Here is a 57399-nt window from a genome sequence, read left to right on the forward strand (position 1 = left end):
GGCATGCGCGATATCAACTTTTTTGACTGGGCTATCTCCAGCGCCTCTTTCAGGATTTCGGTTTCCATGGTTTTACGGCCAAGCAGCTGCTCAAGCTGCTTAACTTTCTTTTGAAGCGCTTTATGGTCTGCCGCGCTGACGACTTCGTCACCAGACTGGATTGCAGACATGCCACCATCTTGCATGAGCTTTTTCCACTTAAACAATAGACTCGGGGTTATGCCGTTTTGCCTGGCAACCAATGAAACCGAATAGCCCGGTTGCATGGTCATGGCAACGAACTTGGCTTTCTCTTGCGGAGTATAACGACGGCGACGCTGTTCGCCAGTAAAAATTTCAATACGCTCCATAGGCACTCCTTAAAGATAGGTCTAAGCCTATCGCTTAACTAATGAGTGTCCGTTTTAATTGGGGGCTATTACATCTGAGCATAGGCAGACTATGTGATGAGGTTTGCGACAGTCAGCCAACAACGCTGCAACGTAAAGTGGGGCGGGTATAAGTAACCTTAACTATGCCTTGAAAGAAGTGAGGGATGATTTAATAAAGTGTCGATTTGAGGGTAATGTTCCTCACGGATACCCGCTCTATTACCATAGCGTGGCGTTTGTCTGTCATTTTCTCTTGGAAATTGCCAGCCCAAAGTACTTTCAATAAAGCACTGAGCAAATGATGGTGACACATCTAGGCACCCCGCGAGAACCGTGTCAACGTAGCTTTGCAGTACGGGGGTGGCCTGAGAAGGCGGCAAATGTTGCGCTTTGAGGTAGACCCAAATCGACGCTGTGCGGTCAAACGGCATTTGCGAGCAAATTTGATGGTTTAGTAATTCAACGCGATGATACCCGCGTTCGCGCGCATCAAATTGCGCCAGTGCGCTCGACGAAATTTCGAGTAACACGCCGTTAATCTTTCCTTCGCCGCGCGCTGCGATAAGAGGTGAGTGGTGATAGGCACTTTCAACTTGGCCCCAGTAGCGTAACAGCCCCGATGCGATGGCGGGAATCGCGCGACCTGTCTCTCCGGTGCGAGCCCGCGAAGCGGCGTTAATTAAGCTTCCGTAACCAAAAATGTAGTGCATTGATGCTCTCCTGATGGAATGATTTTAGGGCTCCCAAGCGGCCCACGCACGCGCGCCAGCAACGGCACGCTGCCATCCCTGGTAACGACGTTGACGCTTGCTTTCGTCACCATCGGGTGAAAAACGTCGCTCTATCGCCGCTTTGCCTTTTAGCTCATCTAAATCGCGCCAAAACCCAACCGCGAGACCGGCAAGATAGGCCGCGCCCAGAGCGGTGACCTCTACCACATGGGGCCGTAGCACCTGACAGTTAAGTACGTCAGATTGAAATTGCATGAGAAAATCATTTGCTACCGCGCCACCGTCGACTCGAAGTTCACACAATGAGGTGCTAGCGTCAGCTTGCATCGCATCTAAAACGTCCCGCGTTTGATAAGCAATACTTTCAAGCGTAGCTCGAACGATGTGATTGGCCCCCACTCCGCGCGTTAAACCTATGATGGTGCCGCGAGCGTGAGGATCCCAATAGGGCGCGCCGAGTCCAGTAAAGGCAGGCACCACATAAACCCCGTTAGCGGAACTGACTTGCTCGGCAAGTTCTTGCGATTGTGCTGCGCTGTCGATGAGTTTCATTTCATCACGCAGCCACTGCACTGCCGCGCCTCCCATAAAAACGGCGCCTTCTAACGCGTAACATGGCTGACCTTTAGCATCGCACGCTAGAGTGGTCAGCAGACCGTGCTGAGAGGTGACTTTCTCTTGGCCGGTGTTCATTAGCAAGAAGCAGCCGGTTCCATAGGTGTTTTTAGCGTCACCCGGTGCGACACAAAGCTGGCCAAACAGTGCCGCTTGCTGATCTCCAGCAATCCCCGCAATCGGAATCCCCGCATCAGTTTGGCCTGCCATATCGGCATAACCATAAATCTCCGACGAAGATTTCACCTCTGGCAACATGCTTTTGGGAATATCAAGTGCCTTGAGCAGAGTGTCATCCCAAGTCAGTGTATTAATATTAAACAGCATGGTGCGCGATGCGTTGGTATGATCGGTCACATGGACGCGGCCATGCGTTAACTTCCAAACTAGCCAAGTATCCACAGTGCCAAACAGCAACTTACCTTGGTTAGCCAGCGCTCGAGCCTCAGGCACTTCATCTAAGATCCATTTGATTTTGGTGGCGGAAAAATAAGGGTCTAACACCAACCCCGTTGCTTGTTGAATGTAGCGTTCAAGTCCTTGCTCACGCAGCGCATCACAAATAGACGCGGTGCGGCGGCATTGCCAAACAATGGCGTTATAAATTGGCCTACCGGTCTCCTTGTTCCAGACAATAGTCGTTTCTCGTTGATTGGTGATGCCAAGTGCGACGATCTGCTCCAGTCCGATCCCAGATTGACCGAGCGCTTCGACCATAGTGGCGGTTTGTGTTGCATAGATCTCAAGAGGGTCATGCTCAACCCAACCCGCTTTGGGGTAAATTTGGTGAAATTCACGTTGTGCAGACGCCACAATGTTGGCGTCATGATCCAAAATAAGCGCTCGTGAGCTGGTGGTGCCTTGATCGAGTGCGATGATGTATTGGTTGTCTGTGGAAGATGAAAAAGCGGAGGTTTGCGCCATGAGAATTGAACATAGTAGTAAAGATAAAAAGAGCATAACGCGAATTACGTGCGAGCTAAACCTCACTCTGTCGTTTGGCGAGTAAAATGTGACATTTCGACGCGGCTGCGGCTTTGCTTTCGCCATGAAAAAACGCCGCGAGTGCGGCGTTTTATTCACGTAAAGTTGCGGTGGTGCTCGTGGGCGTTGACACGCTTCATAACATCGCCAACATTTTGTTTATTGCCCTCGACTGGCACCGTTACGTGGTTTGGGTATCAATGAGAATCTTAGTTGTTTTTGTGTAGTTCGGCGTTAAGCTCAACCGCACTCTTGTTGGCCAGACACTCGATTTGACCTGTGACCGAGTTACGACGGAAGAGCAGATCCGATACGCCAGCCAGATCGCGCGCTTTAACCATTTCCACTTCCGCGCCCGACGCATCGAGCATGCGCACTTTAGAGCCAGCCGTAACATACAAGCCCGATTCGATGGTGCAGCGATCGCCCAGAGGGAAACCCAGCCCTGCGTTTGCGCCAAGCAATGAGTTTTCACCAATTGATACGACCACTTTACCGCCACCAGACAAGGTGCCCATGATAGACGCGCCGCCACCGATATCTGAGCCATTGCCGACAACAACGCCAGCAGAAATGCGGCCTTCAACCATGCTGACCCCAGTGGTTCCTGCATTGAAGTTAATGAAACCTTCGTGCATTACCGTGGTGCCTTCACCGACGTGAGCGCCAAGACGAACGCGTGAGGTATCAGCAATGCGTACGCCAGCGGGAACAACGTAATCAACCATTTTCGGAAACTTATCAACACAATCGACGCTGATAACTCGTCCAGCAAGACGCGCTTCAATTTGACGCTCAGCCAGCTCTGGTAGGTCAATCGGACCTTCGTTGGTCCAAGCGATGTTATGCAGCAGCCCAAAAATACCGTCCAGCACAGTGCCGTGAGGTTTCACCAAACGGTTTGAAATGAGCTGTAATTTAAGAAAACCTTCGGCAACCGACTGAGGCTGCTCATCGCTGGCTAAAATGACCACCACAAGCGGCTGACTCGATTGCGCTGCTTTGGCGGCAAATGCTGCATTAGCTGCATCACCGTGCGCTTCAAGTAATGAGGCCAATTGCGCGCTCTGTTGAGCCGAGACTTCAATCGCCTGATTACCTTGCTCGTAGTTGACAACCGGGGTAATCGCCGCAATAAGTTCATCACTTGGGTTTAATTGAGGGTGAGGAAAAAACGCTTCGATGATTTTACCGTCACGATTTTTGGTAGCAGTGCCAAAAGCAAAAGAAAAGAAGGCCATTGAATATCTCCAAATTGTTTGGGTTGTGTGGGTGCCGTTTCGGTGATGCAAAAATTTTCCGCGAATGGTTTGGGTATTAATGTTGAGCTGCATCGCTGTGGCGACGGCGTCACCTTATTGGCATTCAGGACTGAAACCCTGAGTGTCGCATTGATGAGCTATCTTATACATACCGTTATGCTTGTGAAAAGGCGCGCAAGGGAGGTGGTCGAATTGCGAGTATTGGTTGTCTTTTCGGCGACACTTTTGTCTCAAAATGGGTAATGACTGCGTGCCGCCGAAAAAAACGATTCAGCCAAGGCGCGATTATGCCGCGTCTTGCTCTTCGTCTTCGTCAGCGTTTTTTACCGCTTTAGGCTTCTTTGGCGTTGGTTTGCGTTTTGCGCCAAGGGCGTATAGAAGCTCTTCTTTGTTTTGCGCTAGGAACATTGCTAAGTCTTCTTGTTGCGCATCATCGGTGAGCATTTCACTTTTACCTAAAAGATCGTATAGCTCATCTGCAACATCGAGCATTTTGTCATACGCGTCAGCGTCGGCTTTAGAGGTAAAAGTCATCTTTTCTTCTCCGTTGCGTTCTACCACGTACTTGACGATTACAGCCATGGTTCATCCTCTATTTTTTCGGTCGATACGATGGAATACGTCGCGCAAACTACGCGAGTACAATTACTGTGCGTTTATACAGCCTTTACCAGTTAAAGTCCAGCGCGCCTGCTAAAGGTGTGATGGCGTCGAGGCGCGAGCAAAGTCAATAAATTGCAGCATCATTTTACTGCGATACTTGTCTTTGCGCACTGCAAGCCATAATGGTCTTGCTTCCTTTAATGGGATTGGCAGTGCGACCACATCGTTGGCTTTTATCGCCTGCTTTGCTGCATGTAACGACAAACAAGCAAGGCCGAGTCCTGCGCTTACACTGGTTATAATACTGGCGCTGGAATTCAACGCCAATGAGGTTTGCCAGGCGGTGAATTGGGTTGCAACATGGTTGAAAAAATAATCGCGCGAACCTGACCCAGGTTCACGAATAAGCCAAGACTGATGGTTGAGATCCGCCCAAGTGAGCGCCGGTTTTGCGCTCAATGGGTGATGCGTTGCTGCAACAATGACCATGGTGTCACTACCAAAAGGCAGAAAGTCTAATGTGTCGTTGTTGGGAATGGACTCAATAAACCCGATGTCCAGCTCAAAGGCACTAAGTTTGTCGCAGACACAACGACTATTCGCAATCAATAGGCTCTGCTGTTGATGCGCCGTCGTTTGGCGAAAACGTTGCAGTAGGGGAGGGAGTAAATAATTGCCAATTGTATCACTTGCGCCCAATCGAAGCGTGTCGAATGCACTATCCTCTTGGGTAAACAGATCGGCTATTTCTGCGCTGCGGTGGATCAGTTCATCGGCGTAAGGCAGTAGCGCGTGACCTGCTTGATTCAGTCGCAGGCGATGGTTAACCCGATCAAAGAGCGGTTGCCCCAATTGTTTTTCCAATTCAGCCAAGCTCATGCTCAAGGCCGCTTTTGAGATAAACAGTGCGTCGGCGGCAGCGGTTAATGTGCCGTGCTGAGTAATAGCAACAAAGGTGCGCAATTGTTTTAATGTTAAAGGCATGAGCAACAAGTTCAATGGCAGTGAGCGCTCAAGCATAAACTGACTACCAACGAAAGGCGAATAAATGTTTAGTTTTGCTTAACGTATGTCGTAAATGATTGAATTTAACTGAACGCGATGTCGGCATAAGATGGCTCTCTAACGGAAATGCTGGCAAGAGTGGGTAACACTATGATTCAACGGGTTACAAAACGGTTTAAAAATGCACCAACCCCAATGGCAGGTTTGGCCTTAGGCATCGCAAGTCTCGGCTGGAGTTGGGAAAATGTGGCGCCTTTAGGGCATTGGGGTCAATGGTTAGCGGCTGCGATTGCTTCGGTGCTATTGGTGATTTTGGCGGTAAAGTTTCTCTTTCATGGTCACCTGTTACGTCAAGATTTGGCGCACCCCGTGGTTGGCAGCGTGGTGCCAACCTTTGCGATGGCGACCATGGTGGTCTCAAACAGTCTTGGTCAGTTTTTTCAACTTGCGGGCGATGCATTGTGGCTGTTTGCGGTCGCTCTCCATGTGGTTTTTTTGATCAGTTTTATCTATCACCGCCTGCGCGATTTTGAACTTCACCATATGGTGCCGAGCTGGTTTGTGCCACCTGTTGGCATTATTGTTGCGGATGTCTCTTTTTCTGGCAGCCCCGCACTGGAGCCGATTGCCTACGTTGCGCTTGTGTTTGGTATGTGCGCCTACGCGATTATGTTGCCTCTGATGATTTATCGTCTAATTTTCACTCATGAAGTGCCCGACGCGGCTAAACCAACGCTTGCTATCTTGGCCGCGCCAGCCAGCCTGTCTCTTGCTGGTTATTTGACCGTAACGGCAACGCCATCGCCCATCATAGTGGCACTGCTATTTGGTATTGCTGTGCTAATGACCAGCATCATCTATGTGTCGTTTTTTCGCTTACTACGGCTGCCGTTCAGTCCAGGTTATGCCGCCTTTACGTTTCCAATTGTGATAAGCGCGACCGCGTTGTTTAAACTTGAGATCTGGATGCAATCTCGTGGGCTGGAAGCGCAGTACACCGAGCAAATTCATTGGCTGGCGACCGCTGAACTGTGGGTTGCTACTCTTGTTGTCACTTACGTCGCGTTGGCGTATTTTTATCATCTGCTCTGGGTTCCACGTCAGATCCAATAAGCAACATGGCGAAATAAATCATGAATCAACGCATCGCCAATGAGAGCCAACACATTCCAACGCCACTGGCAGGATTGGCGCTTGGCATTGCCAGTTTAGGCGTCAATTGGAGTAGCGTTCTCTCATCGGGGCATGGGTATCTGTGGAGCTCGGCAATCATCGCCTCATTATTACTGCTTGTCGTGGCGTTGAAGTACGCGCTCAATCCTCATCAGCTGATCAAAGATGTAGCGCACCCCATTTTAGGCAGTGTGTTACCGACATTTTCGATGACCTTGATGCTCGTTTCTATCAGCGTGAGAATGCTTTCATGGTCATTCGGTGAAACGCTGTGGCTAGTTGCGGTTGCTTTGCATCTCTTATTGTTGCTGGGGTTTGGCTATTTTCGGCTGCGTTACGTGGGACAAGAGCCAGTCAGCCCGAGTTGGTTCATTCCACCGGTTGGCATTTTAGTTGCGGTCCTCTCTTTTTCTGGTAACCCAGCGCTGTTGCCCATCGCTTGGGGCGTTTTAATATTGGGCATGGTTGCTTGCGTTATCATGCTGCCGCTAATTTTGTTTCAATTAATCATCAGTCAAGGCATGCCTGACGCCGTCAAACCCAATATTGCCATTTTGGCGGCGCCAGCCAGCTTGTGTTTGGCTGGGTATTTAGTCTTGGTTGCGATACCGTCGCCGTTGATCATTGCCCTGTTTTTAGGCATGGCCTTGTTGATGACGGCCATTGTCTACATCGCTTTTTTCCAACTGTTACGCTTGCCACTGAGCCCCAGTTACGCCTCTTATACATTCCCGATTGTGATCAGCGCCACTGCGCTGTTGAAGCTAAAGGACTGGCTACAATCTCACGCCGATATGACGCAATATAGCGAGCCGATACAGGCAATTGCGATGATACAACTTTGGATAGCCACGATTGTGGTTTTGTATGTTGTGATTCGATTGGGGCGTTATGGTTTGCGTTCTTTGCGATAAGATATATATAAAGCCCCTATCAATGAGTTGAGCGGCGAACTGTGCGACAAGGGCGTGGTATTCGGTATGGCTATTTAGGGTTGCTGACGCGTTGGTGCTAACATGATTTCACGCACGCAAACTCCCTGAGGCTGGTTGTACGCGTAGTCAACGGCGCGCGCAATATCATCTGCGACTAGCACGCCGCCCATATCTTCTTTCCAACTCTCGTAGCCCGCTTTAATTTCATTTGACGAGGTGTGCGACAGCAATTCAGTTTCTACCGCGCCTGGCGCGATGGTGGTTACCCGTACATCAAAAGCCGCGACTTCTTCGCGCACGTTTTCCGAGATGGCGTGCACCGCAAATTTAGTTCCACAATATGCGGCATGATTGGGAAAGGTTTTTCGGCCTGCGACCGAGCTGATATTAATAATGGTGCCGCAGCGTCGTTGTTTCATTGGCGCTAGTACGGCTTGCATGCCATTCATTAGACCAATCACATTGACATCAAACATCTGCTGCCATTCTGCCGGATTTTGTACATCGAGTTGACCTAAAAGCATTACGCCGGCGTTGTTGACAATGCAATCTGTCGGACCAAACTGCGCTTCTGCTTTGGCAATCGCGGCTTCAAACGATGTTTTATCTAACACATCCACTTGCTCACACAGCGTGTCTGGCAACTGCAGGGCTTGCAAACGGTCTAATCGTCGGGCGACTAATAATAAGGGATGACCTGCAGCGCTAAAACGACGAGCAATCGCTTCGCCAATACCAGAACTTGCACCTGTAATCACAATCAGCTTTTTCATCTTTGTCTCCAATCCAGTTAACGACCGACGCCATATTCCAGAGATAGGCTTATCCAGAGTGTAGTTAAGGACAATATGGCAACGTCACCAAACTGACAGAGCACCGAAAGTGTCTCGTTCTTATGTTTGTATCAAATTAGCGTTATGAAAGGCGTGATGTTTGAAGGCTTTGCTCGCTTGTCGCCTAGCTGCAACTCCAAGTTGTTTGGGTATATCTGACATTAAAGTATTTTGAGTTGAATAAATCTGGGGTGAATAATCGAGATACCCATATTTTTACTGCGGTAATATTTAATTAAAACAGATATTACGATTGCTTTTATTGGTCATTTTATCGGCTGCCATTCACAAAAATGAATATGTGTAATGGTACTGATATATCATTTTGATAGGCTTATCAGAAATCAATATGCAACAGAGGTTAATTGGTGCGTAAATAATGAATTTTTTGGGATGGTGTAGTGCATTAATAATGTTGTCATTCAATGCATTGGCGGTAGAGAGTAATAAAGAAATTGCTTCTTGCACTTTGGTCGAGAACGAATTAGCACGATTGAGTTGTTATGATGCGATGGCACAAGGATATCAAAGTAATGTTGTGCCTAAAAAAGTGTTTGAATCCCAACGCACTGGAAAATGGACAATTTCAGAAAAGATTAATCCAATTGATGATACGAAATCAGTGACTTTAAAGCTTGATACAATATCTCACCAAGATCCTTGGCATCGACGTGTTAATTTTGTGGCACGTTGTTTGGGTAATAAAACAGAAGCCTATATTATGTGGCGAACTTATTTGGGTGTTGAAAATAGTGTATTGACCCGAATTGGCACAGAGCCAGCGATGCGAACGCAGTGGCGTCAGTCAAGCGATCATCGGGCTACCTACCATACCCAGCCCATATCATTTCTAAAACACATTGCAAAATCGAATCGTTTGGTTGCCCAAATAACCCCTTACAATAAAGATCCTATCACTGCGATATTTGACACTTCCGGTCTAAATCATGCACTCACCACTCTGCGAGAAAGTTGCCGTTGGTAAAGGACTCGCGTCATATTTGAAGCAGTTTGGTTGGGCCGTAAATCGGGCTGTGATAGGCTTAGCACAGTTGCCGTTATCTTGTTAAAAGCGCAGGGCCTGCCGTGTTTACAGTTTATCACTCCAATCAAGTCGAATTATTAACCTCGGTGCTGGTCGCACTGATTCAACGGGCGCCGCTGGATAACCCGTTTGAGTCGGAACAAATATTGGTACAAAGCCCCGGCATGTCGCAGTGGCTGAAAATGGCTTTGGCCAAAGAGCTTGGCGTTGCGGCAAATCTGAACTTCCCCTTACCTGCAACATTTATCTGGCAAATGTTTGTTGAAGTATTGCCAGAGGTTCCGGTTCGAAGTGCATTTAATAAAGAGGCGATGACTTGGAAGTTGATGCAGTTATTGCCAGAGAAATGCGATGATGACGCTTTTGCTTCGCTCACACGTTATTTGGATGACGACATCGATGGTACCAAACGATATCAGTTGGCTGAAAAAATCGCCGACATTTATGATGGCTATTTGGTTTACCGCCCGGAATGGATTGCGGCTTGGGAGCGCAATGAAACGGTGGCAGAGCTCGAAGATGAGCACCCTTGGCAGCCTATTTTATGGCGCGAACTGACCGATGCCACCGCAAATTTGAATCAATCGCGCTACCATCGCGCCAACTTATACCAAGACTTCATTGACGCCTTAGCTCAGCCCAATGTGGATTTAACTCGATTGCCAAAACGGCTTTTTGTGTTTGGTATTACCTCTCTTCCCCCGCGCTATATGGACGCATTGCGCGCGTTAGGTCAGCACATTGATGTGCATCTAATGTTTACCAACCCCTGCCGCTACTACTGGGGTGAAGTGCGCGATAGAAAATTTTTGGCCCGTCTGGCGGCGCGCCATCGTCAGCAGCTTGCACTGCGTGAACGTGAGGCGATACTGACCGGAGATGTTGCTCAGTTAAAACCGTCGCTGGCAGTGAGCGAGGTATTAGAAAGCCACATGACCGGCAACAGTCTGCTGGCGTCAATGGGCAAATTGGGTCGAGATAATCTGTTTTTGCTCGCACAGGCAGAGTCGAATGAAATTGATGCGTTTGTCGAGATCCCGCGCGACAATTTATTGCATCACTTACAAGCCGATATTTTGGATTTAGAGGAGCATCAAGACGATACGCAATTGCTATCGAGCGCTCATAAGCCGATGATTTCGCCAGTCGATAGCTCTCTTACCGTGCATGTTTGTCACAGCGCGATGCGAGAGGTTGAAGTGCTTCACGACCAATTGCTGGCCCGTTTTGATGCCGACCCAAACCTGAAACCGCGTGACATTATTGTGATGGTGGCTGACATCAATGCTTACAGCCCTGCGATCCAAGCAGTGTTTGGTAATGCGCCGGGTGAGCGTTATATTCCGTTTTCGATCTCTGACCGTACCGCCACCCAAGAAAGCCCCATTTTGGCGGCGTTTTTACAACTTTTAGCCTTACCGACCACACGCTGCTTAGCCTCCGAGTTGCTTGAGCTACTTGAAACTCCGGCGATTTTGCGTCGATTTGGAATGGATCAAAATGAATTTAATCAAGCTAAGCAGTGGGTGGAACTATCGGGTGTACGTTGGGGGCTAGATAGCCAAACGGCGAGCGAGTTCTCATTGCCCAGTGGCGAGCAAAATACTTGGCAGTTTGGCATCTCTCGCATGCTGTTAGGGTATGCCATGGTGCCGGAAGCCGGTTTGTTTGCAACGGCGCAGGGGGACATTGCGCCGTTTAATGATGTGCAAGGGTTAAGTGCCGAATTAGCAGGCAAATTGGCTCACTATATTGAAACCATTGCGCATTATCGTAAGCTTCTAGTCCAGACTCACAGCGCTGAGCTATGGCAGCAGCATTTGAGCGCGCTGCTCGAGGACTGCTTTAGCGTGGAACTGGAAGGGGAAATGGCGCTGAAAAGCATTCGCGATACCCTAGGCCAGTTGGCGCAACAAGTGCGAGAGTCCGCGCTGAGCGATCATTTTGATGCGATGCTCTCTCCTGCCGTCGTCAGCTTGTATCTCAACAATAAACTTTCTGGCACTCGCGTCAGTCAGCGTTTTTTGGCGGGCCAAGTCAACTTTTGCACCTTGATGCCCATGCGCTCGATACCGTTTCACACCGTGTGCCTGCTCGGCATGAACGATGGCGTTTACCCTCGTTCGATGCCACCGGAAGGGTTTGATTTAATGAATGGCCGAGGGAAACCGGGCGACCGCTCACGTCGTGACGATGACCGTTATCTCTTTTTAGAAGCGTTACTATCGGCGCAGCAGGCACTGTATATCAGTTATGTTGGCCGCTCGATTCAAGACAATAGCACCAAAGTTCCCTCAGTGCTGGTGGCAGAGTTGCTCGAGTATTGTCAGCAAAATTATGCCTTACAAGGCGATGAAGCGTTAAGTGTGGACGAGTCCGGCACTCGCTTGGTGCGAGCATTAACTCAGTATCACGCAATGGTGCCGTTTGCGCCGAGCGCTTTTGGTGAAGAACGTCGTGATGGTTTAAACCACAATGCTCAAAGCTACGCAAAAGAGTGGTTACCCGCGGTGAATCGTCAAGGGGTAGCCAGTGGCGCGTTCAATCGAGCGTTAACCCCATACCTTGAAGGCGCCGTCACACCGCTGCTGCTCGACTGGGTTGAATTACAGCGCTTTTGGCGCTTACCGGTGCAGTACTTCTTTAATCGCCGTTTGAAAGTGGTGTTTGAGCCGCCGTTACCTGTGGCTGAAGATGATGAGCCGTTTGTACTCAGTGGCCTTGACAGTTACCAGATGCGCGATGCCTTGCTGGAAACCAAACTTGCGGCATTGCTCAAGAGCCCAGCGCAGGCAGACGCCGCAGCCGGATTATTTAAAGCGCAGCAACGAGCGGAAGGTAAATTGCCAGTTGGCGCTTTTGGCGAGATTGAATTTGATGCCAATCGTGCGCAAATTGATGCGCTGCTTGAGCGTTTGCATTTTGTCACTCAAGCGCCACGCGATGATATTGAAATCAATTTAAGTTTGTCCCTTGAGACTGAGACTGAGACTAAGATTGAGACTGAGACTTCCGTTCAGTTGCAGGGCTGGCTGACGCAATATTATCAGGCAGGATTGATTCGTTATCGCTCTGGACGACTCCGTGCGCAAGATCAATTGAGCGCTTGGCTTGATCATTTGGCGATGAACGCAGCAGGATTTGCCAGCCCCACTCATATGATTGGATACGACCGTAAAAAAGGCGTTGTCCATTGGGTTTACCCACCTCTTGCCAGCGCGACAGAGGCGCGCAGTGAGCTGGAACAACTGGTGGCGTTATTTTATCAAGGTATGGACGCGCCATTGGCGTACTTTCCCAGCACGGCCCTCGCCAACGTCGAAGCGGGGATAGGTCGCAGTGGGGTGTGGCAAGATGATGAAGACAAAGCGTTAAAGAAAATGGCCGAGACGTTTAATCCAAGCTATCTCAGTGACGGCGAGGGCAGTAACGTGTATATACAACGCATTTGGCCTAAATGGGATGATGATCTTGCAAAGCAGGTGCGAGCGTTAAGTCAACGCGTGCTTCAAACACCAAGATTATATTGGCAAGATCAAGAAGAGGCGTCACGAGCATAGGAAAGAGTAGGGTGGCCGTCAGGAAATCATTATTATGTGTAGGGTGTTTACTGTACGGCCACAGGGTCAGAGAGACCAAATTCGAGTGACTGGCTTGCCAGTGCATGGCGCGGATATTAGCGTCCACTTTGGCTGTCTGCCGTGAGAAAGATCCCACTTGATGAGTTTATTGTCTTCTGGCTATTCATAATCTCATCATTTTAAACGTTCGATCACACTATCAATATCTTGCTGAGTTGAATTCGACATCAGTTTTGAGAACCACTTAATTACAGCAAAAGGCAATACCGCATGACGCAACCCACCGCGCTCGACACTATGACTTTTCCTCTGCATGGCGCTCGTCTGATTGAAGCCTCTGCGGGAACCGGAAAAACCTTTACTATTGCTGGGCTTTATTTGCGTCTGTTGCTGGGGCACGGCACCGACGCCTCACGTCATGCAGCGCCTCTGACTGTCGAGCAGATCCTAGTGGTGACCTTTACCGAAGCGGCGACGGCGGAGTTGCGTGAGCGGATCCGCGCGCGAATTCATGATGCGCGCTTGGCGTTTGCACGCGGTGTTAGCGACGATCCTGTGCTCAAGCCACTGCTCAGTGAGATAAGCGATCACGCGGATGCGGCGCAGCTGCTGTTGCAAGCCGAGCGGCAAATGGACGAAGCGGCGGTCTATACGATCCACGGTTTTTGTCAGCGCATGCTAACGCAAAACGCGTTTGAATCTGGCGCGCGGTTTAATAATGAATTCATTACCGATGAAGGGCGCTTAAAAGCACAGGTGGTGGCCGATTATTGGCGGCGACAGTTTTATCCGTTGCCACTGGCGCTCGCGGCCGAGGTACGCGCCTTGTGGAGTTCACCAAGTGCACTGCTGGCAAAAATTGGTCCTTATTTGTCAGGATCGCCACTGACGATGACTACGGCCCCGATGCAAGGGGAACTTAGCCAATTGCATCAAGACAATTTAGCCAAAATTGACCAGCTAAAAACGCTATGGCGCAGCGGTGAAAGTGATTATCTATCGCTGATTGAGCAATCTAACATCAACAAACGCAGTTACAGTAAAAAGTCACTCCCCAATTGGCTTGAGGCGGTGAATCGTTGGGCCGAGAGTGAGACGCGAGATTATCATTTTCCTGACGCGTTAACTCGTTTTAGCCAGAGCGCGCTGAATGAGAAAACGCCGTCAGGCGAGGCGCCAGAGCACGCTGCATTTGTGGCGATTGAGCATTTCTTGGCGCAACCGATATCCCTTGAAGCGCCTTTGCTGGCGCACGCTATCAGTCATTGCCGTGACGCGCTGGCTAAAGCCAAAGCGCAAAAGCACTGGTTATCGTTTGATGACTTGCTGAGTCAACTTTCTGCGGCGATTGATCTTGAAAGTGATGGAACGCTGACCAATCGAATTCGAACCTTATATCCGGTTGCGATGATTGATGAATTTCAAGATACCGATCCGTTGCAATACAGCATTTTTAGTCGAATTTATTTGCCCGATCCTCAAAGTGCGTTGTTGATGATTGGCGATCCCAAGCAAGCGATTTATGGTTTTCGTGGCGCAGATATTTTCACTTATATCAAAGCGCGTAATCAAGTGAGTGCTCACTATACCCTTGGCACCAACTGGCGTTCGAGTGATGCTATGGTAGGCGCAGTCAATCAAATATTTGCAACGGCAACCAACCCCTTTATTTACGATAATGACATTCCGTTTTATCCGGTCAACAGCAGCCCCAAAGCGGCCTCACGCTATTGGCGCTCTCATGATGTCGCTCAACCGGCGCTCACCTATTGGTTGGATGAGAGTCTCGACGCGCCCCAAAGTAAATCGGACTATCTCACCCAAATGGCCGAGGCTTGCGCCAGTCAAATTCATTCAATATTAAGCGCGGCCCAGCAAGGTAACGCTCATTTTATCGACGGCGAGACACAGCGTGAGATCAGTGCGGGTGATATTGCCGTGTTAGTACGCACTGGAAGTGAGGGACAACGCATTCAACGGGCGCTATTTGAACAAGGGATCGCCAGTGTTTACCTGTCTAATCGGGACAGTGTGTTTTCCAGTGCGGTCGCACAAGACGTGCAGCGATTACTGCAAGCGGTGTTAACGCCGGAGAATGAGCGCGCACTTCGCGCGTGTCTTGCCAGTGAGCTGTTTGCCTTGGATGCCGCAAGCTTGGACGCGCTCAATAACGATGAGTTGGCGTGGGAAAGCGCTCTGGCTGAAATCAAAGAGTACCGCAAATTGTGGCAACAGCGCGGCGTTTTACCGATGCTGCGCGCGGTGATGAGCAAGCGTCATATTGCGGAACGTTTGCTGGCGAGCGAAGGGGGTGAGCGCGCACTCACTGACTTAATGCACATTGGTGAGTTGCTGCAGCAAGCGAGCAATGAATTAGACAGCGATCACGCGCTATTACGTTGGTTGGCTCAGGCGGTCAGTGATGCTGAGCAAGGCGTAGGAGGCAGTGACGAGCAGATCCAGCGGTTAGAGTCTGAGCGTAATTTGGTGCAAATTGTCACCATCCATAAATCAAAAGGCTTGGAATACGATTTGGTAATGCTGCCATTTGTGATGAGCTATCGCCAAGCGCAAGAAGCCAAATATTACGATGCCACTCAAGATTGCACCTTGCTTGATATCACCGCACCGACAGAGGCCTTAGCGCTGGCCGATAAAGAGCGCTTGGCGGAAGATTTACGCTTGCTCTATGTAGCGTTAACTCGCGCGGTCTATGGCTGTTTTATCGGTACTGCGCCGCTGCGCCTTGGGCGAGCCAAAACAGAGCCAACCGGCGCACACCTTTCTGCCATGGGCTATTTGCTGCAAAATGGCCAAGAAGGCGGCGTTGCGACGTTTTGCCAAGCGATAGCCACTCAGTGCAGTATCAATGCCGCAGGTGCGCACGCTGATGTGATACAAAGTATGCCGCCGACCAATCAGCTCGCTCCTTTTCAAGCGAAAACGGCGCCACATACGCCGCTGGTGGCGGCTGAATTGAGCGCGCGCATCGACCGAAGTTGGCGTATTACCAGCTATTCTGGGCTAGTGAAATCAAGCCATAGTCAAGGTGACTCGCTAACGCCTACGCCTCTGGCACTTGACGGGATCTTAGCTCTTGAGGGTATCGCTAGCGCCAGTTTTGATATCGACGCGTTTAATGCCACTTCGCTAAGCCCTGCGAATCGCGCGATAGAGCAAGAGGCAGAATTACGCCCGTTTGAGACCAATCCGGTAGCCTTTAACGATAACAATAGCGATAACGAAACCCGCGCAATGTTTGATATCGCGCCAGCATCTTCTGGCGCAGAAGAATTGTCTGGCGCTAAAGAGGCGTCTGGTATCACTGAGCCTTCACCTACTATTTTTGATTTTCCACGCGGGGCGACACCCGGCACATTTCTTCACACCCTGTTTGAGCAAATTGAATTTAGCCAATCAGCCAGTGATGAGAGCAATCGCGCCATTATTGACGAGCAGCTCGCGTTGGCGCAGTTTGATCCGCAATGGCAAGGGGTGTTAGCCGCGCAAATTGATACCGTATTGGCCACACCGCTCGATGGGAAATCTTTGCAACTCAATCAATTAACCCCAGCTCAACGCCTCGTCGAGATGGAGTTTTTGCTGCCAGTTGAGGTGTTGCAAGCGGGCGAGTTTAACCGTCTGGCTCAGCGGTTTGATCCGCTGTCAGCACGCGCTGGCGATCTTGGATTTCAAACGGTTCATGGCATGCTCAAAGGGTTTATTGATTTGGTGTTTGAGCATCAAGGGCGGTATTACGTTTTGGACTGGAAATCCAATCACCTTGGTGACAGTGTTGCCGCTTACCATCGCGATGCACTTGAGCAAGCGATGGCCGATCACCGCTATGATTTGCAATACCAACTCTACGCTCTCGCGCTGCATCGGTTTTTACGCAGCCGCTTGCAGGATTATGATTACTCACGTCATTTCGGTGGCGTTTATTATCTATTTTTGCGCGGCATGGATGGCTCGAGCGATCATGGGGTGTTTTACGCCAAACCTAGCGAAACCTTTATTGATCAATTGGATGCATTAATCCAAGGCGATGTATTACCCCCAAGACACACCGATGCGGGACAGATGGAGTTACTATGAGCTCAACCATGTTAGTTGAAAACGTCGACGCAAAGTTTTCATTTCACGCCTTGCTCGCGTCGTTAGCTCGGCAGGGTATGATTCGTCAATTGGACTGGCAATTTGCTCGGTTTATTGAGGCGCAATCGGGTGATGAGCGGCTCGGTTTTATCGCAGGTGTCGTCAGCGCAGAGCTTGGCAAAGGACACATCTGTTTAACCTTGTTTGGCTATGAGGCAAAGGCAATGCCTAACGCAACATCAGTGCATTGTGATTTTGCCAGCAAGCTCGGGCTTTATGGTGATGCGGGTCGAGCGCTCAATCGAGCCTGTCAGGCAATTGACTGGCAAACGGTACTGAGCAACTCGCCGCTGGTGGGGGTGCAATCTCAGGTAGAGCCAGAAGGCGCATTAAGTGCCGATGAGGCGACACACGCAGTCGCGACGCCGCTCATGTTCGATGGCGAGCGGCTTTATCTGCAGCGTTATTGGCATTATGAAGTGACGTTAGCGAATAAACTGAATCAGTTATCTGGCGCGATGTCATTAACTCAAGATCAAATCACCCAACTGCGTCAACGGCTGGACCATTTGTTCGCGCGGCAATATCACTATTTGTGGCAAGCGTTGCAGCGGTTAGACAACAGCAGCGCAAATCAGCGGCAGCAGCTTTGTGGTGATATGCTCGATATTGTCGATGACAGTCAGCTTGATTGGCCGACGATTGACCGCTGTTTGTGTGACGCTTTAACCTTACCAAATGGGGTACGAGCGCTAGAGCAGCTCGACACGCTGGTGCCATTAAGCGCTTGCATCAATTGGCAAAAAGTAGCGGCGGCGGTGGCATTAACTCGCCGCTTTGCGGTGATTTCTGGTGGACCGGGAACGGGAAAAACCACCACAGTGACCAAGCTGCTGGCGGCATTGTTAGAGCTCGACCCTGCAACGCGCCCAACCATAAAGCTCGTTGCGCCCACTGGAAAAGCCGCGGCTCGATTAACCGAATCCATGGGTAAAGCGGTTCACGCTCTGCCCATTGATCCAGACCAAAAAGCGCATATACCAACCGAAGCCAGTACCCTGCATCGATTGCTCGGCGCGATACCGAACAGCGCTGAGTTTCGTCATCATCGGCATAACCCATTGCATTTGGACATTTTGGTGGTCGACGAAGCGTCGATGGTCGATTTGTCACTGATGTACAAACTGGTGGATGCGCTACCACAACATGCGCGGCTGATTTTACTCGGCGATAAAGATCAATTGGCCTCAGTGGAGGCCGGCGCCATACTGGGTGATATCTGTGCATTTCAACGGCAAGGGTACTCGCGCCAACAAGCGGCGATGCTAGCAAAATTAACTGGTTTTGAACCATTGGCCGCGTCGGCTGCGCGCGTGAATATCAGCGCGCCCGTGGCCGACAGTCTGTGCATGCTGCAAAAAAGCTACCGCTTTGATGCGCGCTCAGGAATTGGTCAGCTAGCCAAAGCGATAAATTCAGGCCAAGTGGCGCAATTAGAAACGGTGTGGCGTCTTCAATTTGATGACATCAGCCACGCGCCATTAAACCACGACAGCTACCATGAGATGATTCAAACCCTGGTGGCGCAATATCGCGCCTATCTGCAGCTTGTCCCACACCCATTGAGTCAGTTTGCCTTGGCGAGTCACGATCAAAGCACCCTCGCTGCGCTCTCGAGCGCGCAGCGAAAAGCTGCGATGGAAGAGAAAGCCAAGCAAGCGTTGTCAGCGTTTAATCGCTGTCGCTTATTGTGCGCGTTACGCGAAGGTGACTTTGGCGTGACAGGGTTGAACCATCGCATTGAGCGAGCGCTTGCAGCGCGTCGATTGATCCACACCCAAGAGGAGCTTTGGTACGCTGGCCGGCCCGTCATGGTGACACGTAATGACCACGCGTTGGGGCTGTATAATGGGGATATCGGGATCTGTTTGCTCGATGAAAGCCTTGAGCCGGCTCGGCTGAAAGTGTTTTTTGAACTGCCCAACGGTCAAATTAAAGCCGTGCTCCCCAGTCGCGTGCCTGAGCATGAGACGGCCTATGCAATGACAGTGCACAAGTCGCAAGGCAGCGAATTTGAGTTTACCTTGATGGTGCTGCCGCCCAATATAAGCCCAATTTTAACCCGTGAATTGATTTACACCGGCGTGACTCGCGCTAAGCAGCGTCTTGCGTTGTACGCAGATCTTGCGATATTGAATCGAGGTATCAGCGTAAAAACGGAGCGAGCAAGCGGTTTGATCAGTCGTTTACGTCGCAATTTTTGATTAACTCAAGAAAGACATGATGCTTCGAAAGTGAGCCTTTGTATACAAACGCTCACTTTAATTGCGTATCACTACTCACAGCTGTAATACTATTTGAGCAGATCAAGCGAAAGCGCGCTTGCAACCGTGGTTATCATTTGCTGCGCGCGTACGCTATTGCCATAACTATCAAGCGGAGAAGAATAAGCGGCAATGGCCATTTGGCCGGGCACGACGGCGACAATGCCTCCGCCAACACCACTTTTGGCAGGCAGCCCCACTTGATAAAACCAATCACCTGAGTGGTCGTAAAGCCCTTCCATCGTCATCTGAGCCAGCACGTAGCGAGCGTAACCTGCAGTTAATACGCGCTCTTGAGTGTGAGGATGACGCCCATCTAAAGCCAAACAGGCCCCCATGGTGGCGAGATCGTTACAGCTGATCATCAAAGAGCACTGCTGAGTGTAGACTTTGCACGCCTCCATGGGATCGCAATAACAGTTGCCCGCTGCATAGAGGAGCCAGGCAATCGCACGATTGTGAAAGTTAGTGCTTTGTTCCGATTGATTCAGCGCATCGGATAAGGCGATATCGCGCCCCGCCAAGCGATTAAAATAGTGATGAATGCGCTGCCAACGCTCCGCTTCATCGGTGGCATTGAGTAAACTGACCGTTGCAATTGCGCCAGCATTGACCAAGGGGGTCAAGGGTTTGTCATGATGCTCAGTAAGGGCTTGAATTGAATTAAAGGGCAGTCCGGTTGGCTCTGCACCAATTTTCTCACGCACACTGTCGGGGCCAATGTCGTCTAATAGCAGTGCGAGCGTAAAGATTTTTGATACCGATTCTATGGCAAAGGGCGTGGCGTGATCGCCTGCTTGGTATACCGCCCCTTCGGCGGTCACAAGGCTGATAGCGCATTGTTCACTTGGCACGTTGGCAAGAAACGGAATGTAATCGGCGTTCTGTCCGGTTTGATTTTGATAGTGGTCGTAAAAGGCGCGATCAACCGCTTCTTGGAGTTGTGCGGCGGAAAAAAAAGATGACATTTAAGACTCCTATGCGATGGCGTCACTCTATGGGGAGCTTTCGCGGTCAATAGAGTGACACTTGAACCTAGTTTAAAGAGTCTAGATGCTGCTGACGTATTCAGTGAGACGTTCTAGCTGTGCGTATACAGATCAAGCTGCAAAATTTTTGAGCGACGCTGAAAGTTGTACAGACACTGCTTTGCCATCGGCAGCGATTCAACGCCCGTTTCGTAAAAACCTTGCTCGCGGAACCAGTGGAGTGAGCGTGTGGTGAGAACAAAAATCTTATTGATACCGGCTTGTTTTGAACGATGCGCAAGATGCTCAAGCAATACGCCACCTCGGTTGGCATCGCGATAATCGGGATGAATGGCAACACACGCCATTTCAGCCATTTTTTCTTCGGGGTAAGGGTAGAGTGCCGCGCAACCAATAATAAGCCCATCACGGTCAATAATGGCAAAGCGCTCCACCTCTTGCTCTAACTGCTCTCGAGAGCGGCGAACCAAAATGCCTTGTTCTTCCAGTGGCTGAATTAAATCCAAAATCCCGCCAATATCATCGATGGTGGCTTGGCGTACCTGCTCGGCACTGGCCATTACGACTTGGGTACCAATCCCATCAAAGGAGAACAGCTCTTGAATGAGAGCGCCATCAATTTGATAACTGATAAGATGCGAACGATTGATCCCCGCACGGCAGGCCGAGACAGCGCCGGTCAAAAAGCGTAACGTGCCAGAGCGTGTGTCGCTGCAAGGATCGCTGTCGAGCTGATATTGCTCAATGATCGCTTGGGCTTCGCTGGGAAAGAGTTCAGCAACTGCGTTGCCTTGATGATCGATAACGCCTTGCTCGGAACAAAAACCAATCAGTTTGTTGGCGGAAAGCTTGATGGCCACTTGCGTTGCCACTTCTTCTGACATCAAATTAAAACACTCGCCAGTGACGGAACTTGCAATGGGGCCCAGCAGCACAATGGCGCCTTGGTCGAGGCTGCGATGAATCGCTGCGGTATCGATGCGCCGAATGCGACCGCTATGACAGTAATCCACGCCATCGTCAACACCAATTGGTTGAGCAATCACAAAGTTACCACTAACAATATTCAATTGGGTGCCAGCCATTGGCGTATTGTTGAGGCTCATTGATAATCGTGCGGTGATCGCCAATTGTAGTTGCCCTGCTGCTTGCATAACCAGTGGCAGAGCGTCCTCAGTCGTAACGCGGACTTGTTTATGGTAGGGCGTGGTGACGTGCTGTTTTTCCAATACTCGATTCATTTGTGGACGAGCGCCATACACCAATACGATGCGGATTCCTAAGCTATGAAGTAGCGCAATATCATTGATGATATTGGAAAAATTCTCATGGTCAATCGCTTCGCCGCCCAACATGATCACCATGGTTTTTCCACGATGGCCATTCACATAAGGGGTAGACTGGCGAAATCCTTTCACCAAAGCCGTACTGCGGAATTTCATCATAAACTCCATCTGATGTTTATTTATGTATAAATACTGCCTTTTTATTCACTTGTGAGCAAGTGAAATTTTGTGAGCTTTTGTCCAACTTCTCGGCACTGAGATTGGCCTCTTTTAGGTCGCGTTATAGACTGATAAAAATCTCATCAGGAGTCTTGTTATGGCATTGAGTAGCAACAAGAATAGCGATAACGCAGTGCCGCCTTTAAGGCGCACTCAAAGTGTTGAGCGAGTGCTGATGCTAGTGGCGGCGCTTGGCACTCTTCTGGTGGTGTTTTTGTACGCCGATTTGATTAATCAATGGCTCAAACCTAACCCTAACGACAATGTGCTCATTTATGGTCGTTGGGTGGAACAAGAAGTGGCGCCTTATCAAGCGGATGAATTTCATCTGTCAGAGCAAGGTGTTGTGATGAATGGTCATCGCATTGCGTCTCAATTTGAATTTGATGGCGAGTATTTGCAATATCACGCTGGAGGAGTGCTTCAGCGCTACCAGTTTCTCAGTAAAGATCTCAAAGAAATCAAATTGTTGTCTGATGGTCATTATCGACCTGTTTTTCGCCGCTCCCCTTAACCGCACAAGCTTGTGTTTCCTGTCGCTTTGTGCGCTCATTACGCGAGGCATTTTTTGATTGCGAATCTTGATTGCGAATCTTGAGTGAGTTTGTCATGCTTATGACGCTCAAGCGTCATTAATGCGTTTGGGTATACCCGTCCTACTTGAAGTTGCAGCGACACTCACAAACCTCATCACATAGTTTATCTATGTTCACGAAGTGCTCAGAGGTTTTGTTCGCTGGTCGCCTACCTGCATCTTCAAGTTATTTGGGTATATATCTCACTCAAGGAACAACACGCGTGTTACAACGATTTTTTTCAATTGCCGCATTAACGACGTTAGTGGGGTGCGCTCAGCCAACCGATCGGGCGCAGCAATACCTCGACGGTGAATTTTCTCAACTGCTCAATCCTGTGACTCAAGTTCAATCCAATCAACCGCGAGATTACGGTCAATTTGCTGCCCAAGCGGCGCAGGTGATCGAAAAATCACCGAGTATGGCGACGCGTTATCAGTCGTTATATCAAGCGATTAATGAGTGGGTGCTCCTTAGCGGCGAGCCACAAACACTGAGCCAGTTCGGTATTGAAACGGCGCAGTTAGGCGGCGGCGATAATCAAGGTAATGTGTTATTTACCGGTTATTTTTCACCGGTGATGGAGCTGCGTCATAGCGCTAATGAGGTGTTTAAATATCCGGTCTATCGCAAGCCAGAGTGCAGTGATGACTGCCCAACTCGAGCGGAGATTTATCAAGGCGCGTTGGCAGGGCAAGGTCTTGAACTCGGTTACGCGGCCAACCTCATTGACCCGTTTTTAATGGAAGTTCAAGGCAGTGGCTTTGTTCACTTTGAAGATGACGATACCTTGGAATATTTTGCCTACGGTGGAAAAAACAACAAAGCGTACGTCAGCATTGGTAAAGTACTGATTGAACGGGGATTGGTGTCGCGTGAAAAGATGTCAATGAAAGCGATTAAAGAGTGGGTGCTGGCTAATGACCAAGCTACAGTACAAGAGCTGCTTGAGCAGAACCCGTCGTTTGTCTTTTTTAACCCACAGGCTGACGCGCCAGTAACAGGCACTGCAGGTATTCCACTATTGCCAATGGCGTCTGTGGCTGGCGATCGCTCTATTTTTCCGATGGGAACGCCGATTTTGGCAGAAGTGCCACTATTAAATGCAGATGGCACTTGGAGTGGAACGCATGAGCTGCGCGTGCTGATTGTGCTCGATACGGGTGGCGCGGTGAAAGAGAACCACCTCGACCTTTACCATGGTATGGGAGAGCGCGCCGGTACTGACGCAGGTCACTACAAACATTTTGGCCGCGTGTGGAAATTGTCTCTTTCGGCATTAGAAGAACAGGGAGCCCCTTCTTTGTAATATCAAATATAGGTAGGTAGACATTTACGAAAAGAGTGCGTATAAAACGCACTCTTTCTTTTTCCTTCCGCGACATTGTCAAATTATTGCGTGATGTCCTCTGATTTAGGAGCTTTGCTGTGCGTGAACTTGATACTCCCGCTTCTGATAGCTACAACCAACGATTTGGTGGTACGCGACGTTTGTACGGTGCCAGTGAGGTTGAGATTTTACGTGCGGCGCACGTCTGCGTGATTGGTATCGGCGGTGTGGGATCCTGGGCCGTTGAAGCGCTTGCGCGTACTGGTATTGGAGAGCTGACGCTTATCGACATGGACGATGTCTGTGTGACCAATATCAATCGTCAGATCCACGCACTTTCGGGCACCATTGGCCAAAGTAAGATTGAGGTGATGGCGGAACGAGTGAAACTTATCAACCCAGATTGCAAAGTGAATTTGATTGATGATTTCATCACACCGAATAATCAGCACGAGTATCTCACTAAAGAGTACGACTATGTGTTGGATGCGATTGATAGCCTAACGGCGAAAGCCGCGCTACTGGCGTATTGCCGTAGCAACAAAATTAAGGTGATCACTATTGGTGGTGCTGGCGGGCAGGTCGATCCAACTCAGATTCAGGTGGCAGACTTAACCAAAACCATTCAAGATCCGTTGGCAAAAAAACTCAAAGATACCTTGCGCCATCGGCATAACTTTCCGAAAAATCCGGCGCGTAAGTTTGGTATTGATTGTGTCTTTTCCAGCGAGCAGCTCAAGTACCCGCAGGCCGATGGCTCCGTGTGTGCGGTGAAATCTACCGCCGATGGTCCGAAACGGATGGACTGCGCCAGTGGATTTGGCGCCGCAACTGTAGTGACAGCAACGTTTGGCTTTGTTGCGGTCGCGCGCATTGTTGACCGTTTGATCCAGAAATACCGTTAATGGAGGCATAAGATGAGCAGCGTTTCCCTCTTTGGTCACCAAATTACCAGCGATACTGTCATTGCCGAAATGACTCAGTGTCAGGGCTGGGAAGCTCGTTATCGCGCGGTTATTCAATTGGGTAAACAGTTACCCGTGATGTCCGAGACGGAAAAAAATGCGCAACTTACGGTTGCCGGTTGTGAGAGTAAAGTGTGGCTTTCTGGCGCTTTAGAAGAGGGCGTATGGCATTTTTCCGCCGATTCGGATGCGCGCATTGTACGCGGGCTTATTGCGCTCGTGATGGCGGCGTACAACGGCAAAAGTGCTAGCGCTATTTTGGCGTTTGATGTCGACCACTATTTTGAGCAATTGGGTCTGTTAAGCCATTTGAGCCCGTCTCGTGGCAACGGCTTAAAAGCCATTGTTGAGCAGATCCGCACTATGGTGTCGACGGAATAATCCTTATTCCGCCAACGGTTGAGTTAGAGAAGCTCAAGCGCCTTTTCAAGTGCGATGATCAATTGATCAACCTCTTCTTCGGTATTATATAAAGCGAAAGAGAGGCGCACTGTGCCAGAGACGCCAAGCGCGTCCATTAACGGATGGGCGCAGTGATGGCCCGCGCGCACTGCAATGCCCTGCTGATCAAGCAAGGTGGCAATATCTTGTGAATGGACCCCATCGACCACGAATGTCAGTACAGAGGCACTCGGCTGCACGCCGATAAGCCTCACATCACTTAGCTTTTGGAGTGCATTTTCCGCGCGTAATTTTAAGCGGTGAATGTGCTGCTCAATCTCATTGCGTGGTAGGCCTTGTAACCATTCGATAGCACTAGCCAGCCCGAGGGCTCCCGCCACATTCGGTGTGCCTGCTTCAAATTTGCCGGGCACTTGGGTAAAGGTCGTCTGCTCAAATGAGACATGCTCGACCATTTTACCGCCGCCATGCCACGGAGGCATGGCATCGAGTAAGGTTTGCTTACCGTAAAGTGCGCCGATGCCCGTTGGGCCATACAGCTTATGCCCTGAGAAAACATAAAAGTCAGCATTGAGAGTGGCCACATTGACGGGTTCGTGAACAATCCCCTGCGCGCCATCCACCACCACAATCGCGCCCGCCTTGTGCGCCATTTCGATAACCGTTTCAATCGGCTGGCGAGTGCCAGTGACGTTGGTGACATGAGCCAATGCCACAATTTTGCAGCGTGGCGACAGCAGCAGGCGAAAGGCGTCGAGATCAAATTGACATTGCGCGGTCATCGGTACCTTGATCACGTTGGCCCCAGTTTGCTCCGCAACCATTTGCCACGGCACTATGTTGGCATGATGTTCCATTTCACCAACTAAAATCTCATCACCGGCTTGTAAGGTACTTCGAGCGTAGGTTTGGGCGATAAGATTGAGCGCTTCAGTGGCGCCACGCGTCCAGACGATTTCATTGCGAGATTGGGCGCCGAGAAAATGAGCAACCGTGTCACGGGCGGCTTCAAATTGCGCGGTTGCGCTCGCGGTTAAGCTGTGACTGCCACGATGAACGTTGGCGCTATTTGAGCCATAGTAGCGCTGCAACACGTCAATCACACATTGCGGTTTTTGGGTGGTGGCTGCACTATCCAAATAAATCAACGGCTGCTGATTCACTTGCTGAGTTAATGCGGGAAATTGCGCTCGTATCTGGTTAATGTCAAAAGTGGCTGAACTCATTATCCACCCACTCCTTCATTGTGCACCCCATCGCCAAGCTCTTGGTGATAATTTAACGTTGGCTGAGTGATCATGGGCTCGGCGACTGCCCAGCCGTGTGCACGGTCGGTCAAATGGATCACAATTTCCATCGCAAACTCAAGCGCGGTTCCAGGCCCTTGACTGGTAATAAGGTTGTGGTTGACGTCTTTGACGACTCGTTTCACCCGCCAAAGCGCCAGGGGTATGGCGTGCTGAAAGCTAGGATGGCAAGTCATAATAGCTTTAGGGTAGAGCTGGTGATGCTGCAAAACGAGTGCTGGAGCGGCGCAGATAGCGGCCACCAATTTGCCTTCATACATTTGCTGGCGCACCAATTCAATCAGCAGTGGACTATCGCGAAACTGCTCGGCACCGCCCACACCGCCCGGTAAGACGACAGCATCGAATTCATCGTCCGCCACATCGACTAATTTGCAATCGGCGGTCAGCGTGACGCCTCGCGATGCCTTCATGGCTAAGGCGCCATCTGACGCGGCGCTTGCCGTGACCACGTCAAAGCCTGCACGCACCATGATATCGATGATGGTGATGGCCTCAAGCTCTTCGGTACCGGGGGCAATGGGGACTAAAATTTTTTTACTCATAAAGAACTCCGAGGATCCCGACAGGGAACAAGTGTCGCATCCAGTTCGGTCATCGATTGATACAGCGCCAGATTGTTGGGGACGTCGATACCATGTTTGGCTGCGCAATCAATCAGATAGCCTGTGATAAAGTCGATTTCACTGCGACGTTGAAAATAGCGGTCTTGATGCATTGAAGAATAGTTTGCGGCCGTTGCCTGATAGACAGTTTCTACCGCGCGTTGTATATCAGAAGCGCTAGTAACAATATGTTCGGCGTTCATTACAGCACTTATCTCGCGGTACAACTCAGTCAATGTGGCTTGAAATCTCGCCTGAGCAAGCTCGCCATTACGCACTTGATGCAGCGCGGTAAGTGGATTGATAGCACAATTCACTGCCAACTTGTGCCATAGCGCCGCAGTGACATTTTCGTGCCAATTGGCAGGCGCAAGCGCGTGATCAAAGACCTCGGCGAGAAAATCGCAGCGTTTCCCCGCCTCATTGAAGCCCCCTAACTGGGTAATGCCATGGCCTGTGTGGGCGATAGGCAGCACCTCGGTATCGAGTTTTTGCTCGGTTAGTGCACCATGGGTTGTGGTGGCCAGCACGATGGGATTATCAGGAAAAGCCGCAGCGACAGGCGTGGCCGTTCCCATCCCATTGTGCATTAAGGTAATCACAGTATCACAATTTAGCTGCCCTTGAAGCGGCAATAACGCATCAAGCACTTGCCACGCTTTGGTGGTCACTAACAGTAGATCGGCACGAGTGAGTTCACTAAGCTGGTTGTTGGCAAGGGAAATAATGTTGGCTTCGTCAATACGTCGGTGAAGTAGCGGCGCAGGATCGCGACTCCAAAAACTGACGCGGTGGCCTGCTTGACTGAGGTAGTGTGCCCATAGGCTGCCGACCGCACCTGGACCGACAATTACGATATTCATCATATCACCGCTGGTAACAAAGAAATGCTAGCAAGAATAATCGCTTCACCGATGAATGCCAATCAATCTTGATGACCATGTTTAAGAAGCGGGTAGGAAAGTGTCGCATCGAGCATGGAGGGAATAAAAAATGGCGCTGTTGAGCGCCATTTTGAAAGTTCGGTATCGCATCATAGTTGATGCTGAAAACGAATTAGAAGTTGTATTGTAGGCGGTAGATCATCAGATCTTGGTAGCCTTCACGACCCAATTTGTTCACTGTGTAACGGTATAGTACACCCGTTGCCCAGTTTTGGTTGATGTTCCACATCGCGTTAACTGAGCCGTTCAGACCCCAGTTGTCGCCTTGAGCTGCTGCGTATGCTGCTTGACGATCAAACTCGTATTCACCCCAAGTAGAGAAAGTGAAGTTTTGGTTACCGATGTTGGTGTTGTAGAAACCAACCCAACCAGCCATGCCGCCGTTTGCGCCTTTCACATCACCAGAGTTGATTTCATGGATACCGATAAATGGGGTGAATGCCCAACCGTCGCCTTTAAGGCCAGTGTAGCCAAGACCAACGACACGGTTTTGCTCATGGAAACCATTGTCTGCGTCAGTGTTGTAGATTTGCGCGTAAAGGCTCACACCTGAATCGGTTAGATTGTAGTGAATGGTGCCTTTGGTTGATGCGCCACGGTCGCCAGAAGCGCGGTCTACGCCTTCGTAATCGTAGAAACCGTAGATTTGACCCCAAGTAAAGCCTGCGCCACCTTCAATACCGATAACTGCTTGGTTACGGTCAGAGATGTCGCCACCAAAGTTGTCGTTGTCGTTACCGATACCGTGGTCCCACACTTGGTAGTCTGCATACATACCACCGAAACCAAATAAGTATTCTGCTTGAGCAGGAACAGCTGCAACCGCGGCTACTGCGCTTAGTGCTAAAAGTGATTTACGCATTTAGAAAGTCTCTTTACTTGCTACAGAGGTCACGCAAATCTTTGCGCGAACGTTTTCGTTGCGCGCATAATAGCGATTTATCTCCCAATTAAAAGTGATCTGAATGAAAAAGTTGAATATTTTAGGTGATCAAGATCAAATAAAATGACATTTCTATGGAACTTACTGACTTTTATGCAAACGATTGCTTTTTATTAAATCTATCATTAATGGTTTTGTATTTATAAGTTCAAAAATAGCGCATTGCGCGCCACGCTTTTCACCAGTGAGGTGATCGCTCTTTCGAAGGTTTGCGTAACACTAAGGTGATTGCCTTTTTGGAGAGCGCTATGAGCCAATTAATGCTGTTTCCTCTGTCGTCGACGGTATTGCCCGGTGGGAGAATGAAATTGCGCATTTTTGAACCCCGTTATCGCCGCCTAGTGCGAGATTGTTGTGAGCGCGATACGAGCTTTGGAATGTGCTTGGTTGATAAGGACACGAAAACGGGCGAAACGCAGCTGTCGCACTTTGGCACTATGTGCCGAATCATCGACTTTGAGCTGCTTGATGATGGCCTTCTAGGCATCACCGTCGTCGGCGAGCAGCGGTTTCAAATCAATCATATTGAGGTCGAGAGCGACGGCTTAAGAGTGGCCGATGTCGAATTGCTACAGAATTGGGCTCCGACGCCGTTTTCCCCTCAAGACAAGTCGTTAAGCCAGCATTTAAAACGGGTATACGGTGAGTTTCCGGTGATTGCAGAGCTCTACGCCGATTGCCATTTTGATGATGCGACTTGGGTTGCGCAGCGTTGGATGGAGATTTTGCCGCTGTCAAAGCCGTTATACGAGGCGTTGGTGAGTAGTGGCGATTGTCAAAATGCGGTTGCGTTTTTGCGGCATACCATTGAAGAGCCGCAACAAACACCCAGTTAGATGCATATCGAGCTGTTTAGGTCAAACGTAATGAAGGCGGTTATCTGTTTGCGTTGTTAAGGGATTGGGTGGTAAGTGTTACAAGATTTGATCCATTGCCATCAATCTGCGTACACTAGTGAAAAGGGTTATTTTCCTGAAATGCATACCCAAGTAACCTCTAGATGTATGGCTCAGCGAGCCTGACTTGGGTCGTCAGTGAGGCGAGGATTTGAAGATTGAGTGGCTCTCAATCGAGTCACAGTTATCGCCGTCAAACGGTTCGAGCGCGCAGGACAGCGTGTTCGAGTAGGAAGGGCAGTTATGGTCAACAAAGATCCGCAGACAATGACAAAGCAGGATTGGCAGCATTGTATGGAGCGTGTAAAGCGGCGTGATAAGGCTGCTTTTGCTGTGGTGTTTCACTACTTTTCTCCACGATTGCGTCAATTTGCTTATAAACATGTGGCAAATGAGCAGGTAGCGCTTGAGTTAGTGCAGGAAACAATGGCGGCTGTCTGGCAAAAATCTCATCTTTTTGATGGCAGTAAAAGTGCGCTTTCGACGTGGGTTTATACGATTGCACGCAATTTGTGTTTTGATTTGCTGCGCAAGCAAAAAGGGCGTGAGCTGCATTTACATGCCGAAGACGTCTGGCCGGGTGAGTTTTATCCACCGGATCTCGTGGCTCATTACTCACCCGAGCAAGATCGCTTAAAACAACAAGTGATTAAGTTTCTCGATACGCTGCCGCAAGCACAGCAAGATGTGGTTCGCGCTGTCTATCTTGATGAGTTACCTCATCAACAGGTGGCGGATATGTTTGATATTCCTCTTGGCACAGTAAAATCGCGTTTAAGGCTCGCGGTCGAAAAGCTGCGCCACACGATGCACTTGGAGTAACAATGAATAAGCATCCTGATCAAGAGTTGTTGCAGGCATACGCCTGCGGGGAAATTGACGCGGTGATGGGGCTTGTGGTGGCATTGCATATTACTCAGTGCAGTGCATGCCGCGCGCAGGTTCATCAGTTGGAAAATGAGTTAGCAAGCCAGTTTGAAATGGCCAGCGACTTTGCATTTTCGGGTGGAGATGAAGAGTGTCTTGCCTTAGAGGCGATGCTCGACGGTATCACCGACTTGCCGTTAATGCGCAGTGAGATTCGGATTGCTGAGCCGCGAGATGTAAAAGTCAACGGTCGCTCATTTCCCTTACCCAAACCGCTATGGCCGTTTGCGGATAAGTTGAGTGAATGGCGTAGTTATGGCGGCAAAGTATTCAGCGCCGAAGTGATGCTAGAAGAAACCGCTCGAGTTAATCTGATTTACATCGGCGAGAATGTTCGCATTCCCCAGCACACCCATAAAGGCAAAGAGGCGACTTTAGTGCTTCACGGAGGCTTTAGTGATGAATCCGGGCATTATACGGCCGGTGATTTACTCGAGCGCGATGGGCGGCATAAACACAGCCCTTTCACTGCTGAAGGGGAAGAGTGTTTGTGCCTCACCGTATTAACCGAGCCGATGTTGTTTACTGGCGTCGCGCGAGTCTTCAACCGCTTTGGTAAAGGCATGTACCCTTAAGCTGGCATTTTTAACCGCCATTCGCTATTGGTTTTGCGCCGCTTTGTTTAATAGTGCAGTGAAATAGCGGCGCAATGAATAGAGCATGACAAGGCTTGGAATGACCATCAGCGCGGTTAAAATAAAGAACCAAGGCCAGCTATCAAGATAGTCCATCAGTTGGCCACTAAATGACGCAAGCGTTGTTCGGCCTAAATTGCCCAGTGACGCTAAAAGCGCGTATTGTGTAGCTGAAAACGCTTGACCTGTCAGTAAGGTCAAGAAAGAGACGAACGCGACGGTTGAAAACGCAGTGGTAAAATTATCAATGATCACTGTGGCCAAAAAGAGCGACTCACTTGGACCTTCTTGCGCCATCCACGCAAACATCAAATTACTGCTTGCCATGGCAATTCCGCCAAGCATTAAGCCTCGAACGATACCAAATTTGACGTTGAATAAGCTGCCGAGTAGCGTAAAGAAGACAGTCGCGCCCCATCCGATAAGCTTTGAGTAATGGCCAATTTGTTCATTACTGAAGCCCACTTCTTTGTAAAAGAGGATCGACATTCGGCCAAGGAACGCCTCGCCGATTTTGAACAAAAAGACAAACAGCAGTAATGTGAGCGCGATTTGCACGCCATTACGACGAAAGAAATCGAGAAAAGGTTCAATCAGGGTGACGGAGAGCCAAGTTAATATCGATGATTGAATCACTTGATGATGACGTGCTTCGGCTTGCTGTTGTAACTCGTCGCGCTGCGTTTGAGGTTCATGCACGATAAGGGTAAATAACATGAGAAGGCCAACAATCGCGGCCATGCCAAAATAGACCCCATTCCACCCGATGTCGTCGGCGTTAATAAAGGCCAAATACCCTGGCAGCGAATAGCCTGTCCACCATCCCATGACTGCCATCGCCGACGCTTGTGGCAGTTTACTGGCTTGTGATTTCGGAAAGGTATCAATTCGAAACGCATCAATGGCGACATCTTGGGTCGCTGAGGCAATCGCAATCGTCAATGCCAATAACGAGGTTAACCACAATTGGTGCGCAGGGTTGAGCGTTGCAATGACAAGTGTGCCCAGTAACATGATGCCCTGACAAGCAAAAATCCAACTGCGGCGCTGGCCCAACCGATTGTGCAATATCGGCAATTTGACGCGGTCAACCAAAGGGGCCCAAAGAAAATTAATCGCGTAGACCGCAAAAACGCTACCAAAAAAACCGATAGCGCTACGGGTTAACCCGGCATCTTTTAACCAGCCAGACATGTTAGAGCCAATAAGAACCCAAGGAAAACCACTTGAGCAGCCTAGCATAAAAACCCAGAGCAAGCGGCGGTCGAGATAACTGGTTACACTATCGCGCCAACTGGGTGTTGTCGAAGGCTGCATAAAAAATCCTTGAGTAATAAAGTCGAGGCTAAGATCAGCTTAGCCTCGAAATGGCAATGACGTTTTGAGGCGGGGTTATTGCGCGAGAGTCGCTTTGGTTATCACTATTGGCGTTTTGGGAACATCCGCCATACCACGCGAGCGACCTGTTGGCTGCTGCGCCATTTTTTGCACAACGTCAAAGCCTTCCACCACTGTGCCAAAGACAGCATAACCAGGCGGTTGCATGTTGTAGTTTAGAAAATCATTATCAACAAGGTTAATGAAAAATTGGCGTGTTGCGGAGTTGGGGTTGCTGGTGCGCGCCATTGCGATTGTCGCAGCGTCGTTAGTTAAGCCATTTGCCGCTTCGTTTTTGATCGGTTCATACGTACTTAGAAGATTAAGCGATTCATCAAAGCCTCCCCCTTGCGCCATAAACCCGGGGATCACACGATGGAACTGGCTGCCAACATAGCTACCGTCTTCCACATAACGCATGAAGTTGGCAACCGTGATCGGCGCTTGCTCTTGATTGAGTTCAATGACAATCGTGCCAAGGGTCGTCTCAAACGTCACTTTGGGACCAGCAAAAACCGCAGAGCTCAGTAGCGCAAGCGATAAAATCAGTGAACGTAGCATTAGAAACGCTCCCGCATGTAGTTTTGCAGCTCTTTATCTGCAGCGATATCAGCAAGCACAAGGTTAGTCACATCATTTAACACCATCTCGATGTCTTGATCGGACGCACTTAACACACCAGTACGTTTTGCAGTGCCAGTATAGGTTTTGACCAATTTGCCTTTTGGTGTCTCGGCGGTAACAGCAAGCACAACCAGAGCGTCCATTTCATTTTCCATCACGGAATGCTTCACGTTAACTAAGGCATCTTGCAGCACCATGGTCACACTATTGTTACTGGTCATGCTGGTGTGAAAACCTTGAGACGCTAACTGTTTGGCCAGTTGGTTTTCTAGGGTGATGCGTAGATTTTGCTGCGCGTGAAGTGGAATGACATTAGCGCGGCCACTGTCAACCAAAGCGACATATTGCGCTGTTCGTACATCTTTACTGGTCAAGGTAAAACTCTTGCCATCAGCAATCGGATTGGTGCTCAAAAAGGCTTGAGGGGCAAAGTTCAGTTGTGGCGGCTGCGGCGCAGAGCAAGCCGTCAATAAGACTAATGAAGCGGTAAAAAGCCATTTTTTCATTATCAATTCCTTGGTTGACGTAAAAAGGGCGACGTTACGAGTGAACGTCTTTTTCAATGCCCTCAATATACTATGAATTTCTTCGATGTGGGAAAGGTGACTCAGGCTTTTGTTGCCTGCAAAATCACAAACTTACTATTTGACGCCACGAAAGCAACATTATTGGGGCCAAACAGCCGTTTCAACTTGGCGTCATAGCCGAGGTGGCGATTGCCGATAACCCGCAGTTCGCCCCCCGTTTTTAGCACTCGCTTGGCATCGCAAAACATTTGCCAGGCGATATGGTCAGTGACCGCTTGCTGTTGGTGAAAGGGTGGGTTGCACACAACCAGATCCGCCTGTTGTGGTGCAAATCCATCTAAACAATTATTGGCCTTGAAAGTGGCTTTGGCCGCTAGCGCATTATCATCGATGGCGAGAAACCGTTGCAGGTTAATTTTCGCTGATGCTAATGCCATATAGCTTTCATCGACGAGGGTGAGATGAGCTTGAGGATTGAGCGCCGCGAGTTTGAGCGAAAGCACACCGTTGCCACAACCAAGATCGATAATGTTCTGATACTCCGCTTTCTTTGGCAGGTGTTCTAAAATAAACCGCGCGCCTAAATCCAAACTTTCACCAGAATAGACATTACTTAAATTGGTCAGTTCTAATCCGTGTTCTGGCACTGTCCATGTAGAAGATTCAGGTGCGGCTTCTACAGGCACAGCGTTGGCATGAGCGAACACCAAACGGTGCTTTTTCCACGCCAGGGATGTGTGAGTTGTACCAAGATAACGCTCAAATAATTTTAGCGTTGAGCTGTGAATGTCTCGCGCTTTATTGACCGCAATAACCAGCGTCGATTGATCGAGCTTGGTCCGTAATTGATGCAGTTGCCACGTCAAATAACGGTTGTTTTTCGGCAGTTGCATCAATACTAAGTCAATATTTTCTGGCCAAGGATCGAGCGAGGTTAAGAGGGTGACTGAGCCGTCAGCGACCCCGTTTTCAGCGAGGTTGGCTTCAATGCCTAAGCGGGCAATGTGCGAGTCCGTCATGCTAAACACCAAGTGGTGTGCCCCAAACCAACAGCTCAAGGCACCAAAACTGTCATTAAGGATCAAAATTCGCGAATGGGGCGCGAGCGATGATGACTCGATATGAGAGATGAGGTATTCGTCGCCGGCATCCCAGGCTTGGAGCGTCTCATTGGTTAGCTTTGGGTAACGGTACAAATCTAAACTTCGATTAAGAAGCTGCAGTTGAGTTTTGATCATGACGTGTGCTGAACGCGAAGTTGATATCAGAAATTTCGTGGCTATTGTCGCAAAATGATCGACAACATGGTAGAAAAATGCGTGCCAAGGTGTGTTACATGGCGCATATGTTATCTCTAGCCTATTGTTATTGAAGAGAATAAATCGTCGTCTCAATTGGAAATCTTGGGATATACTTGAGTAAGCGTGACGTTATTGACCTAACTCGCGTACTGTGAGGCTTTTATCAGAGCGAGCTTTCTCAGGTTTGCTCACTGTCAGTGGTAATAAAGGGAACTTAAAATGATCCAAGAAGTCATTGAAACCAAGTTACACCAAACTTTCATGCCAACGCACTTAAGTGTGATCAATGAAAGTTATATGCACAATGTGCCACAGGGCTCCGAAAGTCACTTCAAAGTCGTTGTCGTGAGTGACCGTTTTGAAGGGCAGCGTCTCATCCAACGTCATCGTCAGATTAACCAAGCTCTTGCTCGAGAGCTGGAACGCCACGTTCATGCTCTGTCGATTCATACTTATACCGACAGTGAGTGGCGTGTGGTACGAGATGGTGTGCCAGATAGCCCGATGTGCATGGGCGGTGGTAAAACCGCAGGGCAATAATTCGAGCCCTCGCAAAAAACACAAAAAAAGTGGGTAAAAAGATGGCGCTAGGCCATCTTTTTTTATTCCTTTTACTGCATCAGCTTTGTGCGCTGGTTAAAATGGCAAAAACAATATTTTCGCATGTGACAAGCCATGAATGGTGTTAATTGAATGTTTCTAAATATGAATGGGTGCATTCAGTTTTCGCATAACATTACAGCTTGTGTGTGCGGTGCGTCATAGTTATGGACATTGTTTAAACGATAGGACGGACATCGTTAGAAATAAAACAGGGATTAGCATTTTAGGTCATGGCATCAAACTCGTAAAAAATGCTAAACTACTGCACCTGATAATTCCCGTTCATATTTTGTGATTGGGTGTTTAATAGGATGTTGCGATTTTGGCGTGGTTCCAACGTCAAAACCGGACACAGATGTCGTGTCTAAAAAGTTACGCAATTAAAAGAATCTTTTTCCCGATAAAGTAGTGCAAGTGCGTATGATTACAATAAAGAAGGGTTTGGACCTGCCAATCGCGGGTACTCCATCCCAGGTGATTAATGATGGTAATCCCATCAATAAAGTCGCCTTGCTTGGCGAAGAGTACGTGGGTATGCGTCCAACTATGCATGTCCGCGTAGGCGATGAAGTGAAAAAAGCTCAAGTTCTTTTTGAAGATAAAAAGAATCCTGGAGTGAAATTTACTTCGCCCGTCAGCGGCAAAGTTATTGAAGTGAACCGTGGTGCAAAACGTGTTCTTCAATCTGTTGTGATTGAAGTGAGCGGTGATGCCCAAATCACATTTGATAAGTTCGAAGCGAATCAACTCGCTGGCTTAGATCGCGCTGCGATCACGAGTCAATTGGTTGAGTCTGGTCTTTGGACAGCTTTGCGTACTCGACCGTTCAGCAAGGTTCCCGCAATCGACTCGTCAACTCAGGCCATTTTTGTGACGGCAATGGATACCAATCCATTAGCAGCGCAACCTGAGATCATCATCAATGAACAATCTGAAGCGTTTATCGCCGGCTTGGACATTTTGTCTGTGTTGACCAGCGGTAAAGTTTACGTGTGTAAGTCGGGTGTGAGCCTGCCGCGTTCAGCTCAAACTAATGTGGAAGAGCACGTATTCGATGGTCCGCACCCTGCGGGTCTTGCGGGTACGCACATGCACTTCCTTTATCCAGTTAGCGCTGATTTCGTCGCTTGGAGCATCAACTACCAAGACGTCATTGCGATTGGTCAACTGTTCCTAACGGGTGAGCTATTCACACAGCGTGTTGTGTCTCTTGCAGGCCCTGTGGTGAATGAGCCGCGTCTTGTGCGTACGATCATGGGTGCCGATTTGGACGCTTTGACCAACAATGAGTTGATGCCGGGCGAAGTGCGTGTGATCTCAGGCTCGGTACTTTCAGGTACACAAGCCAGTGGCCCACATGCTTATCTAGGTCGTTACCACTTACAAGTTTCGGTATTACGCGAAGGGCGTGATAAAGAGCTGTTTGGCTGGGCGGTTCCTGGTAAAAATAAATTTTCTATTACACGTTCATTCCTTGGTCACTTCTTTAAGGGTCAGTTGTACAACATGACCACGACGACCAACGGCAGTGACCGTGCCATGGTACCCATTGGCAACTATGAGCGCATAATGCCACTGGATATTCAACCTACCTTATTGCTTCGCGATCTTTGCTCTGGCGATAGTGACAGCGCGCAAGCGCTTGGTGCACTTGAGCTTGATGAAGAAGATTTGGCATTGTGTACTTTTGTTTGCCCAGGCAAATACGAGTACGGTCAATTGCTTCGTGAATGCTTAGATAAAATTGAGAAGGAAGGGTAAGTTTCATGGGCCTTAAAAAGTTTCTTGAAGACATCGAGCATAACTTTGAGCCGGGCGGCAAGCATGAAAAATGGTTTGCACTGTACGAAGCGGCGGCAACGCTGTTTTATACGCCGGGTCTGGTAACCAAACGAAGCTCGCACGTTCGTGATAGCGTCGACCTCAAACGCATCATGATCATGGTGTGGTTTGCGGTATTCCCAGCGATGTTCTGGGGTATGTACAACGCAGGTGGTCAAGCCATCGCAGCGTTAACACATCTTTATTCTGGCGACCAACTTGCACAAGTGGTGGCGGGCAACTGGCATTACTGGCTTACTGAAATGCTTGGCGGCACTGTGTCTGCTGAAGCCGGTTGGGCAAGTAAAATGTTGCTCGGCGCAACGTACTTCTTACCTATCTACGCAACGGTATTTATCGTTGGTGGTTTTTGGGAAGTGTTGTTCTGTATGGTGCGCAAGCACGAAGTCAACGAAGGCTTCTTTGTCACATCTATCTTGTTTGCTCTTATCGTTCCACCAACCTTGCCGTTATGGCAAGCGGCGCTGGGTATTACCTTTGGCGTGGTGGTTGCAAAAGAGATCTTCGGTGGTACAGGGCGTAACTTCCTTAACCCAGCGTTAGCCGGTCGAGCCTTTTTGTTCTTTGCTTATCCAGCACAGATCTCAGGCGATCTTGTCTGGACTGCGGCCGATGGCTTCTCTGGTGCAACAGCGCTGAGCCAATGGGCTCAAGGTGGTAATGGCGCGCTTATCAACAACATCACGGGTGCTCCTATCACTTGGATGGATGCCTTTATTGGTAACATTCCAGGCTCGATTGGTGAGACATCAACCTTGGCACTGATGATTGGTGCAGCACTTATCGTTTACATGCGTATTGCCTCTTGGCGTATCATCGCCGGCGTTATGATCGGTATGATTGCGACGGCAACGCTGTTTAACGTGGTGGGCTCTGAGACCAATCCAATGTTCAGCATGCCTTGGCATTGGCATCTTGTGCTTGGTGGTTTTGCGTTTGGTATGTTCTTTATGGCTACCGACCCAGTATCTGCCTCATTTACCAATAACGGTAAATGGTGGTACGGCATTTTGATCGGCGTAATGTGTGTCATGATCCGAGTAGTAAACCCTGCGTATCCAGAAGGGATGATGTTGGCAATTCTATTCGCGAACTTGTTTGCACCTTTATTCGACCATGTCGTTATCGAGAAGAACATCAAGCGGAGACTAGCGCGCTATGGCAAGTAATAACGATAGCATTAAGAAAACGCTGGGTGTTGTTGTCGCATTGAGCCTTGTGTGTTCAATCGTCGTATCAACCGCAGCGGTCGGTTTGCGTAGCAAGCAGCAAGAAAACGCAGTACTTGATAAGCAGACCAAAATTTTGGAAGTGGCGGGCATTGACCCGACCAGCGCCAAAGAAGTACCAGCGCTCTTTGCACAATACATTGAGCCGCGTTTGGTTGACTTCAAAACCGGGGATTTTGTTGACGGCGATGCTGGTGCCTATGATCAGCGCGCAGCCGCAAAAGATCCTGCTCAATCGATGAAATTGAGTGCCCAAGATGACACGGCGAAAATCATTCGTCGAGCCAACGTGGGTGTGGTTTACCTCGTGAAGCAACAAGGTCAAATTGATCAAGTGATTTTGCCGGTTCACGGTAACGGTCTATGGTCAATGATGTACGCATTTGTTGCAGTACAAACCGACGGTAACACCATCAATGGTATTACTTACTATGAACAAGGTGAAACTCCGGGATTGGGTGGTGAAGTTGAAAACCCATCTTGGCGTGCTCAGTTTGTGGGTAAGAAGCTGTTTGATGAAAGTCAGCAGCCAGCAATTAAGATTGTCAAAGGCGGTGCACCTCAAGGTTCACTTTACGCGGTTGATGGCCTATCAGGAGCAACTCTGACGGCAGTTGGCGTGCAGAACACCTTTGACTTCTGGCTTGGTAATAACGGCTTTGGTCCGTTCCTTGCCAAAGTACGTGACGGAGGTCTGAACTAATGTCCAGTGCTCAAAACATGAAAAAGAGCTTGATGGCACCGGTGTTGGATAACAACCCGATTGCATTACAAGTTCTTGGCGTCTGTTCAGCGCTTGCTGTAACGACGAAATTAGAAACGGCATTTGTTATGACGATCGCGGTTATTTTTGTAACGGCGTTGTCTAACTTCTTCGTTTCGTTGATCCGTAACCACATTCCAAACAGCGTGCGTATTATCGTGCAAATGGCGATCATTGCCTCGCTAGTAATTGTGGTAGACCAGATCTTAAAAGCGTACCTTTACGACATTTCAAAGCAGCTATCAGTATTCGTTGGCCTTATCATTACTAACTGTATTGTAATGGGTCGTGCTGAAGCCTTCGCAATGAAGTCAGCGCCGCTACCGTCATTGATTGACGGTATTGGTAATGGTTTGGGTTACGGTTTTGTTTTGATCACTGTGGGTTTCTTCCGTGAACTGTTTGGCTCAGGCAAACTGTTTGGCATGGAAGTGCTACCACTGGTTAATAATGGTGGTTGGTATCAGCCAAACGGCTTGATGCTTCTGGCCCCATCAGCATTCTTCCTGATCGGCTTCCTTATCTGGGCGATCCGTACGTTCAAACCAGAACAAGTAGAAGCGAAGGAGTAAGGGCGAAATGGAACATTATATTAGTCTGCTGGTGAAATCGATTTTCATCGAAAACATGGCACTCTCTTTCTTCCTTGGTATGTGTACCTTTTTGGCGGTATCAAAGAAAGTAAAGACCTCTTTTGGCCTTGGTGTTGCGGTTGTAGTGGTATTGACCATCGCCGTACCAGTAAACAACTTGGTTTACACCTACCTGCTTAAAGAAAATGCTCTCGTTGAAGGCGTAAACCTAAGCTTTTTGAACTTCATAACCTTCATCGGTGTGATTGCGGCGCTAGTTCAAATCCTTGAGATGATCCTAGACCGTTTCTTCCCACCTTTGTATAACGCGCTGGGCATCTTCCTACCGCTTATCACAGTTAACTGTGCGATCTTTGGTGGTGTCTCTTTCATGGTGCAACGTGACTACAACTTCGCAGAATCTGTGGTTTACGGCTTTGGTGCTGGTGTCGGTTGGATGCTCGCTATCGTCGCACTTGCAGGTATCCGTGAAAAGATGAAGTACTCTGATGTGCCTCCGGGTTTGCGTGGTCTGGGTATCACGTTTATCACGGTGGGTTTGATGGCGTTAGGCTTTATGTCTTTCTCTGGTGTGCAACTGTAAGTCGGGTAAGCCGCAACAATTAAGGAATAGTCAATGGACATTATTCTTGGTGTCGTGATGTTTACTCTGGTACTACTGGCGTTAGTGTTAGTGATTTTGTTCGCTAAATCTAAGCTAGTACCAACAGGTGACATTACAATTTCGGTCAATGGCGATCCTGAAAAAGCGATCGTGACCTCTCCTGGTGGCAAGCTGCTTAGCGCGCTTGCTGGTTCAGGTGTGTTCGTTTCTTCTGCCTGTGGTGGCGGTGGCTCTTGTGGTCAGTGTCGCGTTAAGGTGAAATCTGGCGGTGGTGACATTCTACCAACCGAGCTTGACCACATTTCAAAAGGTGAAGCGCGTGAAGGTGAGCGTCTAGCATGTCAAGTGGCAGTGAAAACTGACATGGACATCGAGCTTCCTGAAGAGATCTTCGGCGTGAAGAAGTGGGAATGTACCGTTATCTCTAACGATAACAAAGCGACGTTCATTAAAGAGCTTAAGCTGCAAATTCCTGATGGTGAATCAGTGCCTTTCCGCGCTGGTGGTTACATTCAGATTGAAGCGCCGGCGCACCACGTGAAATACGCAGATTACGATATTCCAGCGGAATACCGTGATGATTGGGAGAAGTTCAATTTGTTCCGTTATGAGTCAAAAGTGAATGAAGAAACCATTCGCGCGTACTCAATGGCGAACTACCCAGAAGAGCACGGCATTATCATGCTGAACGTGCGTATTGCGACGCCGCCACCAAATAACCCAGATGTGCCACCAGGCATTATGTCATCGTTTATCTGGTCACTGAAAGAGGGTGACAAGTGTACGATTTCGGGGCCATTTGGTGAGTTCTTTGCCAAAGACACCGATGCGGAAATGGTCTTTGTCGGCGGTGGTGCTGGTATGGCGCCAATGCGTTCACACATTTTCGACCAGCTTAAGCGTTTGCACTCTAAGCGCAAGATGTCTTTCTGGTATGGCGCACGCTCTAAGCGCGAAATGTTCTACGTTGAAGATTTCGATGGCCTAGCGGCTGAGAATGATAACTTCGTATGGCATTGTGCACTGTCTGACCCACTACCAGAAGATAACTGGGATGGCTACACAGGTTTCATCCATAACGTATTGTATGAAAACTACTTGCGCGATCATGACGCGCCAGAAGATTGTGAATACTACATGTGTGGTCCACCGATGATGAATGCTGCCGTGATTGGCATGCTAAAAGATCTCGGGGTGGAGGATGAGAATATCCTGCTCGATGATTTCGGTGGCTAATTTCTTCTTCATTGAAGCGCTAGCGGTGTCAGCGGCATAAACCTTCCGGTTCGCCGGCTGCCCTAGTCACATAGTGATCTATGCTCCTAGGGAAAGGTTGATTTGCCTCCTTGCTATCACATCAATGAACTTGAAATATATTGTTATACGAAAAGCTACATTGTGGCTGACTCTTGAGTCAGCCATTCTTTTTTCCACCCAGTGGATATAAGAGAGTGGATGAATATCAACCATTGCCTTATGTTTTCTGATCAAACTTTAATGGGAGTGAACAAGTGAAAAATTGGCTTGTTGCTTTAGCTTCTTTGGTGATTTTGGTTGGCTGTGAGCAGCCTGCTGAACAAGTGCACCTCTCCGGCCCCACAATGGGCACCAGTTATAATATTAAGTATCTTAACCATGACGCTCTGCCGACACCGCAAAACGTGCAGCAGGAAGTCGACCGTTTGCTTGAGCAAGTGAACGATCAAATGTCGACTTACCGACCAAACTCGGAGCTGAGTCAGTTCAATCAACACGACAGCGCAGCGCCTTTTAAACTTTCCCCAGAGACTGCCACCGTGGTGAAAGAAGCGATTCGTTTAAACGGTCTAACGTTAGGTGGGTTGGATGTGACTGTGGGGCCTTTGGTTAACCTATGGGGGTTTGGCCCAGAAGCTAGGCCAGAGCGTGTTCCAACCGCCGCAGAGTTGGACGCGCGTCGCGCTATGGTGGGCATTGAGTTATTAACCCTTGATAGTAATGCCCTCAGCAAAGCAAGATCAGATCTCTATCTTGATTTGTCACCCATAGCCAAAGGGTGGGGCGTTGATGTCGTGGCCGATTATCTTGAGCGCATTGGTGCCAATGACTATATGGTTGAAGTCGGTGGCGAAATTCGCTTAAAAGGCATTAACCAAGCAGAGATGCCATGGCGTATTGCGATAGAAAAACCGACCGTAGGCGAGCGCGCGGTTCAAGAGATCATCGCACCGGGGGATATGGCCATCGCTACCTCTGGGGATTATCGTAATTATTTTGAGCACGATGGCGTGCGCTACTCTCACATTATCGACCCAAGCACAGGTAAGCCTATCAACCATAAGGTGGTGTCGGTGACTGTGCTTCATCCGTCGTCGATGACAGCCGATGGCCTTGCTACTGGATTAATGGTGCTAGGCGCAGAGCGAGGCATGCAAGTGGCGCAAAATAACGACATTGCCGTCTTGATGATCGTCAAAACAGAGCAAGGCTTTGAAGAGTATGCCTCTGCAAAGTATCAAACTTTAATTAATAGCAGCAGTGAGTAAGTGATGAATACTTTTTTGATCACCTTTGGCGTGTTTGTGGCGGTGATTGCTGCCATGGCGGTTGGATATATTTTTCAAAAGAAAGTGGTAAAAGGCAGTTGTGGTGGTCTTGGCGCTGTGGGCATTGAAAAAGTGTGTAACTGCCCAGAGCCTTGTGATGCGCGCAAGAAGCGCGAAGCACGTGAAGCCGCTCGTCAGGCAAAACTTGCCGAGTGGGATAAAGACCGTATTGCCTAATTCAGTTAAGGGACGCAGCGCAAACCGTCATGCGCTGCGATTTTATTTAGACTCTGTATCTTGACGATACTTAGGTATATACTGGTTTTTTGAACAGTATTTTGTGGTGAAGTATTTTGTGTGACGCCGTGGTGCGCAAAATCATCCATGTCGATATGGATTGCTTTTATGCCGCAGTCGAGATGCGTGATAATCCCGCTTATCGCGGCATTCCCCTCGCCGTAGGTGGTAGCGAAAAACAGCGCGGAGTGATCAGCACGTGCAACTATGAAGCGCGTAAGTTCGGAGTACGTAGCGCAATGCCGACCGGTCGCGCTCGTCAATTGTGCCCCAATTTGACCGTGGTACCGGGACGTATGTCGGTATACAAATCGGTCTCGCAACAAATTCGAGCGATATTTCGTCGCTATACAGAAATCATCGAACCATTGTCGCTCGACGAAGCGTATCTTGATGTTACCAACGCGACGGCTTGTCATGGCTCCGCTACCTTGATTGCTGAAGCGATTCGGCGCGATATTTGGAACGAGCTCCAATTAACCGCTTCTGCTGGTGTTGCGCCACTAAAATTTCTCGCCAAAGTTGCCTCAGACATGAATAAGCCGAACGGGCAATTTGTGATCCCGCCTGATAAAGTGCAGCAGGTAATAGATACTCTACCACTAGAGAAGATCCCTGGGGTGGGCAAAGTGAGCCTTGAAAAGCTGCATCAAGCAGGCTTTTTCGTGTGCCAAGACATTCGCCACAGTGATTATCGCACGGTATTGGCGCAATTTGGCCGTCTTGGCGCCTCGCTATGGAAACGAAGTCAAGGCATTGATGAGCGTGAAATCGTAGTAGAACGTGAGCGTAAGTCCGTTGGCGTGGAGCGTACCTTCAGTGAAAATATTCACAGTTTTGAGCAGTGCTGGCAGGTGATTGAGCAGCGTCTGTTTCCTGAGCTAGAAATGCGTCTTGAGCGTGCAACAGCGAACAAAAAAATCATCAAGCAAGGGATCAAGGTTAAATTCGCGGACTTTCAGCAAACCACCATCGAACATGTGCACGGTGAGCTTGAGCTTGACTATTTTCGCGAGCTACTGCGTGAGGTACTCACGCGGCAAAAAGGGCGTGAAATTCGGCTGCTGGGGCTGAGCGTTGCGCTACCTCCAGCCTGGCAAAGTCAGCAATTATCGATGTTTGACTGACTACTTGAAGTTGCAGCGCGTTTTGTTAACGAGATAAGGACTGGCACTCACAAACCTCATCACATAGTTTGTCTATGTTCACGAAGTGCTCAGCGGTTTTGTTCGCTGGTCGCCTACCTGCAACGCCAAGTTGTTTGGCTATACACGCCACTATAATGAAATACTGCTATGGTTATTCAGTATCCGGCTTGAACCGAGCAATAAACACGTAAAAACAAAATCGAAAGGGAGTGGCAATGATGACGAGTCGATGGCGTTTGTTGCTTGTATCTGTTTTCACCTATTGTGTGCTCAATACCGCAGCCATCGCGGCGCCATGCCGCGTTGCAATAGAAAATGAAATACGACTGAATAACCGCCAAATTACGATAGAAAATCAGCAAGGTGATATCGCAGCGCTGACGGCAACCAATCAGCTCAAACTCAATGGAGTGAAGCAAACACTGAGCCCTGAGCAGCAAAGCGCATTAGAGCGTTACCGTAGTAATGTTTTAACCTATCTTCCCAAAGCGCATGCGCTGACGGAGAAAACTCTAATTTTAGCCCACCAAGTGCTTGATGAAGCGGCACTTAGTGTGGCAAGTCCTGGTGTGTTTGACGGGGCTAAAACATCATTAACCGACTTTGTGACGCAGTGGCAGAGTCAGCTCAACGTTGACGGAGATTGGACCATTCCAGTCACACAAATGGGCCAGTTTTCGCAGCGTTGGCAGGGGGATTTGGAGCAGGCAAAGACGCTCCTGAGCCAAGCCATGACGACGAGCGCGTTTGAGCTTATGACACAAGAGATGGCGCAAAATGGACGGATTAACCTGACTGAATTGTCGCAAAAAATAAGTGAGTTGAGCCTTGCGGTAAAAAAACGCATGCAAGAGCACAAAGGTGAGCTTGACCAACAGTGGCTCAACTGGTGCCAGTCATTGGCGCAAACCGAGCTGCATCAGCGCGAGCTTCAGCAGCTAGTACCGCAATTGCAGCCATTCTCAGCAATTAAAGTGGAGCGCTAATTGCGGCGAAGTATACCTGTCCCACTTGAAATTGCAGGGGTGTTGGCTGGCTCTCGCAAACCGCATCACATAGTTGTCTATGTTCACGAAGTGCTCAGAGGCTTTGCGCGTTTGCCGCCTACCTGCAACGCCAAGTTGTTTGGGTATATCTGTGGGGCTGTTTCGTATATGAGCACATAAATTTCAAATTGGGCGCCCATTGTCCGATAATTTTGCTTGTCTCGCTTCATTGCTTAGGATATCGTACTAGCTAGCTAGTTTAATGATGCGGTAGTAAAGTAGTATGACGCAGCAAACCTCTTCTTCTCGTGAACATTTTGGCTCAAGACTGGGCTTTATTTTAGCTGCAGCTGGCGCGGCGGTTGGCCTAGGTAATATTTGGGGCTTTCCAACGCAAGCGGCCAGTAATGGTGGCGGCGCATTCTTGTTGGTCTATTTGGTGATGATCCTTGTCGTCGCCTTTCCTATGCTGGTGATTGAAATGGCCATTGGCCGTCACGGTCAAGCAAACCCTGTGGATAGTATGCGCTCACTGACAAGCAGCCCTGCTGGTAAGCGTGTGGGTGAAGTCGTTGGTTGGGTCGGCCTAAGTGTGCCTTGTTTGGTACTAGCGTTTTATAGCATCGTCGGTGGCTGGATCATCTGCTTTATGCTGGGCGCGATAACTGAATTGGCCGGTCTTGAAGCAGCAACCGCATGGTTTAAAGGCTTTAGTATTGAACGCAACGTCTTTGGCACAGTAGTGTTCTACCTTCTGACGATTTACATCGTGCAAGGTGGGGTAAAGCAGGGCATTGAGAAATGGTCAACACGCCTTATGCCAGCGCTGTTTGTGTTGTTTGCCGTGCTGTTTGTCTACATCATGACGCAAGACGGAGCGATGGAAGGCCTCAAGCATTATCTGGTGCCCGATTTTTCTCAAGTGTTTGATCGTAAACTGGTGCTGGCAGCAATGGGACAGGGCTTTTTCTCGCTGACCATTGGCGGCTGTTCAATGCTGATTTACGGCTCTTACCTTAGTAAGAAAGAGAATTTGCCTAAAATGGCGATGAACGTCACTTTAGTTGATACGGCTGTCGCGTTTATCGCAGGCTTAGTGGTGATGCCAGCGATGTTTGTTGCGATGCAAAAAGGGGTCCAAATCTACGCAGAAGATGGCTCGCTACTCAACTCAGATACGCTTGTATTCCAAGTGCTGCCACTGATGTTTGATAGTCTAGGTTTTGTCGGTCAGCTTTTTGCCGTGGTCTTCTTTTTACTACTGACTATTGCTGCGCTAACGTCGTCTATCTCTATGTTGGAGTGTCCGGTTGCGCTGGTGAGTGAACGCTGTGGCACGCGCCGAGGTGTAACCTCTTGGGCGTTAGGCGGTTTGATTTTGCTGTTCAGTGTTTTCATCTGCTTTAACTTTGGCGCGCTGTTTGGCTTGGTAGCAACGGTATCGACTCAGTATGTTCAGCCAGTTGCGGCGCTACTATTTTGCCTCTTCGGCGGTTGGGTATGGAGCCGAAATAGTAAAATCAATGAGCTTAAGCAAGGTAATCCAGAATTTGAGCAGGGCTTCTTTGGTAAAATTTGGCCTGCTTATGTGAAGTTTGTGTGCCCGTTATTAGTGGCAACCGTGATTTGGGCATCCTTGGGATAAGTTTGTTAGTTTGGGTATGAGCTTGTCTTGCTGATGAGCTTGTACCTAACGTCCGTTTGATGAACGCGAAGGGAAATAGTGAGAGTTAAAACGGAACATGCTCATAGCCAGTGATCATCAGATAGTCACCAGCGCAACCCTGACTTGAGCATTCAAAAAGAGAGACACACCTGCGAATGTCGAAAAATCTGTCTCTCAAATCACATTAACGAAACTGACCGACGTCAGGTAAGAACTCAAAATTTGCCGTCGCCAAACGCGCTTCGAGCGCGCTACGACTGATATCAAAAAACGCACAAAGCTTATCTAAATCACCCGAAAAGTCGTCGCGTAATTTCATATTGACGATGCTCATGAGCATCACCACGTCCATGGATTCGAAATTGGATAACGTCATGAGGCTTACTTATCTTCAAAGTCTGAAATGAGTAAATTCGCCGCGGCAAAAGCCGCTCTTTCACGCGTTTCTTTTGGCAGTGACTCATCGGCGGCGATATCGTTTAAGGTTTTGACCGCGCACGAAATCGCTTGTGGAACATAGGCCTGATCGCCACTACCAATTTGAGCGTAAAGCTCACGTACAAGATCACAACAGCTGTAAACAAGCATGGATTTTTCCTAGAAATAAATAACTGCGCTCACTATACACATCAGCAGTGATAAAGACAAAAATGGGTATGGCTGATTTTTCTTTGCAATGATTTTGTGCAATAAAAAAGGCCAGCATCAGCTGACCTTTTAATAATCACACAAAAATCAATTTAATTATTGAAGCTGCGCTTTAATGTGTTCGACGATATCGGCCATCGCAACAGGCGTTTTTTCACCGCTGCGACGATTTTTATATTCAAAATGACCTTCGTCCATGCTGCGATCACCGATAACGATGGTGTGCGGCACGCCAATCAGCTCAATGTCAGAGAACATCACACCTGGGCGCTCTTTACGATCGTCAAACAGGACTTCGATGCCCATCGCCGTCAATTCCGTATAAAGCTTCTCCGCCGCTTCCTGAACGCGCTCAGATTTATGCATGTTCATTGGCACGATAGCCACTTGGAATGGCGCAAGAGCATCTGGCCAGATGATGCCGAATTTGTCGTGGTTTTGTTCAATCGCCGCCGCGACCACACGCGAGACACCAATGCCGTAACAACCCATCTCAAGAATCACGTTCTTACCGTTTGAGTCGAGTACGCCACAGTTCATCTTTTCAGAATAGGTGGTGCCTAGCTGGAAGATGTGGCCCACTTCAATGCCGCGTTTAAGCAGCAGTGTGCCTTGACCACATGGGCTTGGATCGCCTTCAACAACGTTACGCAAATCAGCAACTTGACCTAGCTCAACGTCACGGCCCCAGTTGATGCCGAAGTAGTGTTTACCATCTACGTTCGCGCCTGCGCCAAAGTCGCTCATCACTGCAACGGTGCGGTCAACGATGAATGGTAGTTCAAGCCCGACAGGGCCTAAAGAGCCAGGACCTGCGCCGATAAGTGCGCGGATCTCTTCTTCGCTGGCCATTTCAAGTGGCGCTGCCACTTCGGCTAGGTTTTCCGCTTTAATTTCATTCAGCTCGTGGTCGCCACGAATGATGAGAGCTACGATAGGCGCATCAATCTCATCAGAGGCCTTAACAAACAACGTCTTAACGGTTTTTTCAATCGCAAGGCCATGCTGCTCAACCAGCTCTGCGATGGTTTTGGCGTTTGGTGTATCAACCAGCGTCATTTCCACCGAAGGCGCTGCGCGTTCAGTTGCTGGCGCAACCGCTTCGGCTTTTTCAATGTTGGCCGCATAATCGGACTCGGTTGAGAACGCGATCAAATCTTCGCCGCTTTCTGCGAGAACGTGGAACTCTTGTGAGCCATTACCACCGATAGCGCCAGAGTCAGCCAATACAGGACGGTACTCAAGGCCCATGCGATCAAACGCTTTACAATAAGCATCGTGCATCGCTTGGTAAGATTTTTCGAGACCAGCTTTGTCAATGTCAAAGCTATAAGCGTCCATCATGCTAAATTCACGTGCGCGCATTACGCCAAAACGTGGGCGGCGCTCATCACGGAATTTAGTTTGAATTTGGTACAGATTCATAGGCAGCTGTTTATATGAGCTGACTTCATTGCGTACCAATGCGGTAACCACTTCTTCAGCCGTTGGGCTTAGAACAAACGGACGCGTATGGCGGTCAGTAAAGCGAAGCAGTTCAGGGCCCATTTTTTCAGAGCGGCCAGTCTCTTCCCACAGCTCAAACGGCTGAACAACCGGCATTAAGATCTCGATTGCTCCGGCATTGTCGATCTCTTGACGAACGATGTTTTCGACTTTACGCAGTACACGAAGACCAGTAGGTAGCCAGGTATAAAGACCTGAAGCTAGCTTACGGATCATACCTGCACGTAGCATGAGCTGGTGGCTCACAACTTCTGCGTCGTTTGGAGTCTCCTTTAGCGTAGAAAGAAGATAATTACTGGTACGCATTCAATTTATCCGTTTAGTGAAGTGGAAGTCTCAAGTTTAGGTGCACTTGAGCTTAGAAGCTATGCTTGAGCGTTTACCGCGCGCAAGCGTAGCCGCTAATAATAACAGTCAAAGTCCATTGTCAAAAGCATTCTATTGCACTAACCGTCACACCGGTTTCATCGACGGTAAATTTGACGTTAAGATCAAACAGTCGCACGGCGTATTGCTTAGGGTCATGACGACCTTTTTTGTAAGCTGGACGTGGGTCAAGCGCTAAGACTTGCTCAATCACAGCGCGTTGATGCGTGTAATTGGCTTGGCGCTCTAGCATGGCGAGTGCCTCCCCTTGCCAAGTGACAGAGAGTGTCTCAGGCTCTGAATCGGCGTACCCTCCGCTTGCTTGAACAATGGCGTCTGAATAGGGGATATAAGGCTTGATATCGAGAATGGGCGTACCGTCGACAAGATCAACTCCGCCGAGATCGAGATAGATTTGATCGCCCGTTTTCGTCACGCTATGCAATTCGACCGCTGACATACCAATGCCATTAGGGCGAAACGTGGCGCGAGAAGCAAAGACCCCAATACGTTCATTTCCGCCAAGACGCGGCGGTCTAACGGTGGGTTTCCAGCCTGCAGTTAAATTTTGATCAAACAAAAACAGCAACCACAAATGGCTAAATTGCTCAATGCCACGCACCGATTCAAGGTTATTTGCAGCCCCAACCAGTTTGACACGTGATGTCGCCGCCGGTACGAGGCGAGGCTGGCGAGGCACTGCAAATTTTTCTTTGTAAGGACTCTCAATGTGGCCAATTGGATTAATGGAATAGTTCACGCTCATCTGCCATCTTTAGTGGTATCCCTCGCGACTCGCCGTTGTCACCTTGCAAGTTGAGACTTATGCGCCTTTAGGTGAATGGAGGCAGCTGGTCATTTGGGTACGTACGTCAATCGTGGACGAACATTAGCATAACTTTGACTTGCTTACTCAATTGAGAGTGGTTATCATTTGTTATGTTATAACATCTCATGTGGAGTGCAATTATGAAACCAGATATCCATCCTGATTACCGTCCAGTCGTCTTTCACGACACCAGTGTCGATGAGTATTTTATTGTTGGTTCAACGCTGAAAACCGATCGAACCATAGAGTGGAAAGATGGCAAGACATACCCTTATTTCACTATTGAGGTCTCATCGGCATCGCATCCGTTTTACACCGGTAAGCAGCGTGTGGTGCAAGCAGAAGGGCGTATTGCCAACTTTAACCGCCGTTTTGGTCAGTTTGGTAAAACCAATGAAAAGGGTAACGAGTCAGAATGAAGGTATTGTCATCGTTAAAAAGCGCGAAAAGTCGCCATCCTGATTGCCAAATCGTCAAGCGTCGTGGGCGTTTATACGTGATTTGCAAAGCAAATCCTCGTTTTAAAGCGGTGCAAAGGTAGTTTTATTTGAGCGATACTCTACCCTCAACCTTTAATGTCGTTATTTTGGCTATATACCCATCCCACTTGAAGTCGCAGCGTTGTTGACTGGTGCTCGAAAGCCTCATCACATAGTTTATCTATGTTCACGAAGTGCTCAGAGGCTTTGCTTGCTTGTCGCCTAGCTGCGCTTTCATGTTGTTTGGGTATATCAGTGTATAAATTGATGAATAACGGTATTGGCATTGTCTTGCGCGGATTCATTGCCAATAAGCTCAGGCCAGTATGTTACTTGGTCAGCCAGCTTTCCAGTAAGCCCTTTTTCACTGCCCCACCAAACCCCAGATTTAAAATTATCATCATCGAGCATGACATCCACGTAACGTTTCGCGCCGACCTCGACGGAATGGGCCTTACCTAGTCGTTGCATCACCCACATCGCCGCTTCCATCATCCAGCGCTGGTGCCAAGGGAGCGTTGCGGTGCCTGCTGTGCCTCGAGCCATGCCAGGGTCAATAGTGACAAAACGCATTTGAGGGTGTTGTCTTGCCATGCTCATAGTCCACATAGCACCCATGAGCTTTACGGAGCCGTAGATGTCAGTATACGTATTGTTACGAACAAATTTTTCACCATTCACTACCGACGTCCACTCTGCAATCGAACCGTCATTGATGGGCGGTTTCGCCGCGCCGATCTCGGGTGCGCCACGCGCTGCAAAGCTTGCTACATACATCACAGTGCCTTCCTTGGAGAGTTTGCCATTGTTGATAAGTAGATCGGTCAAGTAAACATGCCCTAATACATTCGCTGCAAAAATAAACGTGACACCCTCTTTTGTCATTTTGGTCGGTTCAGTTCCACCACCTCCACCAGCATTTAAAATCATGCCATCAATGTTCGTGTTGAGGCTTTTGGCCGCGGCGTGGCAGGACTCTAAACTGCTAACGTCAACAACCAAGATCTCAAAGATCTTTTTGCCCGTAAGCGCTTCCAGTCGCTGAAGTGCCTCTTGTGCTCGTGTTTGGTTGCGACAGGCCAAAATAATCTTAGAAATGCCGTCTTGTTGGGCAAATTGTTTTGCAGCTTCAAATCCGAGTCCAGAATTTGCGCCAGTGATGAGAATGGAAGAATGAGCCATATGAATTACCTGTAGCTGGGGCAGATGAGCATTGCTGTGGAGACGTTATACTCGTCCTACTTGAAGTTGCAGCGCTTTTTGTTAACGAGATAGGGACGGGCACTCACAAACCTCATCACATAGTTTATCTATGTTCACGAAGTGCTCAGAGGCTTTGTTCGTCGGTCACCTATCTGCATCTTCAAGTTGTTGGGGTATAGTCAGCGGTACATCGGTAGAGACATTATAGCTAACGCCAGCGGTAGCGTACTGGCGTACTATCGGATTAGGTTGGTATTGTTATCGGTGGATGTTGGTCCCTAACGTCTTGTTACTGCATTTTGATATCCAAGACAACTTGCTCGCTAGGAGCCAATATCTGAATCGACTATTACTGAAACGAAAGCTGCGTTAAACAACGTGAAAATAGACCTCACTATTTCGCGGCTTTTGCCAGAAAACGGTCCAGCTGATTGGCAAACTCACGGCGTTCGGTTTGTGACAGTGCTGCAGGGCCACCTGTCTGAATGCCGCTTGCGCGTAATGTATCCATAAAATCACGAATATTGAGCCGAGATTTGATGTTCTCTTTGGTAAAAAGTTCGCCCCGACTACTGAGAGCGTGAGCGCCTTTAGTGATCACCTCATCAGCTAATGGAATATCAGAGGTGATAACTAAATCGCCTTCATCGACGCGCGCCACAATTTCGTGGTCGGCGATATCAAACCCACTTGCCACCTGTAAGAAGCGTAGGTTTTGCCGTGTTGGCAGGGGAATGGTGTGATTCGCAACAAAAGTGCATTCGACTCCCGTTCGCTCAGCGGCGCGGATCAGCGTATCCCGGATCACTTTTGGACACGCATCGGCATCAACCCAAATTTTCATTTCATTTGCTCGTTTAGTTGCTGTTCTAATTGACTGACTCGCTCAAGGAGCTGAGCCACTTGCGTTTCAAGTGTTGTGATCCGCTCCGCCTCAGTTGATGTGGCTGCCGCGACTTCGATTTTGGGCACATGCTGCATGTTTTTCCAGCTTTTGATCGCCGCAATAATCGCAGGGATTGGCACTGCGGTCGTAAGGCGAGCCTTAACGAGAGCTACAGTTGGTGTTTTTCCCTGTTGTCCAAGCTGAGCCAGTACAGTCTCAAGCTCTTGTGTCACGTTTTGAGTTTTCATGGGTTCTCCTTTCATCGATCGCGAGCATTATACCCAAGTCACTTCAAGATGCGTGGTTCAGCGAGAATGGCTTGGGTATATATTATATGTTTTGCTATCTCGATGGCAAAATTGACCTTATCGTGTGCGAGATCGCTTACAAAGTCTGTGGGAAAATTGGCAATTTAGATGTGCAAATGGATGCATTTTTATGGCTAACTCATTCATTCATAAGACTTGTTATGAGTATGTAATGGATTTCAATAAAAAATAATTGTAGCGGCTTGCTGCAAAGGTATGAAAAGGCGCATAAAGTAGAAGGTGTCAGCAGGGAGTTGACGTGAGACTACCCCAAGGAGTTGGTCTGTCAGGAAGACGAAAGCGAGCAGACGGAGTCGCTTGCCGGCATGGAGCCATACTCAACGGGAATGTTGAGTCAGGGATAGCAGGAACCCCTTAGGATGAAGGGCAGGGACACCGCTCAAGGAACAAGTGACGAGCGCTTAACATGAGGTTAAGCAGTCGGGAAGACGCAGGACACCGCTAGGATGGCGCGATAGGATCTGCAAAAGGGATTGCAGTGATTATGGATGATTGTGGGAACGGAACTCAGTAGCCGGAATGCTGCGCAAAGAAATAAAGCCCCAACACAGACGTGTTGGGGCTTATTTTTTAGATGCGATGCGGCGGCAGATCAAAGGCGATAGCGTGAAAGCCGACCATCGTCATTTCACCTTGATAACAATCGTCGCCGAGTGCCGAAAACTCAAAGCGATAGATGGTGTGCCAGCGCCATTGTCCTTTTGGCGTTTTAAAGCGATGGGCGCCAAACGCCACACTGATCAGTTGTAAATCCAAGCTTCGGCACTTTTGGCTGATGGCCGCGCGCGCCAGCTCGGCTTGTCGCCGTTGTTGCCAAAAAGCAAAACAGAGCAGCGCCAACAGTAAAATAGCGAGCAGATCTCCCATCATGCCTCTTGCCCTCTGGTACTTTGCTGCAAGTTTTGCAAAGCCTGCGCTAACTGAGGCGATGGGCTTGAGTGAAGCAACGGCAGCAAAATTAAGCGTAATGGTGGCAACATGACTAAATCAGCAAAGACTTGTTGAAATAATGCGGGACGTTGGCCATTGGCTAAGGCAATCAAAAAGGGCTCTGCCATTCCATCGAGTGCAAGCCAGTGCCAAGAGCGGCCGGCGATAGCGATTAAAATCTCAGGATGAGCCAGCTCTGGCGCGTTTAAAATACGACTTACTAGCGGCAAACACAGCTTGGCATCGGCGCCTGAAAGGGCGCGCAAGTAGGCCGCGATTAAGAAGAGATCAGGGGATGCTTGGTCGATTTCAAATTCCGCAAGCTCGATGACGCGTTTGGCGAGCGTTTCATTAATCACACCATGTTCCAGCGCCCCTAGTAACGCGTAACGAGGCTCAGTCGGCAAATGAGGTAGCGCTTTGCGCACCAATACGGAGTTTTGTTCGCTATCAAGCCGCGCGCACACATCACTGATGCCTTGCAACCCGACCGTTTGCCAATTCTCCCAGCCGAGCTGACCACTTAGATAGTGCTGCGCATGTTCGTAATACGCGCTGGTGGGCATTTTGAGCTGTGTGCGAAGCTGGCTGTGAAACACCGCGAGTTTGTCTTCGGTTGGTTTGTAAGTGAATGGGTTGTTGGCCAGTTTTTGTTGGTCAGCTTGTGACAGGTCACCACTAAGACGGCTCCCCATAGCTTCGAAAACGTAGTGTAAAAATTGACCAATGTCGCCAGGCTGCAATAAGCCACGTTCATCCAAATCGAATTTGAGAAACCAAATCCACGGCTGTTTGGTGTCATTCCAATACGCTATCGCCAAATGCGCTTTGCGTTGCAGTGGGTAGGGGTAGGGCGATTTCCCCGCTTCAATATTTGAAAATTGCGTTTGTGAAATGGCATTGAGACGACGGCCTAAATCGTAAATCGCGTAGTGACAACCGCTACCTTGTAGCAGCTCGCTTAGGGTGTGAATGCTGGTCATAGAGATCCTTTGTTATACCTGTCTCGCCACGTCGTTTGGTATGATGTCGTTAATTTTAAGCTCCACAGTGTAAACAAGAATGAATTTACCTGCAAAAAAGCTGCAGCAATGGGTGAAACCGTGTCGGTGAAAACAGGATCAATAAAAACCGTGTTAGATGCGATTGAAAGTCAGCTTCGAGTGCTTGATTTGTGGCAGGCTAACGCGCCAAGCGCCGAGGCGTTGGCCAGCGAAGCCCCTTTCGCCATTGATACGTTGGCACCAGAAGCTTGGCTCCAATGGGTCTTTTTACCGAAAATGCACACGCTTTTGGCACAGGCGCAACCTTTGCCGCGTGGATTTGCATTAGAACCCTACTTTTCACATGTTTGGCAGCATGAGGCGCGTTATCAACCGCTGCTTCAACTGCTGCAACAACTCGATATGATGAGTCAATGATGTTAGAGATCCTGTATCAAGACCCCTATTTTGTCGCGGTGAATAAACCCGCCGGTATGCTGGTTCATCGTAGCTGGCTTGATAAGCATGAAACTCAGTTTGTCATGCAAACACTACGTGACCAAATTGGTCAGCACGTCTTTCCGTTACATCGCCTTGATAGACCGACTTCGGGTGTGTTGCTGTTTGCTTTATCCAGCGAGGTGGCTGCCAAGGCAATGCCGCTCTTTGCAGATCACCAAATGGAAAAGCAATATTTTGCGATAGTGCGAGGCTGGATAGAAGAAGGAGGCGTGCTCGATTATCCACTCAAGGTTGAGTTAGATAAAATTGCGGATAAATTTGCCAGTCAGGAAAAAGAGGCACAAGAGGCCATTACCGAATATCAGCCATTAGCGAAAGTGGAGTTACCTTATTCAACGGGCAAATTTGCGACCACGCGTTATGGTTTGGTGACACTCTGGCCCAAAACCGGGCGAAAGCATCAGTTGCGTCGCCATCTTGCGCATCTGCGCCATCCGATTGTCGGTGATACCACGCATGGTGACGGCAAACATAATGCGCTATTTCGTAAAGAGTTCGCTGCGCACCGCCTTTTATTGCATGCAGCAACGTTGCGCTTTACCCATCCGTTTACCGGTGAGCCTTTGATAATCAAGGCACCTGTTGACGCAATTTGGCAAGATTTGATGGCAAGATTTGGCTGGTCACTCGAATTGCTCGAGGCCAGCCTTTCAGAACGTATTGAACCTTTAGGCCGATTGTGATGGCGCAAGCTCAGTCACTCGCTCAATCAGTACGTGTTGTAATGCGCCTTGTTCTTCTTCACTCAAACGGCCGCCACTGGCGCCAGTGAGAATAAATAAATCTTCAGCGCGCTCACCAATCGTGGTGATTTTCGCTGCGTGCAAATTGAGATTGAGTTCTGCAAACGTTGCGCCAACGGTTGCCAATAATCCTGGCGTATCGAGCGCGACAAACTCCATCAAGGTGCGTTTATTGCCTTTCGTCGGTAAAAAGTCGACCCGTGTTTTCACGGTAAAATGGGCCAATTTTTGCGGCGTACGGCGCGACTTAATTTTCGTTGGGCGGCCATCGGCGAGGACGTGTTGAATGTGTCGAATAATCGCTTTA

General features: G+C 49.0%; 55 protein-coding genes and 1 pseudogene (1 of these 56 only partly in view). 29 read left to right on the top strand and 27 right to left on the bottom strand.

The features are described from left to right. The 6 genes and pseudogenes from HGP28_RS09360 to HGP28_RS09385 all read right to left on the bottom strand — a co-directional run. Positions 1 to 350, bottom strand: a pseudogene (locus HGP28_RS09360) (transposase); the annotation flags it as partial. 158 nt (positions 351 to 508) lie between these two features. Next, the gene (locus tag HGP28_RS09365; RefSeq protein WP_168836197.1) at positions 509 to 1081 is read right to left on the bottom strand and encodes a gamma-glutamylcyclotransferase family protein; all 573 of its coding nucleotides are present in this window, start codon (positions 1079 to 1081) and stop codon (positions 509 to 511) included. 24 nt (positions 1082 to 1105) lie between these two features. Continuing rightward, positions 1106 to 2641: a glycerol kinase GlpK gene (gene glpK / locus HGP28_RS09370; protein ID WP_168836198.1), complete on the bottom strand. Its 1536-nt coding sequence runs from the start codon at positions 2639 to 2641 to the stop codon at positions 1106 to 1108. 269 nt (positions 2642 to 2910) lie between these two features. Continuing rightward, a complete protein-coding gene (gene dapD / locus HGP28_RS09375; protein ID WP_168836199.1) occupies positions 2911 to 3942 on the bottom strand; it encodes a 2,3,4,5-tetrahydropyridine-2,6-dicarboxylate N-succinyltransferase in 1032 nt (343 codons plus the stop codon). Positions 3943 to 4248: 306 nt separating this feature from the next. Continuing rightward, positions 4249 to 4545: a YebG family protein gene (locus tag HGP28_RS09380; RefSeq protein ID WP_168836200.1), complete on the bottom strand. Its 297-nt coding sequence runs from the start codon at positions 4543 to 4545 to the stop codon at positions 4249 to 4251. Between the two features lie 111 nt (positions 4546 to 4656). Further along, a complete protein-coding gene (locus HGP28_RS09385) occupies positions 4657 to 5550 on the bottom strand; it encodes a LysR family transcriptional regulator (protein WP_168836201.1) in 894 nt (297 codons plus the stop codon). A gap of 171 nt (positions 5551 to 5721) precedes the next feature. On the opposite strand from HGP28_RS09385, the gene HGP28_RS09390 reads away from it, so the two are divergent. Together HGP28_RS09390 and HGP28_RS09395 are read left to right on the top strand one after the other, a co-directional pair. Further along, positions 5722 to 6684 carry a TDT family transporter gene (locus HGP28_RS09390; RefSeq protein ID WP_168836202.1) on the top strand — a complete coding sequence of 321 codons (963 nt, stop codon included), beginning with the start codon at positions 5722 to 5724 and terminating at the stop codon, positions 6682 to 6684. A 20-nt stretch (positions 6685 to 6704) separates the two neighbouring features. Further along, positions 6705 to 7658, top strand: a complete 954-nt coding sequence (locus HGP28_RS09395) for a TDT family transporter (RefSeq protein WP_168836203.1) — start codon at positions 6705 to 6707, stop codon at positions 7656 to 7658. Positions 7659 to 7732: 74 nt separating this feature from the next. Here the strand turns inward: HGP28_RS09395 and HGP28_RS09400 are convergent, their stop codons facing one another. After that, positions 7733 to 8452 (bottom strand): SDR family oxidoreductase, encoded by a 720-nt coding sequence (locus HGP28_RS09400; RefSeq protein ID WP_168836204.1) that lies wholly within the window; start codon positions 8450 to 8452, stop codon positions 7733 to 7735. A 439-nt stretch (positions 8453 to 8891) separates the two neighbouring features. Between HGP28_RS09400 and HGP28_RS09405 the strand changes: the two genes are divergently transcribed. The 4 genes from HGP28_RS09405 to recD all read left to right on the top strand — a co-directional run bounded on the left by HGP28_RS09405 (position 8892) and on the right by recD (position 19500). Further along, entirely contained in the window at positions 8892 to 9497 is a 606-nt protein-coding gene (locus tag HGP28_RS09405; RefSeq protein WP_168836205.1) for a type VI secretion system-associated protein TagO, read from the top strand. Positions 9498 to 9598: 101 nt separating this feature from the next. Continuing rightward, positions 9599 to 13117 carry an exodeoxyribonuclease V subunit gamma gene (recC, locus tag HGP28_RS09410; protein WP_168836206.1) on the top strand — a complete coding sequence of 1173 codons (3519 nt, stop codon included), beginning with the start codon at positions 9599 to 9601 and terminating at the stop codon, positions 13115 to 13117. A gap of 291 nt (positions 13118 to 13408) precedes the next feature. After that, a complete protein-coding gene (recB, locus tag HGP28_RS09415; RefSeq protein ID WP_168836207.1) occupies positions 13409 to 17236 on the top strand; it encodes an exodeoxyribonuclease V subunit beta in 3828 nt (1275 codons plus the stop codon). Further along, positions 17233 to 19500, top strand: coding sequence for an exodeoxyribonuclease V subunit alpha (recD, locus tag HGP28_RS09420; RefSeq protein WP_246225675.1), 2268 nt, complete (start codon positions 17233 to 17235; stop codon positions 19498 to 19500). The genes recB and recD overlap by 4 nt, the downstream gene beginning before the upstream one ends. Positions 19501 to 19589: 89 nt before the next feature. Here recD and glsA read toward each other — a convergent pair whose 3' ends face one another. Together glsA and argA are read right to left on the bottom strand one after the other, a co-directional pair. Beyond that, positions 19590 to 20528: a glutaminase A gene (glsA, locus tag HGP28_RS09425; RefSeq protein ID WP_168836208.1), complete on the bottom strand. Its 939-nt coding sequence runs from the start codon at positions 20526 to 20528 to the stop codon at positions 19590 to 19592. A gap of 113 nt (positions 20529 to 20641) precedes the next feature. Continuing rightward, complete coding sequence (gene argA / locus HGP28_RS09430; RefSeq protein ID WP_168836378.1) at positions 20642 to 21991, bottom strand: amino-acid N-acetyltransferase; 1350 nt, start codon at positions 21989 to 21991, stop codon at positions 20642 to 20644. Positions 21992 to 22151: 160 nt separating this feature from the next. Here argA and HGP28_RS09435 point away from each other — a divergent pair, with 160 nt between their 5' ends. From HGP28_RS09435 to csdE, 4 genes are all read left to right on the top strand, one after another. After that, positions 22152 to 22568, top strand: a complete 417-nt coding sequence (locus HGP28_RS09435; RefSeq protein ID WP_168836209.1) for a DUF2850 domain-containing protein — start codon at positions 22152 to 22154, stop codon at positions 22566 to 22568. Positions 22569 to 22852: 284 nt separating this feature from the next. Next, positions 22853 to 23938 carry a murein transglycosylase A gene (gene mltA / locus HGP28_RS09440; protein WP_168836210.1) on the top strand — a complete coding sequence of 362 codons (1086 nt, stop codon included), beginning with the start codon at positions 22853 to 22855 and terminating at the stop codon, positions 23936 to 23938. Positions 23939 to 24057: 119 nt separating this feature from the next. Then, on the top strand, positions 24058 to 24864 hold the full coding sequence (gene tcdA / locus HGP28_RS09445) for a tRNA cyclic N6-threonylcarbamoyladenosine(37) synthase TcdA (RefSeq protein ID WP_168836211.1): 807 nt from the start codon (positions 24058 to 24060) through the stop codon (positions 24862 to 24864). 12 nt (positions 24865 to 24876) lie between these two features. Next, complete coding sequence (gene csdE / locus HGP28_RS09450; RefSeq protein ID WP_168836212.1) at positions 24877 to 25305, top strand: cysteine desulfurase sulfur acceptor subunit CsdE; 429 nt, start codon at positions 24877 to 24879, stop codon at positions 25303 to 25305. Positions 25306 to 25328: 23 nt separating this feature from the next. Here csdE and csdA read toward each other — a convergent pair whose 3' ends face one another. The 4 genes from csdA to HGP28_RS09470 form a co-directional block, all read right to left on the bottom strand. Continuing rightward, a complete protein-coding gene (csdA, locus tag HGP28_RS09455; protein WP_168836213.1) occupies positions 25329 to 26552 on the bottom strand; it encodes a cysteine desulfurase CsdA in 1224 nt (407 codons plus the stop codon). Next, complete coding sequence (locus HGP28_RS09460; RefSeq protein ID WP_168836214.1) at positions 26552 to 27178, bottom strand: DJ-1 family glyoxalase III; 627 nt, start codon at positions 27176 to 27178, stop codon at positions 26552 to 26554. The genes csdA and HGP28_RS09460 overlap by 1 nt, the downstream gene beginning before the upstream one ends. Continuing rightward, positions 27175 to 28101, bottom strand: coding sequence for a 2-dehydropantoate 2-reductase (locus HGP28_RS09465; protein WP_168836379.1), 927 nt, complete (start codon positions 28099 to 28101; stop codon positions 27175 to 27177). The genes HGP28_RS09460 and HGP28_RS09465 overlap by 4 nt, the downstream gene beginning before the upstream one ends. 193 nt (positions 28102 to 28294) lie before the next feature. Beyond that, positions 28295 to 29044 (bottom strand): outer membrane protein OmpK, encoded by a 750-nt coding sequence (locus HGP28_RS09470; RefSeq protein WP_168836215.1) that lies wholly within the window; start codon positions 29042 to 29044, stop codon positions 28295 to 28297. A gap of 329 nt (positions 29045 to 29373) precedes the next feature. Here HGP28_RS09470 and HGP28_RS09475 point away from each other — a divergent pair, with 329 nt between their 5' ends. From HGP28_RS09475 to HGP28_RS09485, 3 genes are all read left to right on the top strand, one after another. Then, positions 29374 to 29961 carry an LON peptidase substrate-binding domain-containing protein gene (locus HGP28_RS09475; protein WP_168836216.1) on the top strand — a complete coding sequence of 196 codons (588 nt, stop codon included), beginning with the start codon at positions 29374 to 29376 and terminating at the stop codon, positions 29959 to 29961. Positions 29962 to 30264: 303 nt separating this feature from the next. Next, complete coding sequence (locus tag HGP28_RS09480) at positions 30265 to 30843, top strand: RNA polymerase sigma factor (protein WP_168836217.1); 579 nt, start codon at positions 30265 to 30267, stop codon at positions 30841 to 30843. Between the two features lie 2 nt (positions 30844 to 30845). After that, on the top strand, positions 30846 to 31523 hold the full coding sequence (locus tag HGP28_RS09485; RefSeq protein WP_168836218.1) for a ChrR family anti-sigma-E factor: 678 nt from the start codon (positions 30846 to 30848) through the stop codon (positions 31521 to 31523). A gap of 24 nt (positions 31524 to 31547) precedes the next feature. Here HGP28_RS09485 and HGP28_RS09490 read toward each other — a convergent pair whose 3' ends face one another. The 4 genes from HGP28_RS09490 to HGP28_RS09505 form a co-directional block, all read right to left on the bottom strand. Continuing rightward, entirely contained in the window at positions 31548 to 32900 is a 1353-nt protein-coding gene (locus HGP28_RS09490; RefSeq protein ID WP_168836219.1) for an AmpG family muropeptide MFS transporter, read from the bottom strand. 75 nt (positions 32901 to 32975) lie between these two features. Beyond that, positions 32976 to 33521 (bottom strand): peptidylprolyl isomerase, encoded by a 546-nt coding sequence (locus tag HGP28_RS09495; RefSeq protein ID WP_168836220.1) that lies wholly within the window; start codon positions 33519 to 33521, stop codon positions 32976 to 32978. Further along, positions 33521 to 34090 carry a YajG family lipoprotein gene (locus HGP28_RS09500; protein ID WP_168836221.1) on the bottom strand — a complete coding sequence of 190 codons (570 nt, stop codon included), beginning with the start codon at positions 34088 to 34090 and terminating at the stop codon, positions 33521 to 33523. The genes HGP28_RS09495 and HGP28_RS09500 overlap by 1 nt, the downstream gene beginning before the upstream one ends. A 101-nt stretch (positions 34091 to 34191) precedes the next feature. Continuing rightward, positions 34192 to 35346, bottom strand: coding sequence for a methyltransferase (locus HGP28_RS09505; RefSeq protein WP_168836380.1), 1155 nt, complete (start codon positions 35344 to 35346; stop codon positions 34192 to 34194). Positions 35347 to 35631: 285 nt separating this feature from the next. Between HGP28_RS09505 and bolA the strand changes: the two genes are divergently transcribed. The 12 genes from bolA (at position 35632) to HGP28_RS09565 (ending at position 47647) form a co-directional block, all read left to right on the top strand. Next, positions 35632 to 35952, top strand: coding sequence for a transcriptional regulator BolA (gene bolA, locus HGP28_RS09510; protein WP_168836222.1), 321 nt, complete (start codon positions 35632 to 35634; stop codon positions 35950 to 35952). Between the two features lie 483 nt (positions 35953 to 36435). Continuing rightward, a complete protein-coding gene (locus tag HGP28_RS09515; protein ID WP_168836223.1) occupies positions 36436 to 37776 on the top strand; it encodes a Na(+)-translocating NADH-quinone reductase subunit A in 1341 nt (446 codons plus the stop codon). Between the two features lie 5 nt (positions 37777 to 37781). Continuing rightward, on the top strand, positions 37782 to 39026 hold the full coding sequence (locus HGP28_RS09520; RefSeq protein WP_168836224.1) for an NADH:ubiquinone reductase (Na(+)-transporting) subunit B: 1245 nt from the start codon (positions 37782 to 37784) through the stop codon (positions 39024 to 39026). Further along, a complete protein-coding gene (locus HGP28_RS09525; protein WP_168836225.1) occupies positions 39016 to 39789 on the top strand; it encodes a Na(+)-translocating NADH-quinone reductase subunit C in 774 nt (257 codons plus the stop codon). Before HGP28_RS09520 ends, HGP28_RS09525 begins: the two co-directional genes overlap by 11 nt. Then, positions 39789 to 40421, top strand: a complete 633-nt coding sequence (locus tag HGP28_RS09530; RefSeq protein ID WP_168836226.1) for an NADH:ubiquinone reductase (Na(+)-transporting) subunit D — start codon at positions 39789 to 39791, stop codon at positions 40419 to 40421. Before HGP28_RS09525 ends, HGP28_RS09530 begins: the two co-directional genes overlap by 1 nt. Positions 40422 to 40428: 7 nt before the next feature. After that, complete coding sequence (nqrE, locus tag HGP28_RS09535; RefSeq protein ID WP_168836227.1) at positions 40429 to 41025, top strand: NADH:ubiquinone reductase (Na(+)-transporting) subunit E; 597 nt, start codon at positions 40429 to 40431, stop codon at positions 41023 to 41025. A gap of 33 nt (positions 41026 to 41058) precedes the next feature. Next, positions 41059 to 42282 (top strand): NADH:ubiquinone reductase (Na(+)-transporting) subunit F, encoded by a 1224-nt coding sequence (nqrF, locus tag HGP28_RS09540; protein WP_168836228.1) that lies wholly within the window; start codon positions 41059 to 41061, stop codon positions 42280 to 42282. A gap of 275 nt (positions 42283 to 42557) precedes the next feature. Next, positions 42558 to 43571: an FAD:protein FMN transferase gene (locus HGP28_RS09545; protein WP_168836229.1), complete on the top strand. Its 1014-nt coding sequence runs from the start codon at positions 42558 to 42560 to the stop codon at positions 43569 to 43571. Between the two features lie 3 nt (positions 43572 to 43574). Then, positions 43575 to 43808 (top strand): (Na+)-NQR maturation NqrM, encoded by a 234-nt coding sequence (nqrM, locus tag HGP28_RS09550; protein ID WP_168836230.1) that lies wholly within the window; start codon positions 43575 to 43577, stop codon positions 43806 to 43808. 128 nt (positions 43809 to 43936) lie between these two features. Further along, positions 43937 to 44995: a DNA polymerase IV gene (dinB, locus tag HGP28_RS09555; RefSeq protein WP_343033854.1), complete on the top strand. Its 1059-nt coding sequence runs from the start codon at positions 43937 to 43939 to the stop codon at positions 44993 to 44995. Between the two features lie 236 nt (positions 44996 to 45231). Beyond that, positions 45232 to 46002, top strand: coding sequence for a DUF2884 family protein (locus tag HGP28_RS09560; protein WP_168836232.1), 771 nt, complete (start codon positions 45232 to 45234; stop codon positions 46000 to 46002). Between the two features lie 283 nt (positions 46003 to 46285). Then, positions 46286 to 47647, top strand: coding sequence for a sodium-dependent transporter (locus HGP28_RS09565; protein ID WP_168836233.1), 1362 nt, complete (start codon positions 46286 to 46288; stop codon positions 47645 to 47647). A 205-nt stretch (positions 47648 to 47852) separates the two neighbouring features. Here the strand turns inward: HGP28_RS09565 and HGP28_RS09570 are convergent, their stop codons facing one another. The 4 genes from HGP28_RS09570 to tsaA form a co-directional block, all read right to left on the bottom strand. Then, positions 47853 to 48044: a DUF4250 domain-containing protein gene (locus HGP28_RS09570; RefSeq protein WP_168836234.1), complete on the bottom strand. Its 192-nt coding sequence runs from the start codon at positions 48042 to 48044 to the stop codon at positions 47853 to 47855. 5 nt (positions 48045 to 48049) lie between these two features. Beyond that, entirely contained in the window at positions 48050 to 48256 is a 207-nt protein-coding gene (locus HGP28_RS09575) for a YaeP family protein (protein WP_168836235.1), read from the bottom strand. A gap of 156 nt (positions 48257 to 48412) precedes the next feature. Then, entirely contained in the window at positions 48413 to 50128 is a 1716-nt protein-coding gene (locus HGP28_RS09580) for a proline--tRNA ligase (RefSeq protein WP_168836236.1), read from the bottom strand. 121 nt (positions 50129 to 50249) lie between these two features. Further along, positions 50250 to 50954, bottom strand: a complete 705-nt coding sequence (gene tsaA, locus HGP28_RS09585) for a tRNA (N6-threonylcarbamoyladenosine(37)-N6)-methyltransferase TrmO (protein WP_168836237.1) — start codon at positions 50952 to 50954, stop codon at positions 50250 to 50252. Positions 50955 to 51157: 203 nt separating this feature from the next. Between tsaA and HGP28_RS09590 the strand changes: the two genes are divergently transcribed. Both HGP28_RS09590 and ykgO read left to right on the top strand, forming a co-directional pair. Continuing rightward, a complete protein-coding gene (locus HGP28_RS09590; RefSeq protein WP_168836238.1) occupies positions 51158 to 51436 on the top strand; it encodes a type B 50S ribosomal protein L31 in 279 nt (92 codons plus the stop codon). Then, complete coding sequence (gene ykgO, locus HGP28_RS09595; protein ID WP_165310540.1) at positions 51433 to 51558, top strand: type B 50S ribosomal protein L36; 126 nt, start codon at positions 51433 to 51435, stop codon at positions 51556 to 51558. The genes HGP28_RS09590 and ykgO overlap by 4 nt, the downstream gene beginning before the upstream one ends. Before the next feature lie 190 nt (positions 51559 to 51748). Here ykgO and HGP28_RS09600 read toward each other — a convergent pair whose 3' ends face one another. The 5 genes from HGP28_RS09600 to HGP28_RS09620 all read right to left on the bottom strand — a co-directional run bounded on the left by HGP28_RS09600 (position 51749) and on the right by HGP28_RS09620 (position 55827). Further along, positions 51749 to 52678, bottom strand: a complete 930-nt coding sequence (locus HGP28_RS09600) for an SDR family NAD(P)-dependent oxidoreductase (protein ID WP_168836239.1) — start codon at positions 52676 to 52678, stop codon at positions 51749 to 51751. 415 nt (positions 52679 to 53093) lie between these two features. Next, a complete protein-coding gene (locus HGP28_RS09605; RefSeq protein WP_168836240.1) occupies positions 53094 to 53543 on the bottom strand; it encodes a YaiI/YqxD family protein in 450 nt (149 codons plus the stop codon). Continuing rightward, positions 53540 to 53833, bottom strand: coding sequence for a hypothetical protein (locus tag HGP28_RS09610; protein ID WP_168836241.1), 294 nt, complete (start codon positions 53831 to 53833; stop codon positions 53540 to 53542). The genes HGP28_RS09605 and HGP28_RS09610 overlap by 4 nt, the downstream gene beginning before the upstream one ends. A gap of 651 nt (positions 53834 to 54484) precedes the next feature. Next, positions 54485 to 54784 (bottom strand): DUF3301 domain-containing protein, encoded by a 300-nt coding sequence (locus tag HGP28_RS09615; protein WP_168836242.1) that lies wholly within the window; start codon positions 54782 to 54784, stop codon positions 54485 to 54487. Continuing rightward, entirely contained in the window at positions 54781 to 55827 is a 1047-nt protein-coding gene (locus HGP28_RS09620) for a DUF3549 family protein (RefSeq protein ID WP_168836243.1), read from the bottom strand. The genes HGP28_RS09615 and HGP28_RS09620 overlap by 4 nt, the downstream gene beginning before the upstream one ends. 108 nt (positions 55828 to 55935) lie before the next feature. Between HGP28_RS09620 and HGP28_RS09625 the strand changes: the two genes are divergently transcribed. Both HGP28_RS09625 and truC read left to right on the top strand, forming a co-directional pair. Next, entirely contained in the window at positions 55936 to 56265 is a 330-nt protein-coding gene (locus tag HGP28_RS09625; RefSeq protein ID WP_168836244.1) for a YqcC family protein, read from the top strand. Further along, positions 56262 to 57032 carry a tRNA pseudouridine(65) synthase TruC gene (gene truC / locus HGP28_RS09630; RefSeq protein WP_168836245.1) on the top strand — a complete coding sequence of 257 codons (771 nt, stop codon included), beginning with the start codon at positions 56262 to 56264 and terminating at the stop codon, positions 57030 to 57032. The genes HGP28_RS09625 and truC overlap by 4 nt, the downstream gene beginning before the upstream one ends. Here the strand turns inward: truC and glnD are convergent. Then, on the bottom strand, positions 57018 to 57399 hold the end of the coding sequence (gene glnD, locus HGP28_RS09635) for a bifunctional uridylyltransferase/uridylyl-removing protein GlnD (RefSeq protein ID WP_168836246.1). 2252 nt of this gene lie beyond the right edge of the window; only the last 382 of its 2634 coding nucleotides appear in the window; the start codon falls outside the window, past its right edge; the stop codon is at positions 57018 to 57020. The two genes, truC and glnD, sit on opposite strands and share 15 nt — an antisense overlap.

The sequence above is a fragment of the Vibrio agarilyticus genome (assembly GCF_012641465.1).
GTDB classification, from domain to species: Bacteria; Pseudomonadota; Gammaproteobacteria; order Enterobacterales; family Vibrionaceae; genus Vibrio; species Vibrio agarilyticus.

What these genes read in the sequence shown, in the direction of transcription:
- csdA (WP_168836213.1), bottom strand. Translation starts at nt 26,552, where the DNA reads ATGAGTTCAGCCACTTTTGACATTAACCAGATACGAGCGCAATTTCCC.
- HGP28_RS09500 (WP_168836221.1), bottom strand. Translation starts at nt 34,090, where the DNA reads ATGAAAAAATGGCTTTTTACCGCTTCATTAGTCTTATTGACGGCTTGC.
- HGP28_RS09390 (WP_168836202.1), top strand. Translation starts at nt 5,722, where the DNA reads ATGATTCAACGGGTTACAAAACGGTTTAAAAATGCACCAACCCCAATG.
- glsA (WP_168836208.1), bottom strand. Translation starts at nt 20,528, where the DNA reads ATGTCATCTTTTTTTTCCGCCGCACAACTCCAAGAAGCGGTTGATCGC.
- bolA (WP_168836222.1), top strand. Translation starts at nt 35,632, where the DNA reads ATGATCCAAGAAGTCATTGAAACCAAGTTACACCAAACTTTCATGCCA.
- nqrF (WP_168836228.1), top strand. Translation starts at nt 41,059, where the DNA reads ATGGACATTATTCTTGGTGTCGTGATGTTTACTCTGGTACTACTGGCG.
- HGP28_RS09570 (WP_168836234.1), bottom strand. Translation starts at nt 48,044, where the DNA reads ATGACGTTATCCAATTTCGAATCCATGGACGTGGTGATGCTCATGAGC.
- HGP28_RS09405 (WP_168836205.1), top strand. Translation starts at nt 8,892, where the DNA reads ATGAATTTTTTGGGATGGTGTAGTGCATTAATAATGTTGTCATTCAAT.
- HGP28_RS09590 (WP_168836238.1), top strand. Translation starts at nt 51,158, where the DNA reads ATGAAACCAGATATCCATCCTGATTACCGTCCAGTCGTCTTTCACGAC.
- HGP28_RS09400 (WP_168836204.1), bottom strand. Translation starts at nt 8,452, where the DNA reads ATGAAAAAGCTGATTGTGATTACAGGTGCAAGTTCTGGTATTGGCGAA.
- HGP28_RS09520 (WP_168836224.1), top strand. Translation starts at nt 37,782, where the DNA reads ATGGGCCTTAAAAAGTTTCTTGAAGACATCGAGCATAACTTTGAGCCG.
- csdE (WP_168836212.1), top strand. Translation starts at nt 24,877, where the DNA reads ATGAGCAGCGTTTCCCTCTTTGGTCACCAAATTACCAGCGATACTGTC.
- HGP28_RS09620 (WP_168836243.1), bottom strand. Translation starts at nt 55,827, where the DNA reads ATGACCAGCATTCACACCCTAAGCGAGCTGCTACAAGGTAGCGGTTGT.
- HGP28_RS09365 (WP_168836197.1), bottom strand. Translation starts at nt 1,081, where the DNA reads ATGCACTACATTTTTGGTTACGGAAGCTTAATTAACGCCGCTTCGCGG.
- glpK (WP_168836198.1), bottom strand. Translation starts at nt 2,641, where the DNA reads ATGGCGCAAACCTCCGCTTTTTCATCTTCCACAGACAACCAATACATC.
- HGP28_RS09395 (WP_168836203.1), top strand. Translation starts at nt 6,705, where the DNA reads ATGAATCAACGCATCGCCAATGAGAGCCAACACATTCCAACGCCACTG.
- HGP28_RS09465 (WP_168836379.1), bottom strand. Translation starts at nt 28,101, where the DNA reads ATGAATATCGTAATTGTCGGTCCAGGTGCGGTCGGCAGCCTATGGGCA.
- recB (WP_168836207.1), top strand. Translation starts at nt 13,409, where the DNA reads ATGACGCAACCCACCGCGCTCGACACTATGACTTTTCCTCTGCATGGC.
- tsaA (WP_168836237.1), bottom strand. Translation starts at nt 50,954, where the DNA reads ATGAGCGTGAACTATTCCATTAATCCAATTGGCCACATTGAGAGTCCT.
- HGP28_RS09625 (WP_168836244.1), top strand. Translation starts at nt 55,936, where the DNA reads ATGGGTGAAACCGTGTCGGTGAAAACAGGATCAATAAAAACCGTGTTA.
- ykgO (WP_165310540.1), top strand. Translation starts at nt 51,433, where the DNA reads ATGAAGGTATTGTCATCGTTAAAAAGCGCGAAAAGTCGCCATCCTGAT.
- HGP28_RS09565 (WP_168836233.1), top strand. Translation starts at nt 46,286, where the DNA reads ATGACGCAGCAAACCTCTTCTTCTCGTGAACATTTTGGCTCAAGACTG.
- HGP28_RS09380 (WP_168836200.1), bottom strand. Translation starts at nt 4,545, where the DNA reads ATGGCTGTAATCGTCAAGTACGTGGTAGAACGCAACGGAGAAGAAAAG.
- HGP28_RS09475 (WP_168836216.1), top strand. Translation starts at nt 29,374, where the DNA reads ATGAGCCAATTAATGCTGTTTCCTCTGTCGTCGACGGTATTGCCCGGT.
- HGP28_RS09480 (WP_168836217.1), top strand. Translation starts at nt 30,265, where the DNA reads ATGGTCAACAAAGATCCGCAGACAATGACAAAGCAGGATTGGCAGCAT.
- HGP28_RS09495 (WP_168836220.1), bottom strand. Translation starts at nt 33,521, where the DNA reads ATGCTACGTTCACTGATTTTATCGCTTGCGCTACTGAGCTCTGCGGTT.
- HGP28_RS09615 (WP_168836242.1), bottom strand. Translation starts at nt 54,784, where the DNA reads ATGATGGGAGATCTGCTCGCTATTTTACTGTTGGCGCTGCTCTGTTTT.
- HGP28_RS09515 (WP_168836223.1), top strand. Translation starts at nt 36,436, where the DNA reads ATGATTACAATAAAGAAGGGTTTGGACCTGCCAATCGCGGGTACTCCA.
- HGP28_RS09560 (WP_168836232.1), top strand. Translation starts at nt 45,232, where the DNA reads ATGATGACGAGTCGATGGCGTTTGTTGCTTGTATCTGTTTTCACCTAT.
- argA (WP_168836378.1), bottom strand. Translation starts at nt 21,991, where the DNA reads ATGAAATTCCGCAGTACGGCTTTGGTGAAAGGATTTCGCCAGTCTACC.
- dapD (WP_168836199.1), bottom strand. Translation starts at nt 3,942, where the DNA reads ATGGCCTTCTTTTCTTTTGCTTTTGGCACTGCTACCAAAAATCGTGAC.
- HGP28_RS09460 (WP_168836214.1), bottom strand. Translation starts at nt 27,178, where the DNA reads ATGAGTAAAAAAATTTTAGTCCCCATTGCCCCCGGTACCGAAGAGCTT.
- HGP28_RS09610 (WP_168836241.1), bottom strand. Translation starts at nt 53,833, where the DNA reads ATGAAAACTCAAAACGTGACACAAGAGCTTGAGACTGTACTGGCTCAG.
- nqrE (WP_168836227.1), top strand. Translation starts at nt 40,429, where the DNA reads ATGGAACATTATATTAGTCTGCTGGTGAAATCGATTTTCATCGAAAAC.
- recD (WP_246225675.1), top strand. Translation starts at nt 17,233, where the DNA reads ATGAGCTCAACCATGTTAGTTGAAAACGTCGACGCAAAGTTTTCATTT.
- HGP28_RS09575 (WP_168836235.1), bottom strand. Translation starts at nt 48,256, where the DNA reads ATGCTTGTTTACAGCTGTTGTGATCTTGTACGTGAGCTTTACGCTCAA.
- HGP28_RS09525 (WP_168836225.1), top strand. Translation starts at nt 39,016, where the DNA reads ATGGCAAGTAATAACGATAGCATTAAGAAAACGCTGGGTGTTGTTGTC.
- HGP28_RS09485 (WP_168836218.1), top strand. Translation starts at nt 30,846, where the DNA reads ATGAATAAGCATCCTGATCAAGAGTTGTTGCAGGCATACGCCTGCGGG.
- HGP28_RS09470 (WP_168836215.1), bottom strand. Translation starts at nt 29,044, where the DNA reads ATGCGTAAATCACTTTTAGCACTAAGCGCAGTAGCCGCGGTTGCAGCT.
- HGP28_RS09385 (WP_168836201.1), bottom strand. Translation starts at nt 5,550, where the DNA reads ATGCCTTTAACATTAAAACAATTGCGCACCTTTGTTGCTATTACTCAG.
- HGP28_RS09580 (WP_168836236.1), bottom strand. Translation starts at nt 50,128, where the DNA reads ATGCGTACCAGTAATTATCTTCTTTCTACGCTAAAGGAGACTCCAAAC.
- HGP28_RS09490 (WP_168836219.1), bottom strand. Translation starts at nt 32,900, where the DNA reads ATGCAGCCTTCGACAACACCCAGTTGGCGCGATAGTGTAACCAGTTAT.
- HGP28_RS09530 (WP_168836226.1), top strand. Translation starts at nt 39,789, where the DNA reads ATGTCCAGTGCTCAAAACATGAAAAAGAGCTTGATGGCACCGGTGTTG.
- truC (WP_168836245.1), top strand. Translation starts at nt 56,262, where the DNA reads ATGATGTTAGAGATCCTGTATCAAGACCCCTATTTTGTCGCGGTGAAT.
- HGP28_RS09600 (WP_168836239.1), bottom strand. Translation starts at nt 52,678, where the DNA reads ATGGCTCATTCTTCCATTCTCATCACTGGCGCAAATTCTGGACTCGGA.
- HGP28_RS09605 (WP_168836240.1), bottom strand. Translation starts at nt 53,543, where the DNA reads ATGAAAATTTGGGTTGATGCCGATGCGTGTCCAAAAGTGATCCGGGAT.
- nqrM (WP_168836230.1), top strand. Translation starts at nt 43,575, where the DNA reads ATGAATACTTTTTTGATCACCTTTGGCGTGTTTGTGGCGGTGATTGCT.
- HGP28_RS09435 (WP_168836209.1), top strand. Translation starts at nt 22,152, where the DNA reads ATGGCATTGAGTAGCAACAAGAATAGCGATAACGCAGTGCCGCCTTTA.